The organism is Helicobacter rodentium ATCC 700285, assembly GCF_000687535.1.
GTDB classification, from domain to species: Bacteria; Campylobacterota; Campylobacteria; order Campylobacterales; family Helicobacteraceae; genus Helicobacter_D; species Helicobacter_D rodentium.
In genome coordinates this window covers 1-57,671 of the sequence record NZ_JHWC01000009.1, presented here as the reverse complement: position 1 = coordinate 57,671, position 57,671 = coordinate 1, and the positions used below count along the sequence as shown (strand labels likewise).

Below are 57,671 nucleotides of genomic sequence, written 5' to 3'. Positions count from 1 at the left end.
ATTTTATCGTTGTCCAAGCCCCGATACTCCAGCGTATGTAAATGTCGGTGATAAGGTAAAAAAAGGACAAACATTAGGAATCATTGAGGCAATGAAAATTATGAATGAAATTGAAGCAGAGTTTGATTGCAAGATTTTGGAGATTATCCCTAATGATGCACAACCTGTGGAATACAATTCTCCCTTGTTTGTGGTGGAGAAAATCTAATGCAAGAGAAAAAAGAGATTCAAACCATTTTGATTGCTAATCGTGGTGAGATTGCGCTAAGAGCAATTCGCACGATTAAAGAAATGGGAAAAAAGGCGATTGCGGTTTATTCTACTGCAGATAAAGACGCGCATTATTTGGATTTAGCAGATGCAAAGGTGTGCATTGGTGGGGATAAATCCAGCGAGAGCTATTTGAATATCCCTGCGATTATTTCTGCTGCGGAGTTGTTTAAAGCCGATGCGATTTTTCCGGGATATGGGTTTTTGAGTGAGAATCAAAATTTTGTGGAGATTTGTAAGCACCATAAAATAGAATTTATAGGACCAAACCCCGATGTAATGGCTTTGATGAGCGATAAAAGCAAGGCAAAAGAAGTGATGAAAAATGCAGGTGTGCCTGTGATTCCGGGAAGCGATGGCGCAGTGGAATCCAAAGAGGAGGCACTCAAACTTGCAAAAGAAATCGGTTATCCTGTTATCTTAAAAGCCGCAGCAGGTGGGGGCGGACGCGGTATGCGTATCGTGGAAAAAGAAGAAAATATGTTTAACGCTTATCTTGCGGCGGAATCCGAGGCGATTAGCGCATTTGGTGATGGCACGATTTATATGGAAAAGTTTATTGATAAGCCAAAGCATATAGAAGTGCAGATTTTAGCCGATAAGCACGGCAATGTTTTGCATATAGGAGAGAGGGATTGCTCCTTGCAAAGACGACATCAAAAACTTATTGAGGAATCCCCAGCACCCACATTAGAGCCAAAAACGCGTGAGAAATTGTTGCAAACCGCAATCACCGCGACAAAGGCGATTCAATATGTGGGCGCGGGGACTTATGAGTTTTTGCTAGATTCCAATCAAAACTTCTATTTTATGGAAATGAATACGCGTTTGCAAGTGGAACACCCTGTGAGTGAGCTTGTGAGTGGATTGGATATTATTGAGCTGATGATTAAAATTGCGGAGGGAGAGGAGTTGCCTAAGCAGGATTCCGTGCAGTTTAAGGGCTGTGCAATGGAATGCAGAATCACAGCAGAAGATCCAGTGAAATTTTATCCATCAGCAGGTAAAATTACAAAGTGGATTGCACCGGGTGGGAACAATGTGCGCTTGGATAGCCACGCGTATGCGGGGTATGTCGTGCCAATGTTTTATGATTCTATGATTGGCAAACTCATTGTGTGGGGTAGGAATCGCAAAGAAGCGATTGCGAGAATGTCGCGCGCTTTAGATGAGTTTTGTGTGGAGGGAATTAAAACCACGATTGCATTTCATCAAGAAATGATGAAAAATGACGATTTTAAGAGAGGAGTGATTCATACGAAATATTTAGAGCAAAAAATGGCAAGTGATTCGGCTAAGAAATAAAAGGTGGAACAGAAAATGCTTGTAGTTTTGAAAAATTGCAAGGAAGCAAATAACATTTAAGGAGATTAAGATGAAAATCGGTAATACACAAAGTGCGAATGAAAGCTTGATTAGTTTAAATAAGGCAAAAGAGGACGAAAAGAGTACGTTAAAAAAGATTTCCTCCCAGCGTCCATTGGAGGCAACAGATGGTGCGAGTTTGGCTCTAGCAAATGCGCTTTTAGCACAGGCAAACTCAATGTCTCAAGGAATCCGCAATGCAAATGACGCGTTAGGCGTTATGCAAATTGCAGACGCGACACTTTCTAATATTACAGATTCCGCAATTCGTATGAATGAACTTTCTGTAGCTTTGGGGAATCCTGCGTTAAACAATGAGCAAAGAGCAATGATTGAAAGTGAGGCGAATGCGCTAACACAAGCGATGAGCGATGCGACAAATCAAGCGGTTTTCAATGGCAAAAATGTCTTTAGTGGGCAAATGAGCTTTGTTACAGGCAATGGAACAGAGAGTATCAATATGCAAGCTCCTAATGTTTCAGGCTTAAGCGTGAATAATCAGCAAAGTATTTTGAATTTCATCAATAATGTAAATATGAGCCGCGCGGATATTGGTGCTGCGATGAATGGAATCCAATCGGGCGTGAATGCAAGTATGAACACAGTCGTAAATCTTAAAGCCGCAGAGGGTGGGCTAATGAAAGATGATTTGGCTGAAAATTATAACCAATTAAATAATGCAAAAATTAGAGAAAACGCTTCTCTTTATGCTGCAACCTTCAACACACAATATCTACAAAGCCGCTTAGACGCATTGCTTGGCTAAGCAAATCAAACCACCTTTCTAGGGTAGCAAATGCTACTCTAGTTTAAAATCTCAAGAGTAAAAACTTGCAAATTTTTGCGATGACAAGAAGCTAACCACTCCGTTATTGCGAACGCAGTGAAGCAATCCATAATGTAAATTTGTCTTTAAAGCATATTTTTTCGTCATTGCGGGGCAACGCTGAAGCGCACAATCCGCAAGGATTTTGCCCACACTTGCAAATCCATAATCTTATATCTAGCTTTTAAGATTCCATTGCAAAAGTTTGCTTTAAATATTTCTCTAAATTTTCACGCAATTTATCTTGCAAACTTTGTGGGCTTAGGATTGTGATATAAGGAATCCATTGTTGCACGAGGCGTAAAATCTCGTCATCGTAGGCAAATTTTGTAGAAAGCGTCAGGCTTGTGTCGGAGTTTTCTAGGATTGTGTAATTGCTCAAGATTGGTTTTCGGAAAAAATACGCAAAAGCTTCGGAGCTGATTTGCAAAATTGCTTCCGATTCCTTTTTGGCAAACCAAAGATTCCTATTTTGCTTGATTTGCTCTAGCAACTTTTGGCTGGGTTGGAATCCCTCATCACTTGTCGCAAGATTAGAAATTTTGCTTAATGTGAAGTTTTTTAACTGATGATTTTCCTCTGCTAAAAGATACCAAACCCCATAATTATTGACAAGCTTATAAGGCTTTGCATTGCGGGGTTTTTGCGCATAATTAAAGGTTAGAATCTTATGATTTTTAACCGCTAGAGAGAGGGTGTTAAAGAGTTGTGTGTTTGTCCAATGCTCATACCCTTGATTTTTTACCAAATAAATGGGGTCTTTTAAAGCGGTTTTCAAAAAGTTGCAATCTATGCTTGGAAAAAGATTTTCAATGCCACTTAAAGCTACAAAATCTTGCAGGTTTTTAAGGTTTAGTTTGCCTAGAGAGTTTGGCTCTAGGCGATAGAGGTTGCCCTCTTTAAGTAACAGGGATTCAAAATGTTTCAAATCCCTTTGAATCGTGCGCACACTGACATTAAATTCCTCCGCTAACTCTCTAGCGCAGAGTGCTTCTCCATTGTTTAGCTTTAGCAAAATCTGCACAAGGCGCGTAGCGAGTGTATCGCTTTTGGTCGGATTCATTGCTTAAGACTTTGGTTTGTTTTTTAGCGCGTCTTTTACCATTTTATCCAAATCGGGAAAGTCGCGCAATGTGCGAGTATCTAGCATATTTTCTAATGCCTCCCAATTTTTTGAGCGGGTGAAGTTTTCTATATTTGTTTTGGTTCTATTGTATCGCATTTGGTCGTCTTTGCTTAATCCCGTATTTGATGAATTTTTTATCAGATATGCGACTGTTCCTCCGACTGTAATAATGGCTAAGACTCCGATGACTGCTAATGTATCCATTTGTTCTCCTTTCTTTAGAATTTGGGTTAAATGATTTAAAATCCCATTTTTTCTTGTGTGTTTGTTAGCACCTTTTGTTGTCTTTGGGATTTCTTAAGATTGCTCTGCGCGTTTTGGATTTCCTCCTCTAGCTTGTTTATTTCTTGGGTTTTGCTCTCTACAATCTCCCTTATCGCCTTTTGCAGTGTCTTGCTCCCAAAGGCGGAAATGGCGTCTTGGTGTCGCTTGATTTCCATAGCCTTAAATTCTGTTGTCATGTTTGTGAATGTGCTTGCGATTGCTTGTTGCAGTTCTTTTGGATTGATTGTAAGTGTGTGCTCTTCGGCTTTAGTTTGCACCCTTTTGGTATCCCACCAACTAAAGGGATTCCACCAACTTGAATCGCTCACTTCTTTGTATTGCGCCTCTTTAAAGGTATAGCTTAAAACACTTTTAGGAATGCTTGTAGAGAGGTTTAAGGCTTCCGAATAGTCTATGGCAATGGGTTGCATTTGCTCTTTTAGATCTACTTGCAATGTTTGGTTCAAGCGTTTTTCTATTGCGCTTTTGAAGTCTTGTAGGCTTGTGTTGCATTGGGCATTTAGGCTTACATAGTGGCATTTGATTTCGGATTGAATGTCTAGGAAGTTGTTCTTGCAATTTTCAATCAGAGAACTAATGTATTTGTTTGTTTCGGAATGGATAGAATCTGCCTGATTCTTACTTTTGAGACTAAGAGTGCTTGGTTCTAAGTATTCCTTCTTAGTTTTTTGCGTTTCTACTGCATGGAAACTAGAAAGGAAGTTAGTAGATGAATTTTTATTTTCTGAATTCCCTAGTTCTTTAAAAATGCTTTCAAAATGGGAAAGGAAGTTAGTAGATGAATTTTTATTTTTGGCAGATGAATTTTTATTTTCTGAATTCCCTAGTTCTTTAAAAATGCTTTCTACTTGTTTTGCTGGATTTTTGTTTCCTTCCACAAACTCGTGCATAAAGATTACCGCTTTTAGCACGATTTCCTCTACCTTGTTTGTAAATTCCTGCTCTATCCATTTTTCTATCGTGGATTCTACCTGCTCCTTTGCTTTCTCCTTGCTTTTGGTGACGTTTTCTTGCGTCTTCTCTTGGAGTGGGGGTAGCTCCTTTTGTAGAAACTCTTTTGCATTTTTTATATTTTCCTCTGCTTCTGGATTTTGGAGATTTTGAATGCTTGTTTCTATTGCGTTGCTTTCCTCTCTTAGAATGTCTTTTATTTCATCGGATTTTTTTTCTAAAATCTTGCCCACGACTTGTTTGTTAATGTGGTCATTTATCGCTTTTTCTAGCTTTTCAAAGCTTGTGTAGTCTATGCACTCTTGTTCCCATTTTTCATCAAATATTCTTTGAAATTTCTTTTGAAAAATATCTAGGGCGTCTTCTTCATCGCCTGTGAGCGGTTGTCCGCCATTCTCCATTCTACTCTCCATTCTACGTAAGAGTTCATAATAAGAGGAGAGTGCAAAGATTTGTGGATTTTGGATTCTGTGATTCTCTGCTGCTTTTTGTAATTTCTCAAAAGCTTCTGCTTCGTGTCTGCCCCAATATTTCTTTGTTAGCTCCTTTTCTCTCTCGCGGGAATAATCTTTGTCATTTTTCATTAATTTGTTATTATCCTCAAACGCCATATCTATTTTATTGAGCAAGAAAAAAACTTCAAAGTCTTCATCCTTTTCTTTGCGTTTTTCTATCGTACGCCATAGTCCTTGTTCATCGTTTTGTTCATCGTTTTGTTCATCGTTTTGTTTACCTATTCCAAGATTCGCGTCTAATTGCCCATAGTCAAAGACAAAGAGTGCCATATCTACATCGTTTAATGTGTCTTTTGTCTGTTCTTTGTGTTTGTCTGCAGATTCACCTTGGTTGTTTGGTCCGGGCGTGTCAATGAAAAGAATCTCTATATTTTCTTGCTCGTTTTGGATATGCAAAAAGGGATAGGAGAGCGTGATTTTCTTTACTCCTTTGTATTTGTCCTCGCATTTGGAATCTTTTTGTGCGTATTGCTTGAGTTCTATAAAGTCCTTTTCCTCTAGTGTAATGGGGGATTTATTCCCAAAAAATACCTCCGCCTTTTTTGGAATGTCTGGCATAGAAGTGATTTCTACAATGCAATCGGAAGTGGCTTCAGTAAAGCTTGGGAGAATCTCTCTCCCAAAGAGCGCGTTAATAAGCGTGGATTTCCCTGCGCTCATATTGGCAACGACTGCGATTTTGTAGATTTGTTTGCCTTTAAGCTTTTCTTTGAGCTCTTGTAGGGTATTTTCCCTCAAGGCGTTTGGATATTCTTTAAAATATTCCTCTAATGCCTCAATCTTGTTAAACAAATCTTTTATTGTGCGTAACTCTATCATTCTGTCTCCTTTTGATTAAAGTGCTTGAATTTCTTTTGCTAAAAATTCGCCTAAGGTTTGGTTTAATCTTTTTGCCTCGTCATATTGGCAATAATACACATTGTCCTTGCAATCTATGCAATAAAAATTACCATCTCCTACATCTCCAATCACAATTAAATCTTTAGCAAAGTTTGGTATTTTTTCTCGCATAGATAAAGTGGCAAAAATAGCACTTGGAATCGCATTATTTTCTCCACAGATTCCATAAAACTCTAAATATTCCGCGTTTAAAAACCCAAAATTTTTGAGAAACTGCTTGTATTCCTCTCCCAAAGTAAGCCCTAGCTGTTTTTGCATTGCGCTAATTTGCTCATCACTAGCGGGTGTGCCTTTGTAAAGTGTTATTTTTCGCTCTTTTGCTAGATTTTCTAATTCTGAAATTTTAGTCATTTTTTACTCCTTGTTGTGCTTTGATTTCTGCTGCTCTTGCTTTCCAATGTTCTGCTCTTTCTTTGGCAAAGCTACCCCTATCAATTTCACTTGGTCTGTTTTTGTCGTGCAAAATTTTATCATTTTCTTTGTGTGTCTTGTCTGGTAGCTCCGCAAGTGGAGAATCCTTGCCTTGTCCTATATGGTGCAGATTGTAAGGATCACCATTTTTATCTATTGGTGGAAGTCCTCTTTCCATTCTCTCCAAATTTGTGCGTCCTTCAGAATCCTTTAGATTTGGGTCTATGCTGTTGTCCTTTAAAACAGGTTTATCATTGATAACCCCTTCTTCCAAACCAAGTTCTTTATAAATCTCTAATTCCTCTTTGCTGCGAATGTAATCGTTAATGGCATCGGAATAAGGAGAATTTTCCTTGATTTTTTTGTTTTCCTCAATTTTCATTCGCGTTTCGTCTGCAATGATTGGTTGCTTTAATTCCTCATTTTTAGGAATTTCTTGAGGTTTAAAAAACATTTTTACTCCTTTGGTTATTATATATAATTTTTAAAGAATCTCTAAGGGATTGATTTGTTTGAATCTTTTCAAAGATAATTCTTAACGCCTCATCTAATCCACTGCCTAAGTTTGGGCTTTGTTGAATGGTTTGATTGACTTTCTCCCATAAGCCCTTTGCCTCAATATTTTCTAGTATGAAAAGCGTGTAGTTTATCGCCTCGTCCTCTTGCTTGGAATCTGTGGAATTGGGTTTTAGATTTTCATTATAGAAGCATTCTTGCAATTCTTGCTTTGCTTTTGTTATGCCCTCTTTGTTTTCTAATGCCTTTATCAAATCCAAACTTGCCTTATAGGCGTTTTTGTAATCCTCAATTAAGCGATAATTGCTTGTTTTGGAGAGGTGTTTAAACTGCTTCCAACCCCTTAGGAAAAGATGAAAAATCACTGGGTTGCTATGTTCTGCTTTATAGGTTCTAAGCAGCTTGATGAAATTTTCCCATTTTTCTTGTATCGTCTGTTCCTCTTGGTTTAGAATCGCGGCGTTAAGAACCTCAAGTAGGGCTAATTTCGCTTGTAGCTTTGGAATATTGTTGATTTGATTTAGGTAGTCTTTGGATTGCCTGCCGCTTTCTTGGGATTCTGTATTTTCTGTGTTGCAAAACTCCCACTCACCGATAAATTCGTGTTTGTATTTTGGGTGGTTTGCATAGAATCTTGCTCTAAAATCTGCAAACTCCTCTTCCTCTGCTTTTTGCGATTCTATTGCGTCAATTTGCACCATAAAGGCTTGGTGAATGTCTTTGTTATGCACAATGGCTTCGCCCGTTTTGAGTTCGGCAATGTCTAGGATTTGGTTTTGGGTAAGATTGATTGCGTTGCCGACAATTTCTCTATCCTCTTTATCCATTGTGCGCTGCAAGATTTTAATATTGGTGTTTTTCACCACATCGGGGTGAAGCTTGGAGGCGATTTGGTCTGCGATGATAAGCCCTTGTCCATAGGAGCGAATCTCTGCTAAGAGGTTGGTAAAGGTTTCAACCGCCTTGCCTTTTGCGTTTGCTTCCTCGCCTTTTTGGCTAGAGATATTTGGCAAAAGTCTGTGGGCTTCCTCTATGACACAGATGTGTTTTAGCTCTCCTTGTGCGTCCCCTTGCTCCTCTTTGTATTGATAAAGCCGATTGAGCAACAATCCCATTAAAAACGCCTTTTCCTCATCGTCTGCGATACTAGATAGTTCAATGATTGTAGGCTTTTCAAACAAAATGTTAGAATCCAAACAATGCCTTGAGTTGAAAATCCTGCCTTTTGCGCCTAATGTAAGGTTTTCTATGCGCGTTTTAAGTGCGGCTTTGATGTTTTGGTCAAACTCTTGTGCATAACCGGAGCTTTCTACGACTGCATCAATCTTGTCTCTTAAATCCTCCATTGTAGGAAAAAGAAGAGTTTTGTTGTCGTAATTTGCACTTTTGGATTCTACATAGGCGGGGTTATCCTCTGTTTCAAAGCTCCAACCCTTATCCTCATACACGGTGTGGATTGCCTTTTCTAAGATGATTGGCATAATCCCATACATAGGAAACGCGGAAGTAAAGGCGACTTTTAGCATATCGGTGTGCTTGGTTAGTGTTGTAATGGGATTCTCTCTCGTGAAGTGAAAGACAAAGGGATTAAACCTGAAGCAATCCCCCAAACTTCCGGGCTTGAAGACTTGCAAGTCTGGAATCTCTTTGATGAGGTGCTTGTATTCGCTTTTTGCGGGTTCAATGACTAAAAAGGGTAGCTTTAGCTCGTTGTGAAGTTTTGTTAAAAGCAGCTTGATTGTGTTAGATTTGCCGCTGCCTGTGATTCCGCTTACAAACAAATGTGAGTTTAGCGCACGCGTAGAGAGCCTGAAACGTTGGGAAGTTGGTAGTCTTTTGTTTAGCACCTCGCCAATTTCTATGTAGGATTCGTTTTCTTTCGTGAGGGCTTGTGTCAAGCCGAAGTTTGCAGTGCGACTGACACTGATTCCTTGTATATCGTTGTGTGGCAATGCAGCAAGGATAGAAAGCTCCTCTGTGCTAATCGCGGTAGAGAGCCCATAAAAAGAGGGGTGGATTGGGTGGAGATTGTCCTTGAGGTAAAACATTGGAACTTTGCTAATGGGTATTTGGGTTGTAGGGGTGAATCGCAAGGGTTCAAAAAAGCTCTCGTCCCCGCCATAGACGCTTTTAAGCGTGTGTTGGAGCTGGGATAAGGTTGGTTCATCGTCTGCTTGGATATAAAGCGCAGTATTCCACATACCATAGCTTAAGCCCTTTTGGAATCGTTCAATGTATTTGTCTATCATTTTTTCGCTTCCTTCCGCACCTTTGTTGATTTGCTCGTAGTTTATGCCTTTGGAATCGCCTTGTGTGTCTGTCGTTCCTCTGCTTGTAGAAGTGCTTTTGCTCGTGTTGGTTGTGGTGCTTGTAGAAGTGCTTTGGCTTTCTTGCTTATTGAATGCCATTGACGCTATATTTGCACTTGCACCGATTGCTCCTCTTAATAAAGGTGCAGCTGCACCTCCTGTTACTGCTGTGACAAAAACCGAAGCTCCTATGGTTGCTGCCGTTGCGATTCCACTTGCGATTTTACTTTTTGTGGATTGCTCGGAAGTTCCTTTACTCTCCGAATAAGAAGTGCTCTCCCCTTGCGTGTAGCTTTCACTCGTCGTTTCACTAAGAGCAAGGGAGCGATTCTGACTATAATTCAAACTCACCTTAGCGATTTTATGCACCTCATTGCCTAGTTCTTGGAGATTTGCAATGATTTCTTGAAGGATTGGCAAGGGGTAGGATTCTGCTACGATTAAAATGCGGAATCGTTTGCCCTGCATTGGAAAGAGGATTTTTTCTAAAGATTGTTTATAGGATTTATCCGAATCGCGTTTAAGCGCGGGAAGTCCTAGCATTGCTTTGGAGTATTTTAGCTCCTTTGTGAGTGGGCTTTCTTTGCAGGGGTTGCATTCAGAACCACCATAGATTCCACAAAATGTTTGCCTTAAAAACTCCGCATTGGTGTTTTCTGTATCGTTTGGATTCTTTGAAGTTCCAAAATAGAGGCTTATACCGCTTGTGTCGCTCTCTAACATATAGACAAATTTACCGGATTTTGACGCCATTGCGCTAAGGAGTTGTTGGAAATCTAGCAAGTTTATGTTGCTTGCGTCCTTTTCTCTATCATAAGCAATGTGTGAAATGCGGACAAACTCTATTGTTTCATCATTTTCTTGCTGCAACCTATTCTCTAGCGCAAAATATTCATAATTTCTGCGCTCTAAAAAGGAGGAAATGGAAGTGTCAAAGCTTTTGAAAAAACTAGGGAATTGTTGGTTAAGATTTTCTAGCTGAGCTATTTCTGCGGGGGGGGGGGGATTTTTGTAGCTTTATTGCGCAATTCTCTATCAGACATTATTGCACTCCTTATTGGAAATTTTGAGTTGATATTATAATATATTTTCTGTCATATTGTGTCGCTTTAAAAAAATGCAGTATTTTTTATTCTAAATTATAGATTTGCGCCAAAGCGGGTGTAAATGCTCACGTAAATGCACACCAAGAAAAGCTAACTACTTCATCATTACAAGGCAAAGCCGAAGCGCACAATCCGCAAGGATTTTGCCCACACTTGCAAATCCATAATCCTACATGCATTAAACTTCACAATCTCTTTTAAAGACTTTAAGATTCCATTGTTGTATTTACTTTAATCCCACATTATAGATTGCCACGAGGCTACGCCTCTCGCAATGACAGAAAAGTAAGGCGTCATTGCGAACGCAGTGAAGCAATCTATAATCTAACAAACATAGGATTATACAGATGTAATCTTTTGTTTTGTGTTAGATTGTGGTAAGATTTTCTAAAAATTTCCTCAAAGGCTTTTTATGTTTTTTAGTAAATATTCTGCAAGTGGTAATGATTTTATTCTCACGCATACCTTTGGATTCCAAAAACGCGTATGGGATAAACTTGCGCAAAAGATTTGCAATCGCCATCTTGGTGTTGGTGCAGATGGTCTGATTATCCTAAAGCCACATTTGGAATGCGATTTTGAATGGGAGTTTTATAATTGCGATGGCAGTGTGGCGGAAATGTGTGGCAATGGGAGTCGTGCAGCGGCAATGTATGCTTATCATCAAGGAATCGCGGGATTAAAGCAGAGATTCTTAACGCTAGCGGGTGTGATTGAAGCCACGATAGAGGGGGAGCAAGTGGAGAGTGTCCTAGGGGTGGCAAAAGTGTTGCAAGAGGGGATTTGCGAGTATGGCAGGACTTGGAATCTCCTTGATACAGGTGTGCCCCATCTTGTTTGCGAGGGTGGCGAGGGGCTAAGCAAGGAGGATTTACGTGCTTTGCGCCATAAATACAATGCCAATGTGAATGTTGCAGAGATTCTGCAAGATAGGGTGATTGCACGCACTTTTGAACGCGGTGTGGAAGATGAGACTTTGGCATGTGGCACAGGAATGGCGGCAATGTTTCATTCTCTTTTTTCTTTGGGCAAGATTCCAAACCCTTGCCTTTTTAATCCTGCAAGTGGCGAGGAAGTGTTTTTGAGGGAGAGTGGCGGAAAGCTATTTTTAAAAGGCAAGGTTAGCAAAATTTGTGATTTTGTAATGTAGAATCCAAACTGCTACGGAATTCTCTTTGTATTGAAATTATAGATTGCCACGAATCGCGTTGCGATTCTCGCAATGACGAAAGGGGCGGAGCGTCCGACTTTTTACGGAATCCTGTATGGCGAGTAGCAGACGCTTTGGTTTCTCGTCCTTGCGGTGCAGTGCAAAGCGCAACAAAGCGTCTGTTGTGAAATCAACCGATCCACACTTGCAAATCCATAATCAAGCAATCAAATATTTTGCAATGGAATCCTTAAAGAAGTGCAAAATTATGGATTGCCACGAAATCAGAGATTTTCTCGCAATGGCACAAAGGTTAGTTTTATGTCATTGCGAGGTAGTGCGAAGCACAAGGAAGTCTTTGCGATGGAATTTTTCAAATATGCTAGATTATGGATTACCGCAAGATTCTAACGAATCTCGCGCAAGGACGGAGTGGTAATTTATTTAAACTTTTGGTATGATTTTGAAAAAATTATTGTAAGGAAATGTTGTGAGTTTTTGTATTTTATTTGGCGGGAAATCCTACGAACACGAAATTAGCATTGTGAGTGCTATTGCTTTGAAAAAACTGCTACCGCAAGTTAAGCATTTTATCTTTTTGGACGCTTCACATAATTTTTATTTGATTCCAATACAAAATATGCAGTCTAAATTTTTTAGTTCTAAAGATTATACAAAGGCACAAAAAATTTATCCCAAAAAAGATGGATTTTATTTGCGCACTCTTTTTGGGGAAAAGCCTCTTAATCTACCAATTTTGATTAATCTTATTCACGGGGGAGATGGAGAAGATGGAAGTGTGGCAAGTTTATTAGACTTTTATGGGATTCCTTATATTGGTCCGCGCAATCCCGCTTGTGTGCTAAGCTTTGATAAAGAGCTAACGAAGTTATTTGCCCAAAGTCGCGGGGTTTTGAGTCTTGAATATCGTGTGCTTTATCGTGAGAAGTCTATACCAGATGATTGGAATTTTCCACTAATTGTTAAACCTGCTAGGCTTGGAAGTTCTATCGGAATTAGCGTTGTGGAATCCCAAGAAAAATTGCAGTATGCGTTAGAATCCGCTTTTGAATTTGATGAAAAGGTTATTGTTGAGCCTTTTGTGGAAGGAATCAAAGAATATAATTTAGCAGGTTTTAAATCCAAAGAGGGAATGCAGTTTTCTTTTATTGAAGAACCAGAGAAAAAGAAGTTTTTGGATTTTGAGAAAAAGTATTTGGATTTTTCACGCACAAGCAATGCAAAAGAAGCAGAAATTAGCGAAGATTTAAAACAAATATTGCAAAAGAATTTTAGCAAACTTTATGAAAATTTGTTTGAGGGTGCTTTGATTCGTTGCGATTTTTTTGTCAAAGAGAATCAGTGTTACCTAAATGAAATTAATCCGATTCCCGGAAGTCTTGCAAATTATCTTTTTCACGATTTTCAAGGGGCTTTAAGTCAGCTTTCTAAAGCTCTTCCAAAACCTAGTGAAATCAAAGTCTCCTATGAATTTTTACATCAAATTCAATTTGCAAAAGGTAAATAGTGGCGCAAAAAAGATTAGACTATAAGGGGCAAAGTTTTTTGCTCTCTTATGAGATTTTAGAATCTGAAAATCCTTCTGCACAAATGCTCGTGATTCTGCATGGCTGGGGGGCTAGTAAGAGTTTAATGAAACAGGCTTTTGGGACGCTTTTTAGAGATTTTAGGCATTGTTATGTGGATATGCCCGGATTTGGAAATTCTCCTACTCCTCCTTTTGCGCTTCATACTTATGACTATGCCGAGATTTTAAGGATTTTTTTAAAACAACTTGCAGTAAAGCCTTGTATTATTTTGGGGCATAGTTTTGGAGGTAAAGTTGCGGTTTTGTTGGAACCTAAAGAATTGATTTTGCTAAGTAGTGCGGGAATTAAAGTTCCAAAAAGCTTTAAAGTGCGATTTAAAATTGCATTTGCTAAATTCTTGAATCAATTTATGCCAATATTAAGCGGAATCTTTAAATCATTTTTGCGCTCCAAAGATGTAGAAAATATGGACGAAGTGATGTATCAAACTTTTAAAAATGTTGTAGATGAGGATTTTTCAAGTGTTTTTGCAGAATTTAAAAACCCTTGTTATATTTTTTGGGGAGAAAAAGATATTGCTACGCCCTTAAAATCAGGAGAACAAATACACGCATTGATAGCAAATTCTAAATTTTTTGTTTTAGAAGGTGATCATTTTTTCTTTTTAAAAGGCGCAAAAGAGATTGAAAGAATCTACTTAAATGACAAAAACAAATAAAATTTATCTAAAATTTGCTAAAATTGCATAATTTTTCTTTAAGGATTCCATTTGCAAAGTATTGATATTTTTATTATGGCGACCCGCTGGATTTTTCTTGTTGCCCTAAGTTATTATGTGATGATAAATCTTCAGTGGTATCACTATAAAGTTACACGCGTATTGTTTAGGCATCATAAGCAGAAATGGCATTTATTTTATTTTGTGTTGCCTGTTCTTTATTTTATTTTTATTCCCAATAATCTTTATTTTTATATCGGTTTATATCTTTATCTTATCTTGTTGGGTATATGGATTTTTCATCTTAGTAAGCGATTGGTCTTGACAAGCCGAGTTTTAAGGTTCTTTGGTTTATATATCGCCTTTATTTTGTTTAATGAATTATTGTTATTAAGAATCACTGAATACTCTTTCTTGATTCAAATTGTCCATTTATTCCCGCTTGTTATTTCCATCGCTCTTTCTTCTTTGTTGGAGAAAATTTTATTAAATCGCTATAAAAAACTTGCTTTGGATAAGTTAAGCAGTATGCCAAACCTTACAATTATTGCGATTACTGGAAGTTATGGTAAGACAAGCCTTAAAAACTTTTTATTCCAAATACTGCAAGAAAGTTTTAAAGTGTATGCTACACCAAGAAGTGTAAATACGCTCACAGGAATCATTGCCGATATTAATCAAAATCTTTCCCCTTTAACAGATATTTATATTGTAGAGGCTGGCGCAAGAGGGTCTGGTGATATTAAAGAGATTGTGGATTTGATTTCTCCTCAAGTTGCAATTGTTGGTAAAATTGGTGAAGCACACATAGAATATTTTAAGAGTTTGGAAAATATTTATAGTGCAAAATATGAAATATTAGAAAGTGCGGCACTAAATCAAGCTTATATTTACAAGGATAATATTCAACCAACCCATTGTTCTGCTAGAATTATCAATTTTCCTCAAGATGTAAGCGGGATTGTTGCGACTCTTGAGGGGACGAGTTTCACCCTTAAGGTTGGTGGGAAAAAACTAGACTTCCAAACTCGCATTTTGGGTTCATTTAATGTGATAAATATTAGTGCTGCTATTGCAGTGGCGAAGGATTTGGGTGTAAGTGATGAGCAATTAGTAAAAAAAGTCAAGAAATTAGAGCCTATCAATCATCGTTTAAGCAAGATTGTTGTCAATGAAAAAATTATTTTAGATGATAGTTATAATGGGAATCTTGATGGAATGCTTGAAGCAGTTCGTTTGTCCTCATTGCATAAGGGCAAAAAGATTATTGTAACGCCGGGTCTTGTAGAAAGCTCTAAAGAAGCCAATATTGCACTAGCTGAAGCAATAGATAAAGTTTTTGATTTAGCCATTATTACGGGTGAATTAAACTCTAGGTTGTTGCGCAAACATATTCACAATCCGCAAAAAATAATTCTTAAAGACAAAACGCATATTGAGCATATTTTAAAAACTGCTACGGATAGCGGAAATCTGATTCTTTTTGCTAACGATGCGCCGAGTTATATTTAAGAGGTTAATGCAATCAATGGAATATTTGTATGCGCCTTGGAGGAGTGGGTATTTTAAAGACAAAAACACGGAATGCGTATTTTGCGCAATTTCGCAAGGATTGGATTTGTCTAAAAATATTAAATTGCAGAGTCAAGAAAAGGATTCCACACTAGAATCCTCAAAAGATAAGCTTATTGAGGCAGATAAGAGGAATCGCGTATTTTACCGAGACGATAAAGTATTTTGTGTGATGAATAAGTTTCCCTACACGCCCGGACATTTTTTGGTTATTCCGCATACGCATATCCATTCGCCCGAGCTTTTAGATACGGAAGTTTGGTTGCAAATGCAAAGGATAGCACAAAAAGGGGTGGCACTCTTGAAAGAGTTTGGTGCGCAAGGGGTAAATTTGGGAATGAATATTGAGCGCGCAGGAGGGGCGGGGATTCCTGAACATTTGCATTTGCATTTGATTCCGCGTTTTGTTGGGGATACAAATTTCTTTACGACCATTGGCGATTCTCGCGCCTATGGAGTAGATTTTGATGAAATCTTTAGGCGCATTTGTGAATTATCACACAAAGTTTTCACAAAATGTTAGAATAGGGAGAATTTATTTGAAATTTAGATAAAATATCTTCTTTAAATAAAATCCAATTTCATTTTTAAAGGTGTGCAATGGATAGAATCGCAGCAATTACTTTTGGCTTATGTTTGGTATTATGCAGTGTTATCTTTGGTGTAAGTGCTAAATTAGCAGTTCAAGAATTTCGTGCAGGGGAACGTAGTGTGGTAGTTAAGGGTTTGAGCGAGAAAGAGGTGTTAGCAGATGTGATGATATTGCCTCTTAAATTTCGCCTTGCAAATAATGACTTACACACACTTTATGCCGATATGGAACGCAATTCAAAAAAGATTGTAGAATTTTTAGAGAAAATGGGTTTTGACAAAGGCGAGATTACAATTGGTTCACCCAATATTACTGATAAACTTAGCAATGATTATGCGGACGATAGGAGGGTAACTTATCGTTATTCTGGTAGTGGAGAGGTGATTTTATACACTAAACAAGTGGCACTTGGGAGAGAAGTGTTTGGGCGCATTACGGAGCTTGGGCAAGAGGGAATCGCAATTAATATCAACACTTATGATGTAGAGTATAGCTATTCAGGCTTAAACTCTATTAAGCCACAAATGATTGAGGAATCCACTTTTAATGCTAGAGAAGCAGCGCAGAAATTCGCAAAAGACTCCAATAGCAAACTTGGTAGCATCAAACGCGCCACACAAGGACAATTTAGCATTAGCAATCGCGACCGAAATACTCCACATATCAAAAATGTGCGTGTTGTCTCTACCATAGAATATTATTTAGAATATTGATTCTAGGGTAGAATAAAGCTCCTACTATGGATCGCCACAACTTCTTCGCATTCTCCTAATAACAAAAGCAAATCGCCTATTTATTGCAAGAAAGGATTGAAAACAAAGCAATCTGTAATCTTGCAACCCCAACGCGCTTACTGCCACGTCCTTGCGAGAATCGCGACGCAATTCGTGGCAATCTATAATATAGAATAAAGCAAATAGCAATGGAATCTTTACAGGCAAGGTTTCAACATTGTAGATTGCTTCGTTTCTCGCTGTGTTCGCTCCTCGCAATGATGGAGTGGTTATATTCCAAGTAAGATTCTAAATTCACAAATTTACGCTAGAGCGGGTGATTACTAGCACAACACATGCTATGTATTCTTGCAATGACAAGGTGGTGGATACGAAATAAAAATTAATGGCATAAAAATATAATAAGTTTGCAATCAACGAGGGGCAAAAATTGGCAGAAAAATAAATGGTCGGAGTAGCGGGATTTGAACCCACGACCTCACCCACCCCAAGGGTGTGCGCTAGCCAGGCTGCGCTATACTCCGAATAGTTAAAAAATAAAGTAAGGTTGTGATAATAACAAAAAAATATTAAATTAAAATGAAAAATCTTAAAATAGGGCGAAAATACGCCCTAAAATGAATATTATTCTATGTGTGTTTGCATTGTGTCCCCCTCCGCATAGAATCTCACTTTGCTCCCCTCCTTGATTTTGCCCTCTAAGATTAAATCCGCCAAGCGGTCTTCAATCTCCTCATACAAGGCGCGTTTAAGCGGACGCGCACCAAAGGTTGGGTCAAAACCAACTTTAGCAATAAATTCTTTTGCGCTTGGTTCTAGGGCAATGTGAATGTCGCGCTCTATTAATTTCTTTTGGATTCCTTTAAATAAAATATCCACAATGTGCGTGATTTGCTCTAATCCAAGCGGATTGAAAATCACAATATCATCTAGGCGATTCAAAAATTCTGGTTTGAAGTAATTTTTTAACGCATCTTTTACTGCATTTTCACGCTCTTGCTCGTCTTTTAGCTCCATAATCGCGCTACTTGCGATATTGCTTGTTAAGATGATAATCGTGTTTCTAAAGTCAATCGTAACGCCCTTATTGTCTGTCAAACGCCCATCATCAAGGACTTGCAAGAGCATATTAAACACATCCGGGTGCGCTTTTTCAATCTCATCAAAAAGCACGACACTATAAGGTTTGCGGCGCACGGCTTCGGTGAGTTGCCCACCCTCCTCATAGCCAACATATCCCGGAGGTGCGCCTACAAGGCGACTTGCGGCATGTTTTTCCATATATTCGCTCATATCAATGCGAATCAAATTCTTTTCGCTATCAAAGAGGAATCGTGCCAAAGTTTTAGCAGATTCTGTCTTACCTACGCCGGTAGGTCCTAGGAACAAGAAGCTACCAATGGGACGATTAAGCTCACTTAATCCTGCTTTATTGCGCTTAATGGCTCTAGCAATGGCGTGCAGTGCCTTATCTTGCCCGACAACATCTTTTTTTAATTCACTCTCAATGCCTAGAATCTTGTCCTTTTCGTCTTGTAACATTTTCTTAATCGGAATCTGTGTCCATCGGCTAATCACAGCGGCTATGGATTCCGGTAATACAGCATTTTTAAGCAATGTCCCCGCCTCTTGCATTTTTGCCCATTTTGCATTTTGGGATTCTAGCTCCTTTTCTAGCTCGGGAATCTTTCCATAATCAATCTCTGCTGCTTTGTTAAAATCACTATTGCGCTTTGCTAATTCGCTTTCTGTCCTTAGAGAATCAATCTTGATTTTAATGTTTGCAATGTCGTTAAAAACCTGCTTTTCGCTCTCAAACTGCACTTCTAGGCTTTTCTTTTTCTCGTTTTTATCCTCAATTTCTTTTTTGATTTCCTCTAAGCGCACATTGTTTTTATCATTTTTTTCCATCAAAAGTGCTTCTTTTTCCACTTGCAAGGATTCTATCTCGCGCTTCACTTTGGATAATTCGCTAGGTTCGGATTCTATTTGCATTTTAAGCTCTGCCGCCGCTTCGTCAATCAAATCAATGGCTTTATCGGGCAAGAATCTATCCGTAATGTAACGATTGGAGAGTTTAGCAGCCGCGACTAATGCGCTATCGGTAATGGTTACATTGTGGTGTGCCTCTAGTCTCTCCTTGATTCCGCGCAAGATTTGCAAGGCTTCATTCACATTGGGTTCATTGAGGGTTACAGGCTGGAATCTCCTTTGCAATGCCGCGTCTTTTTCAAAATATTTGCGGTATTCCTTAAGGGTGGTTGCGCCAATGGTGTGCAATTCTCCTCTTGCAAGGGCAGGTTTAAGGATATTTGCTGCGTCCATACTGCCCTCGCTTGCACCCGCGCCCACAATGGTGTGGATTTCATCAATGAATAAAATAATGTTTCCGCTTTTTTTGACTTCATCAATGACTTTTTTAAGCCTATCCTCAAACTCTCCGCGATACTTTGCGCCCGCAATGAGCGCACTCATATCAAGGGCAATCACGCGTTTGTTTTGCAAAGAGAGTGGAACTTCTTTTTTTACGATTCTTTGTGCAAGCCCTTCTACAACCGCAGTTTTTCCAACGCCCGGTTCGCCAAGCAGGATTGGATTGTTTTTTGTCTTGCGGATAAGGATTTGCATCATATGGGTGATTTCCTCATCTCTGCCGATGACAGGGTCTAGTTTGCCCTCAATGGCTTTTTTGGTTAAGTCAATGCCAAATTTTTCTAGCGATTCTAAATTCTCATCGCCACTTTGGGAGTCAATTTTCGCCCCTGCACGCATTGCTTCAAAAGTCTTTTTTAACTCATTTATATCCAAATATTTGCTAAAAAGCTGCTTAATGGAATCGTTTTGCAACGCGCTTAGAATAAAAGTATCTAGCGCAATATAGGAATCTCCATTGCTTACAGCCAAGCCATCGGCGGTATTGAATAACTCTTGCAAATTTTTTGAGATTCTTAAATTTTCCTTGCTGACTTGACTGCTTTTGGGTAGATTCCCTGCAAGGCTTTTAGCCTCTAATTCTAGGGTATTTTTATCGCTATTTAAGCGGTTAAGGGCTTGGTTTAAGAGAGAATTGGTGTTTGTTAGCATTGCCCAAAAAAGGTGAATTGGCTCAATTTCTTGGTTTTTGTTATGGAGTGCGAGGGAAGCACCTTGTTCTAATGTTTCTTGTAAAGTATTGGTTAATCTTTCTAAAATATTCATTGTGGATTCCTCCTTAAAATTTAATGGCAAAATTATATAACTTTAGTCTTATATTGTCAAGTTTCATAATAATAAATTACTAAGATTTTCTAAATAATTTTTATAATAGATTGAATACAAGGGTTTAATATCTTGCTTGAATTTCGTATGGTGGCGGGTTGAGAGAATGTGAAAGTTTTTTGTGTTGTTACAAACCATAAAGGGTTTGTAACGATAAGAAAGAATTGCTATTTTGCTACAATGCTGAATATCCTTCCATTGCGGTTAATCAACATACGTTTAGTTTGTCCTTTGTAACGTTCCATTGCATTGCTGAAGCTTTTAATATCGCTAATACTGAAGCTTTCAATTTGAATGATGATGTCTCCACTATTAAAGCCTAACTCTTCTGCTTTGCTGTTTGCCTTAACATTTGTAACCAATACGCCTTGAACATTATTGGGGATTCCAAATTTTGATTTTGTCTCTGCATTTAAAGCTCCAATTTCTAATCCGGCTATTCCACTATTTTCTTTTATGCTTCCTTGCATTTCATTGGGTGCTTTAGAGAGTGCCAAGCTAAGAGTTTGTTCTTTTTTATCTCTTAGTATTGTTAAGGTTACTTTATCTTTTGGATTAAAAGTGCCAATCATATTTTTTAAATCCGCTGCACCTTTAATCTCTTTATTATTAACTTTGACAATTAAATCCCAAACTTTTAAACCACTTTTGTCTGCGGGAGAATCTTTTTCAATCGCAATGACAACTGCACCTTTTTGGTTCTTATATACTTCTTGTAAATCTCCGCTAATATCTTGAATGCTTACTCCTAAATAGCCACGTTCAATTACGCCATCTTCAATCAGGGCTTTGGAGATTTTTTTTACCATTTCGCTAGGAATCGCAAATCCGATTCCGTGATTCCCGCCTGTGCGAGAAAGGATTGCAGTGTTGATTCCGATTAATCCACCCCGACTATCTACGAGTGCTCCACCGCTATTTCCCGGGTTAATAGAGGCGTCTGTCTGAATAAAGTTTTCATAGTCGTTAATTCCGATTCCGCTTTTATTGAGTGCAGAAATAATACCTTGCGTAATGCTTTCACCCACGCCAAAAGGATTTCCGATTGCAAAGACGACATCGCCCACTTGCAAGTCATTGCTGGAGGAAAATTTCAGGAATGGTAAATTGTTTGCATTGATTTTAATAATGGCTAAATCGCTTTTAGCGTCTTTGCCAATTACTTTAGCTTCATATTCTTTGTTGCTTTCTGGCATAGCCACTAGGATTTTATCTGCTCCGTCAATTACATGATTGTTTGTTACAATGTATCCATCTTTAGAGATAATCACTCCGCTTCCAAGACTTCTTTCTACGCGGTCTTTAGGAATCATCGCGCCAAAGGCGTCACCAAAAAATTGTTTGAAAAAAGGGTCATTAAGCAAAGGGTGTCCTTGAAGATTGGGTGCTTTGACTTTTTTTTGTGTAGAAATATTAACTACTGCATTTTTTGCTTCTTTAATAGAATCATAATAAGAGTAAATTTTGGTTTGTGATGTATTTGGAGTTTCTCTTTCTGTGATATTTGGTAATTCAGCGACTTCAAACGCAAAAACATTGCCTGCTAGTAGTGCGCTTAGTAGTAAAGTTTTAGCTTTCATTGTTGCTCCTTAAAATTTTATTGATATTATTTCAAAAAAATGTAAATCAATAAATAATGAGCAAAAAACTTTTAAACGGATTGGAGTTTGCGGAGGGTGTAATCTCTTATTTCTTTGTCTAGTGCAAAGATTTCTTCTTTATTTTTGAAAGTGCTTTGTTTAAAAGTCTGCATAGAATCTTGCACGATTGGAGCAATAGCACCAAAAGGAATGGAATCTTGTAAAAATGCTTCTACTGCTATTTCATTTGCTGCATTTAATGCCAAGCCTAGTTTTGGATTGTCTAATAATGCTGTTTTAAGATTCCACAAAGGATAACGAGAGATTTCAATGGGTTGGAGATGATAAACCTTGTCTTGAAAGTTTAGTTGCGCAACGATAGGTTTTGGCATAGATTGGTTGGAATCCGTAAATTGATATAAAAACGATTCGGGCAATCCAAGCCCAAGGCATATTGCATAAGCAATGGGTAGTTGCATATTTGCACTAGCAAAATGCGCCACAACGCTTCCGTCCCAAAATTCTACAAGGGCGTGAATATGAGAATTGCGCTCAAGGATTGCATCAATGTTTTTGCTACCAAAAAGCCAATAAGCTTCCAAGATTTCAAAAAGTTTATTTACCATTGTCGCAGAATCAATCGTAATTTTTTTACCCATTTGCCAATTAGGGTGTTTAAGCGCACTAGCAGCATTTTGAGATGGAATCGCATTTAAATCCATATCCCGAAATGCACCTCCACTTGCTGTAATGTAGAGATTTCTAAAAGGACGCGGTAAGGAATGGAATCCTAACAAATAGTTGAGGCTAAAATGCTCACTATCAATGGGAATGATTTTGGAAATATCAATAAATTCTCCTCCCGTAACCAAGCTTTCTTTATTGGCTAGAGCCACGAATTTATCGCATTCAATAGCGTAGAGTGTGGGTTCTAAGCCTAAAAATCCACTCAAAGCGTTAATGACTAATTTAGATTTAGCATTCTTGATTGCTTGTAGGATTCCTTTTTTGCCGATATAGATTTCTCCCTGAAATTTTGGAGTAATTTTGGAAATATCTTGCTCTTGGGCAATGATAACGGCTTTTGGGAAATGTTCTAAGATTTGTTGATTTAAAAGAGAAATATTATTGCCTACACCTAATATTTCAACTTCCAATTTAAAACGTTTGGCTATTTCTAGCGCATTGACACCAATAGAACCACTAGAACCAAGTATAATCATAATTGAAGAACTCTCAAGAGGGCATAAAGAACGATTGCGGCAAAGAAATAGCCATCTAAGCGGTCAAGGATTCCGCCATGTCCGGGCAGAATAGAGCCACTATCTTTAACTCCTGCTTGACGCTTGAGATAACTTTCATATAAATCTCCAAATACACTCACAAGACTTGTAATGAGTGTAAGGACAAGCGAAGCAAAAAAACCACATACGCCAAGCCCAACCAAAGAACCAATAAGTGTTGCGATTCCAACTCCTACCAAGACTCCTTCTTTGGTTTTGTTGGGAGAAGTTGGGCAAAAAGTGCTATTAGCAAAAAGTTTGCTGCCTAGGAATTTACCTCCAAAATATGCGAAACTATCCGTAAGTCCAACGATGACAATGAGCCAAATGATTGCATTAATGGAATCGTCCAAATAAAGCAAATATAGAAAAATAAATGGAATTGTAGGATAAATAAAGGGTAGCATTTGCTCTATTTCCCCCTTTTTTGTATAGCTTTGGTATGCGCCAAGAAACACCAAAACAACAAATACACCAATGGGGGATTCTAAAAAATAGAGGCTTAACCATATTAGAATCGCAAAAAATAGAAATAGGGTGCTTGGAGTTGTTTTGTTGTAAAGTTTATAGGCTTCATAAAAACCAATGACAAATGCTACTCCAAGCACTATCCATAAAAGCAAAGGGTGGTGAAAGAGAATAATTAAAACAATGGCAATGAGCATAATAAGTGCTGTATATAGACGCGCAGGTTCAATAAACTTTAGATTTTTAGACATAAAATTCCCTTAAATTCTTAATATTTAATTAATTTAAGTTTGGATTATAACTCAAAAAACTTTAAAGCACATAAACTAAAAAGGCAAGTATCCCTTAAGATTTGTGCTAAAGCCTAATAATTCTAAATTTAAATAACCAAATATTCCTAAACTCAATGCAGTAATGAGTTTATCGGGTATTCCTCCTGTTTTGAATCGCATAAAACTTGGGGTAATATGGTAATTGCAACTTTTAAAGGGTAGCAACAAAGGCACACCGCTTAGTGTCATCATATCGCCTATGAGATGAAAAATGCAACCGAGCAACAAACCAATGCTAAAAATTTCAATATTTTTTGATTCTATAATGCCACCAAATTGTTTGACAAAATCATTAATAAGTGGAATCTTTTTCCAAAAACTTTCATCTAAAGTTCCTAAAAAGAGCAGGGCGATTCCAAGTAAAAGAATGAAGCATAGACTATGTGTAAAGCCACGATGTCCAAAAACTGCTTTAATAAGGTTAGAAACACCCAATGTCTTTTTGCCTAGTAGAGAGTTTGGTTCGTCAATATCTGGCAGAAGCGAACCAAGCGCAACTGCTCCATAAAATATTCCTAAATCTATCCCATTAAGCGGAGCTTGTGAGAATGTATTAAAGCTAACGATTCCACAAGCACTAAGCCCAAGCCCAAAACTAATATGCGTTTTACCTAGCATAAGAAATCTTTTTAAGTCTGTGATTGGGTGCGGACAATGAGGCTTTGCGGTAAGTGAAAATTCTCTACAATCTTTGCTTCTTTTGCCCTCTGTTCGCCGTTGTCTGTTTCGTGGTCAAAACCTGCTAAATGTAAGATTCCGTGAATGAAAAGTAAGGCAATTTCATCTTTCAAACAATGTCCTAGCTTCTGTGCGACATTTTGTGCGTATTCTGTGGAAATAACCACGCTTCCTAGTAGAGAGGAAAACTCGGATTCTAGCGGAAAGGATAGCACATCAGTGGCTTGATTAATACCCCTAAATTCTAAGTTTATAGCTTGGATTTTTGCATTATCTACAAGCAAAAGCTCACATTCTTTTTCTCCCAAGCCCAAGTCCTCTAAAATATTAAAAAAAATGGATTCTAAAAACTCTAAAAATGTGGAATCCAAAACGATTCCGCTTTGATTATCAATATCAATGCGCATTAATTTCTAACCCCACAGGACAATGGTCGCTTCCTAAGATTTCAGGATAAATTGTTGCATCAAGAAGTTTGGAGTCTAAAGCCTTAGAACACAAAAAATAATCAATCCGCCACCCCGTGTTATTGGCTCTAGCTTTTCCCATATAACTCCACCAAGTATAAGCTCCCTCTTTGTTAGGGTAAAAATACCGAAAGGTATCCGTAAATCCAGAATCTAGCAAAATACTCATTTTTGCGCGTTCCTCATCGGTAAAACCGGCGTTTCTACGATTGCTTTTAGGGTTTTTTAAATCTATTTCTTTGTGTGCAACATTTAAGTCTCCACATACAATGACAGGCTTTTTACTTTCTAAATTTTTTAAAAACCCTCTAAAATCGTCCTCCCACTCCATTCTGTATTCTAATCGCTCCAACTCCCGCTTGGAGTTTGGCGTATAGACATTCACAAGATAAAAATCTTGAAATTCAGCTGTAATAATGCGTCCCTCTTTGTCGTGGTGGGTAATCCCCATATCATATTCTACGCCCAAGGGTTTTTGTTTGCTAAAGATTGCTACACCAGAGTAGCCCTTTTTCTCTGCGCTGTTCCAATATTCCTCATAATTTAGAAAATCAAAGGTTGCTTGGTCTTTTTGCATTTTGGATTCTTGAATACAAAAAATATCCGCATGGATTGTTTTGAAAAAATCCATAAATCCTTTGTTCATACACGCACGCAATCCATTCACATTCCAAGAAATTAACCGCATTTTATTCCTTTTTCTTTAAATTTTTAAACTTCATTAATAGAGTTCCCAATATAGCAATGCTTATAAAGATTCCAAGCAATACCCACATTGTATTTTGTCCGAAGTGTTTGAGCTTGGAATCCAAATGTTCAAGTAGGTATGCCCAGCAAAGAATTGCGATATTTGTCCCGCTTAAGACTACTGCAAGATTCAAAAAGAGATTCAAGCGCATAAAATACCCGATAGCCGCACCTACAATAGGTCCTGTCATCCAAAAAGGCAACCACACAAACATAAATAAGCCCACGATTCCATATTTTTGAATGGGCTTTTCATATTTTTGTGCAACTTCATAAATGGAGTTAAAGAATTTTTCTGTTTTTTTAAAAGTGCTAATCCCCTCAATGCTCCATACAAAAAGTGGGTAGAGAATAATCACCATTGTGTTTTCTATATAGATGTTTAAGATTGTAGCCCAAAAAGTATTGAATCCTAATGCCAATGCTAAGGAGATTCCAGCGGCTCGTCCAAAAATTAACGAACTTAATCCTATGCTTAGAAGTTTATCGCCTATACCATTTTGGAGTAATAGACAGACAAAGACAACAATGCCATAAATTGCTAATAACACAATCCCGCATATTAGGAGCTTTGTCTCTATTTTGTGCGGTTGTGTTAAGATGAGGCGATAAAGTGCGGAATTTTTCATCATTATTTTGGATGTCGGACGCTTCCTCTGTAAAATGGCTCACATTTATCTGTGTCTCCTATTACGGGTTTCGCGACATTTTGCGCACCTTTTTTCAGCTGTCCAAAGAGTGAGGTAGCGAGATTAACTGCGGTAGAGATTGTTGTTTGTGTTACTTCAATTTTAGGACTATCTAATGTGCCTTTAATTTTTTGAGAATATTTTGCGCAATCTTTATCGTCCAATAAACCAATGGTAAAATTTTGAAAAGCATTGTTGTTTAAATTGATTGCGCCAATGGCTGCTAATCTAGTTTTTCCTGTGGCAAAGGCTACATCTTCTGCAGTTGCGATTCCATTTTTTATATTAAATTTTGCTTCTAGCTCTTTAATAATGCTTTTAGATTCTACAACTGCATTAAGTCCTAACATACCGACATTTGTGCCTTTTGTTGCGGCTACTCCCAAAGGACCGGCAAGCACAAATGCTCCCACATCTAATAGGCTAATGTTGTTAGTTTTTTCAAAATTACTTGCAAGCGCGTCAATATCTAAACTATAAATTTCTAAATTTTTGCTATTTAACTCCGCAATTCCATTAAGATTCTTTAAGATAGTCTTGGAATCATTGCCTTGAATTGTTAAATTTGCATTGGCATTGATTATACCACCTTTAACCATTTTTTCATTGCCCGTGAAAAGAGCGATTTTTTTCACATCTAAGTTTGAACCTTCCAGAATAAATTTTCCTTCCCCAAGTTTAACATTGAAATGACCGAAATCCTTGTTTTCTAAATTAAAGCTAGGGATTCCATTGGCAAATCCCGCATTTCCTCTAAGGGAAAGCGCACCTTTTAAGGTTGTATCCAACGGGTTAATCTTCGCAATATCTGGAGTGTTAAAAGTAAAATCTGCACTATAAGCATTTTTGGGCAAATTGATTTTAGCATTGTGGATTTCAAGATTTAAATTTTCACCATTGGCTTTGATTTGGGCTTCTCCATTGCCATTTTTCAAACTACCATTGCCATTAAGTGCTAAAGAAATATCGTGTTTAAACTTCATTCCGCTTAAAGCATTGAGTGTGGCTTTAGAAAGTGTGATTTGTTTAGAATCTATACTGAAATTGCCATCAAAGCTAGAATCTTTGAAATTTTTAAGATTCGCTTTTGCGTCTAATTGTCCCTGTATATCGTAATTTAGTAGTTTGGCGAGTTTTTGTAAATTCAAATGATTCGCATTGATTTCTATATTTGCAGGGGCGTAGTTATTTAAAACTGCATTTGCTAAAAGTTTGGAATCAAACAAATCACTTTGCACTTGTGCTTTAAGGTTTTTGGAATCCCCATTGATTTGAGCATTTAAAGTATTGTTTTGCGCAATTTGCATACCCTCTAAACTTAAACTTGCAATTTGGCTGTTAAGGTTAGCGTCTAGTTGGTAGTTAAGAGTGTTGAGGTTGATTTTATCTACTTTGGCGTTTAAGCTAACTACACCGCTTGCATTGTAAGGTGCGGTGTTGGTATAACTTGCAACAAAATCTAAAATCTCTTTTAAGCTTAAGTCTTGTGCGCTAAGGGTTAGATTTTGTGGCGTGTAGTTTGGTAGATTGATATGTGCTAAAATAGGATTTTTGAAAAGATTTAAAGCAAGAGTTGCCTCTTGGTTGGTAATTTTGCTAGACTTTAGATTGATATTTGCTGTTATAGGAGATTTCAGCGCAATTCCATTGAAGCTAATTTTTGAGAGATTCATTAAAATATCCCCATTGGTTGCATAGTCTTTAAGATTTAATTGCAAATTATCCGAGTTTAATTGCAAGTAACTAGAAGAAGTAAGCAGAGTTGTGATGATATGTTCTTTCTGTGCTTTGCCGTTGATAGCAAGTTTAATAGCATCATTGGGCAAAAGAATGCCATAAGACTTGTTTAAGAGTGCGGTATTTGGAGAAAGAGCATTGGAGGCAATCTGGAATCCACCGCTTGGCGCACTTAAATTAGAAATATCCATATCTGCATTTAAGAGAACTTTTCCACTTACATATTTTGGTTGATTTAAAAATGCAAGTAAAGACTCTACTTTAATACCTTCTTTGCTTGTGATAAATAAACGTTTTGGGCGATAGTTGTCTAATGTTACATCAGTATGGATTGTGCTATTAAAGGCGTTAATATCCGCTTTTATTTCTAAATTATTGGATTTTTTTGCAATATCACCTTCTAAATTGATTCCTCCGTTTAATTTCATTCCAATAAGCTGTTCATAAGGGCTTAAATCTTTGATAACTGCATAAATTTTCGCATTGGTATTGAGTGTAAAAAGCGAATAATCTCCATTGAGTGCAATTTGAGATTTGTTTGCATCTGTGATACTAAAAGCATACGCATTGAATCCTAGTTTGAAATGTGTAAATTCTAATCCGATAGGAGCTTGTTCGTTGGCTATCTGTGTAATTTTGTTCTTTAAAAATTCATTTCCACTACTTGAAAACAACCAAGCCAAAATACCGCCAACGATAAGGAGTAATACAACGATAAAAATCCCTAAATATTTCAAAATTTTTTGCATACATTCGCCTTTTTGTAAAAATTGAAGTTATAATTTTAGCAGAATTAAATTAATAAAAACGAAAAATAAAGTTTTTATACTTCATAAAATCATAAATATTGCCGATATATAATTTGCAGTCTTTTTAATAGAAGAGATTGCAAAATAAACAGAAAGGAGTCTGTAAATGTTATCAGGAATTGATAGTGGCGCAGTCGTTGCAAGCGGAAATTTGAATGTCTTAAAAAAGGCAATGGAAAGTGAAGAGGCACTAATGGGTTCTCTTATTAATGGAATGCAAAATACGCAAGCAAATTTGCAAACTCAAGCTCCAGTAGAATCTACACAAGCTCCACAGCCAAGTGTGAATAAACTAGACATTATGGCATAAGTTTAAAGCACTTTTGTGCTTTAGGCAAAACTTTTCTTTAAATCAAATTTTATTCTTTGAATTTATTTTTTATTTACAAATTATTTTTTATAATCACCACTTTTGTTTTTGAATTTTAAATAAAAGAGCGCAAATTAATAATGATACAGCAAAATCTTTCTACGAAGCTAGTAAATCACATTATGCGTTATGCAACGCAACATTATCTACATTTAAAAAAAAGCGAGCGGATTAAACTTCCTTTGCCCAACCCCCAAAAAGTTAAAAATAAAAATTATTTGCTTTATATCCATATACCATTTTGTGCAACACTCTGCACTTATTGTTCCTTTAATCGTTTTTTGTTTCAAGAAGAAAAAGCACGCACTTATTTTCTGAATTTGCGTAGAGAAATGCAAATGGTAAAAGACCTAGGATATGATTTTAGTGCGGTTTATGTGGGAGGTGGGACAACTTCTATTTTGCCCGATGAATTATGCAAAACGCTTGATTTAGCTAAAGCACTTTTTGATATTCAAGAAGTCTCTTGCGAGTCTGATCCTAATCATCTGCAAAGGGAGACTTTAGAGCAATTTAAAGAGAGGATTGATAGGCTTTCCGTGGGTGTGCAAACTTTTAATGATGGAATCTTGCGTAAAATAGGGCGATATGAGAAATTTGGTAGCGGAGAGGAGATTTATAAGAAACTAGAATCTGCGATTGGAATCTTGCCAATTTTAAATGTGGATTTAATATTTAATTTTCCTAATCAAACACAAGAAATGTTAGCAAGAGACTTGGAGTTGATTAAAACATTACAACCAAACCAACTCACAACTTATCCGCTAATGTCTTCTCCCTCTGTAAAAAGTATTTTAAAACGTTCTATTGGAGAGGTGGATTTGCAAAATGAAGCACGACTTTATGCGCAGATTTTGGACACTCTTTCTTCGGATTTTATTCCTTTATCTAGCTGGGCATTTTCGCACAAGGGAAGCGAAATTTTTGATGAATATGTAGTTAATAATGACGAATATGTCGGGATTGGTTCTGGTTCGTTCAGTTTTTTAGATGGTACATTGTATGTTAATACCTTTTCCCTAAAAACCTATGCACAAAAAATCCAAAATGGGCAAATGGGAGTAGAAAGAGAGCGTAAATATTCTAAAAAATCGCAGTTGCAATATCGTTTAATGGTAGAACTTTTTGGCGGGGAGGCGAGTAAGGAGAGATTTAAAGCATTGTATGGTGCAGATTTGGAGAAAGATTTGCTAAAAGAAATTGCTTTTTTGCGTTTGAGCGGCAATATTGTTAAAAAGGGCGCATCGTATTATCCAACACAACAAGGGAAATACCTTTTTCTTTCTATGATGAAAGAATTTTATATTGGTATGGATTGTGTGCGTGAAGAGTCTCGTAAAATGCTTAACGAAGAGGATATGTAAGAAGAATGGATAAATTTTTAAACTTTATCACAACTTTAACAAAAAAATATTACAATTTCAGAATTTTTTAAAATGAGGTAGATAAATGCTGAATTACCAAGCTATACGCCCTTTTGTGTTTAAAATGAATCCGGAAACTGCACATAGTATTGTAGAATTTATGGCTAAAGTCGCTCCTAAGATTCCTATGCTTTTACCTTTTTTGTCCTGCAAAAATTGCATTAAAGATTCCATTTTAAGTCAAGAAATTGATGGTATGCAATTTTATAATCCCGTAGGATTGGCAGCGGGTTTTGATAAAAATGCGACAATGGTAGAATCTCTTTGTGCGCTAGGATTCTCGCATTTAGAGCTTGGAGCGGTTACGCCTTTAGCCCAAAGCGGTAACGATAAACCACGTCTTTGGCGACACATACAAGAGGAATCTATCCAGAATGCTATGGGATTCAATAATGAAGGAGTTAGTGCGGTCAATGCACGATTAAAGAAACTTTTTCCTTTTGCGATTCCGCTAGGTGTTAATATTGGTAAAAACAAAATAACACCACAAGAAGAGGCGATAAAAGATTATTTGAGTTTAGCGCGTAATTTTACACAAACAAGCGATTATTTAAGCATTAATATCTCCTCGCCCAATACGCCAAATTTGCGGGATTTACAAAATTCTATTTTTGTGCAAGAGCTTTTGGGGGAGCTTTGTAAAGTTTATGAGAAGCCCATTTACTTAAAGATTTCACCAGATTTAGAAATAGATTCCGCATTGAGTTTGGTGGAAGCAGCACTTGATAATGGGGCAAAAGGAATCATAGCAACCAACACAACATTGGATTATAGTCTTGTGATGCAACCGCAAGAAAAAGGTGGAATCAGTGGTAAAGTTTTAGCCCCAAAAAGTCGCGAAATGCTCAAACAAATTGCACTGATGCTTAAAAACAAGAGTCAAAAAGCCACATTGATAAGTGTAGGTGGAATCGCAGACGCACAAGAAGCTTATGCAAGGATTCGTTTGGGTGCAAATCTTGTGCAAGTCTTTAGCGGAATGATTTTTGAGGGACCAAGCATTGTGCGCTCAATCAATAGGGAACTAAAGCAAATCTTGGAGCGCGATGGATTCAATCATATCAGCGAAGCAGTGGGTGTAGATTTATGAAATTTACAGCAATGATTTGTAAGATTTTTTGTATCAATTTATTTTTATTAGGAGTTTTAATGGCAGGGAATAGTCCTGTAAAATCAGTGCTTCCAAAGCATTATCAAACAACACTTAAAAATGGCTTAGAAGTGGTTGTCATTCCAATGAAAAATCAAAGCAATGTCATCACAACCGATATTTTTTACAAGGTAGGTAGTCGCAACGAGGTAATGGGAAAAAGCGGAATCGCACATATGCTAGAGCATTTAAATTTCAAATCCACAAAAAACCTAAAAGCAGGTGAGTTTGATAAAATTGTCAAGGGTTTTGGTGGGGCGACAAATGCTGCTACTAGCTTTGATTACACGCATTATTATATTAAATCTAGCACACAAAATCTCAATAAATCCCTAGAATTATTCGCAGAATTAATGCAAAATTTAAGCCTAAAAGACGAGGAGTTTCAACCCGAACGCAATGTGGTTGCAGAGGAGAGATTATGGCGCACCGATAACAACCCTATGGGTTATTTGTATTTTAGGCTTTTTAATACGGCTTTTATTTACCACCCTTACCATTGGACACCCATTGGCTTTATGGACGATATTAAAAATTGGAGTATAGAGGATATTCGTGCTTTCCATAGCCTTTATTATCAGCCACAAAATGCTGTCATTGTGATTGCGGGGGATATAGATGAAAAAACCGCACTAAAGGAAGTAAAAAAACATTTTGACAAGATTCAAAATGCCCGTGAGATTCCCGCTAAATTGCACACCAAAGAGCCAAAACAAGAGGGTGAGCGCAGGACAAAAGTGCATAAGCAAAGTGAAGTGGAGATTCTAACTCTTGCCTTTAGAATCCCACCCTTTAACCATAAAGACCAAATTGCGCTTAGCGCATTAAGTGAGATTCTAAGCGGTGGCAAAAGCAGTCCGCTTGTGAGTGAGATTGTAGATAAAAAACGACTTGCAACCGAAGTCTATGCCTACAATATGGACTTAATGGACGATGGATTGTTTATTTTAATGGGATTAGCAAACACCGGTGTGAGTTTGGAAAAGCTAGAAAAAGCGATTTTAGCAGAGATTGAAAAAATCAAACAAGGTAAGCTCAAAGTGGCAGAATTAGAAAAAGCAAAAACGAATCTACGCGCTAATTTCTTGTATGAGTTGGAATCTAGTAGCGGTGTGGCGAATCTGTTTGGAAGCTACCTTGTGCGTAACGATTTAAAATCATTATTAAATTTTGAGCAAGATTTTGAGAATCTAAGTTTAGAGGATATTGTTGCAGTAGCGCAAAAATACTTTGTCTCCCAAAATGCAACGATTCTAACTCTAACAAAGTAAGGACAAAAATGCAAGTAGAAAATCAAGTGCAAGGGGCGATGACTGCGTTAATCACGCCTTTTAAAAATGGCGCATTGGATTTAGAGAGTTATGAATCTCTCATTCAAAGGCAAATCCGCTATGGTATAGATACCATTGTGCCGGTAGGGACGACAGGTGAGAGCGCGACACTTAGTCATCAAGAACATAAGGAATGTATTGAAGTTGCGGTGAGTATATGCAAAGCAAGTCAAAAAGAGGGAAATAATGTCAAGGTTTTAGCGGGGGCGGGGAGCAATTCCACGCAAGAAGCGATTGAGCTTGCTAAATTTGCCCAAAGTTGCGGTGCGGACGCGATTTTGTGCGTTACGCCTTATTATAACAAACCAACCCAAGAGGGATTATTTCAACATTACAAAGCCGTAGCAGGTGCGGTTGAGATTCCATTAATGCTCTATAATGTGCCCGGACGCACAGGGGTGAATCTTGAAACCAAAACGATTCTAAGGCTTTTTAACGAGATTCCAAATATTTATGGCGTGAAAGAAGCAAGTGGAAGCATTGAAAAAGTCATTGATTTAAATATGAATGCCAAAACTTTAAGCATTGTAAGCGGAGAAGATGCAATCAATTATCCTATCTTAAGCTGCGGTGGCGTGGGCGTGATTTCTGTTACCTCCAATCTTTTGCCAGATAAAATTTCAGAATTGACACATTCTCTTTTGGAATCGCATAATTATGAACGCGCAAGGGAGCTAAACAATGAGCTTTATGCCATTAACAAGGCGTTATTTATAGAAAGCAATCCGATTCCTATTAAAGCAGCAATGTATTTAAGTGGGCTTTTAAAAACATTAGAATATCGTTTGCCATTAGTGGCACCAAGCACACAAAATATGGAATATCTTGAAAAAATTTTAAGTCAATATGAGGTAGTAAAATGAGCGAAAATTTTAAGGGAAAGACTTTGGTTATCAGTGGCGCAACGCGTGGAATCGGCAAAGCGATTCTTTATCGTTTCGCGCAAAATGGCGTCAATATTGCTTTTACTTACAATAAAAATGCAGAAGAGGCAAACAAAATTATTGCCGATGTGGAATCGCAATATGGAATCAAAGCAAAGGCTTATCCGCTAGATGTCTTGCAACCAGAAACCTATAAGGATTTGTTTGTGGAGATTGATAAGGATTTTGAACGCGTGGATTTTTTCATTAGCAATGCAATCATTTATGGCAAAAGCGTTGTAGGTGGGTTTGCGCCCTTTATGCGCCTCAAGCCTAAGGGGTTAAATAATATTTACACCGCTACCGTGCTTGCCTTTGTTGTGGGTGCGCAAGAAGCGGCAAAGAGAATGCAAAAAGTTGGTGGTGGAAGCATTATTTCTTTAAGCTCCACAGGGAATCTTGTCTATATGCCAAATTATGCAGGACACGGAAACTCTAAAAACGCGGTAGAAACAATGGTAAAATATGCTGCAATGGAGCTTGGAGAGCTTAATATCCGCGTCAATGCTGTGAGTGGCGGACCGATTGAAACCGATGCGCTCAAGGCGTTTCCAGATTTTGCTGAAATAAAAGAAAAAGTCGTAGAGCAAAGCCCTTTGAATCGTATGGGACAACCTAGCGATATTGCAGGGGCTTGTTTATTTCTATGCGATAGTAATTCTAGTGCGTGGCTTACAGGACAGACCATCGTGATTGACGGGGGAACTAGCTTTAAGTAAGTGGGTAAAAATGCTAAAATTGGAATCTCTACCGAATATCTTAACAACACTGCGTATTGTGCTGTCATTTTTGCTTTTAGCGTTAATTTTGTATGGTGCGTGGATTCTACCACCGCCCATTCACCCAACTTGGATTAACTATTTTGCTTGTTTGGTATTTTGTGTTGCAAGTATTACCGATTTTTTTGATGGCTTTATTGCAAGAACTTTTAATGTCTCTAGTGTGTTTGGGGAGATTTTTGACCCCTTAGCCGATAAGCTGTTGATGTTAGCGGCATTAATTGGGCTTTTGGTTTGGAATCGGGCAGATGTTTGGGCGGTATTTTTGATTCTAAGCCGAGAATTTTTCATTACCGGATTGCGTGTGGTTGCCGCAAGTAAAGGCATTAAAGTTGCCGCCTCCAATCTTGGAAAATACAAAACAGGCTTACAAATCACTGCCATTGCATTTTTGTTTATGGATTATTCTTTTGCGAATGCGACTTTGTGGCTTGCGGTGGCTTTAACGCTTTATTCCGGATTTGATTATGTTAGAATGTATGCAAAGGCGCGTTAAATGGGAATTATTGGTTCTATTTTAGTTTTATCTTTTTTGGTTTTTTTTCACGAGTTAGGGCATTTTCTAGCTGCAAAGCTTTTTGGTGTGCGCGTGGAGGCTTTTAGCGTTGGTTTTGGTAAAACACGCATTTTAAAAAAACAAATCGGAGAGACAGAATATTCCTTGCGCCCCATTCCTTTGGGAGGATTTGTGCAGCTCAAAGGACAAAGCGACTTTGACCCTAAACTGCGCGATACAACAAGTGATAGCCTCTATGGAATCGCGCATTGGAAAAGGCTCGTGATTCTAGCTGCGGGTTCGTTGTTTAATTTGCTTTTAGCCTTTTTGCTTTTTATTGCCATTGGTTTAATGGGCAAAAACGAATTAGCACCTGTGGTGGGTAAAGTAGAAGCAAATATGCCAGCAAGTCTTGCAGGATTAAAAAGTGGCGATGAGATTCTTAGTGTCAATGGGATAAAAACGCGCACTTGGGAGGATTTAAGCGGGGCAATCGCAAAATCTAGTGGCGCAATAGAGATAGTGTTTTTGCGCAACTCTCAAGAATATGAGACGACTTTAACGCCTAAATATGGAGAATCTAAAAATATTTTCGGTGAGAATATTTCGCGTCCTTTGATTGGGATTGTTTCTAGCGGAGAAGTGAGGCTCGTTTCTTACTCCCTTGTGGATTCTATTCCCTACGCGATGCGTCAAACTTTAGAATCTAGTAAGCTCATCTTGCAGAGTATTGAAAAAATGTTCTCCGGTGTTGTGCCTCTTAGTGAAGTGGGGGGCGTGGTTTCTATTGTGAGTATCACAAAAAAGGCGACAGAGCTTGGAATCGTTACGCTTTTTGCTTTCACTGCTTTGATTTCTGTGAATCTTGGAATCTTGAATTTGCTTCCAATCCCTGCGCTAGATGGTGGGCATATTCTTTTTACACTTTATGAAATGCTAACAAAAAGAATTCCAACAGAAAATACTTTTTATCGTTTAAGTATGGCGGGTTGGATTGTATTATTGGGACTTATGGGGCTTGGATTGTATAATGATATTTTGCGACTCATCAATGGGACAATGCCATTTTAAGGAAAAGAAATGCAAGCAAGATTGAATCAAAACTTAATGGAGGCGATTGAGAGGATTGAAAAAGCAAGAATCGCAGTAGATAGACATAGAATCGTGCGTATAATAGCGGTTAGCAAATATTCTACCAAAGAGGAAATTGCTGCACTTTATGCGTGTGGGCAAAGGGCTTTTGGAGAGAATAAGGTGCAGGATTTGAAAGAAAAATCACAACTTTTAGAATCCCTCCCGCTAGAATGGCATTTTATCGGTTCTTTGCAAAACAATAAAATCAATGCGCTTTTGAGTTTAAATCCCTTTATGCTCCAAAGTCTGCATTCCTTAGAACTTGCAGAGCAGTTACAAAAGCGTTTGCAAAAAGAAAATAAAACTCTCCAAACTTTGTTGCAAATTAATAGCGCAAAAGAGGAGAGTAAAAGCGGATTTATGCCAGAAATTGCGTTTGATATGTATCTTAGGATTCAAGAATCTTGCCCGAATCTCAAACTCTGTGGCTTAATGAGTATCGGCGCACATACAGACAATCAAATAGAGATTCAAAAAAGCTTTGAAACCACACAGAAAATCTTTGAATCCTTACAAAATAAAGGCGCAGAAGTGCTTAGTATGGGAATGAGCGGGGATTTTGAGTTAGCCATTGCTTGTGGCAGTAATTGTGTGCGATTAGGAAGCACTTTATTTAAGTAGTGTATCCATTGCAAAGAAATGAGATTACACAAACTCCATAACTTCACACGCAAAGACTGCAGAGTTTTGCGGGAGATAGTGCAAAAATTGATTCAAAAATTGCTTGTTTAAAAATATTTCTCCACAGATTACAATCCCTTGTGTTTGGTAGTTTTCCTCCATATCGCGGCTTAAATTCGCGAAAAATTCCGCTAGAGAATCTAGGATTCCAAAGCAAAGCAAAGCGGTTTCAACTCCTGCAAGTTTGAAGCTCATCACGGAACGCAAGGTTTGCAAAGTGTCAAGATAAATTTTCCCCTCTTTGTCGCGCTCTAGCCTAAAGTCAATACGCGGTCCTTTTTGCCCTATAAAGATTGCGGCATTTTGCAATAGGGTGTAAGCAGAATCCCTTAAACAATCCGCACTACCAAGATTGAGTAAAACCCCCGCCATACCGATTAAATCCAATAAATTATCGGATATTTTAGAATCTTTGGGTAGTGATTTTAAGGTTTGGATTAACTCCGCATTGTGTTCTGTGAAGTTTTTAAGCAAACTTTGCGTGGTTTGATTTTGTGATTCCAAAGCGGTAATGAAGTGATAAAGATTGGATTCAAAGCGAAAATCTAAGGCTTCTTTGAAATGCGTGTTAAAATAGAGTAAAAATCGCGTGGCATTTCTTCCTAGATAAAGCGCATTGACGCGCTCTAGCGCATTGGTTTGAATGCTTGTTTGCACACTTTTTAGATTCGCGTTGGTTGTATTTGGCGCGAAAGTATGGGGCAAAACCAAGCCATTTTTTGCCACACTAATGGTGAGTTTTGGCATTTGCGATTCCACAAATACACAGATTCCATTGTTGCGTTTTTCTGTCAAAGGTAGCAAATACAAGCCGCTAAAGGAATCCAAAAACTTACTAAGCAGCAACAAATAAGGGTCATAAGGCAAGATAACTTTCACAAAATTGCCTGTAAAAAACTCCGCAAACACGCTTTTAGGGCTAAGGGTGAGGAAAGGTTTTTCCAAAGTTGCTAAGGCTTGTAAATCCTCATTTTCCGCCCTAAAAAGCATTTTTGCATTATCCAAGCAAAAGGGCATAAAGCACAGCTCCTCGCAAGCGGGTAGTGTGGTTTTTGCCTTTTCATCTAAAAGGGCTAACTCCCATTTACCCAAAAAGCTTTTGATAAAAATCCTCTCGCCGCTTTTGAGCCATTGCGCACATTTTTGGAGGGATTCTCTAAGCTCGGAAGCATTGGAAATCGTGATTTTCTCATTGTTGTCAAGCAAAGTAATTTTAGTAGGCGCAAAATCTACAAACTTTCCCCATAAATCACAAAAGCTTTGCGTATCGTTTTGACTAATCTTTTGTGTCTCTAAAGGTGTGAGGAATCCACTATTTGGCAAATCCTCCCCGCGCAATAAACGCTCTGTGCTAAAGGAATCTAGCAACACCATTTCCTTAAACGCCCATTGCAAAGAGAGGGGAATATACTGCGCTAGACTTTCGCTAAAGGTTAAAATACTTTGCTTATCGCCTGCAACTTCTAAGCAAATGGAATCGCAATCGCAAGTCTGCTCCACACATTGCCCTTGCAATTTGGAATCCTGTAGTGCCTGATAAAGAGACTTGACAAGGAAGTTTTTAACACTCTTATCGTGATAAAAGTCCGCAATTTGCGTAAAAATAAATCCCGCAATGAGAGATTCCATTAATATCCTTTATAAGAAAGTCGCGCAATGTCTTGCAAGTCTTGGTGGGCTTTTTTGGAGACTACAATGCCTAGCGATTCTAAGTAGGCAATGGCTTGGGATTCCATTAATTTCGCGCCCTTTTGCACTTCTGCGGTTAATTCAAAGGTTGGATTCTCACCGATGATAAAGGGTTTAATGCCTAAAATCTTAGTCGGAGGCAAATCGCCTAACATTTCAATCATTCGTAAGGTTTGCAGCATTTCTACTTCGTGTGCGCTCCCCGCCCAAGTAATCACATTTGGGATCGCATTGAAATCAAAAAAATAGACATCGCCAACTTTTGCTTCTTTTGCGTCAATAGAATCTATAATCAACACGAAATCGTATTGCGTGATAAGAGGGATTAGATGCTGTGCCATTGTCCCGCCATCTACAATATCTACGCAATGTTCCCCGCTAAAAGTGTAATTGACTTTCAACAAATTGGACAAATGCACCCCAATGCCCTCATCACCAAAAAGAATATTTCCAATGCCTAAAATGAGAATTTTCATATTTGCCTTGAATGCAGAAAGTGCGATTCACAAGGAATCGCTAGAGAGGTTATTGTTCTTTTTCAAACTTCACACCGCTAAAGATTGTATCTACGCCACTACCCGGGAATTTCACACTATTCCAACTTGCCATATAGATATGAATCGGGATAAAAATAATAAACGCCCAAGTTAAAATATGATGCAATAAGCGCACATTAGCGATTCCGCCACAAAGCACCTCTAGGGGTTTCATTAAAGGTGCAATCATTCCGCCTAAGCCCTCGTGATAAACGTGTGCGTATAACACAAGCCCACTTAAAGAAATCGCCACAATTAAGAAAAAAACACCCAAATAAGTGATGAATTGCAAAGGGTTGTAAGTGCCTTTTAAATGTGGGTGTCCTCCAAAGAGCAAATAAGTTTTTAGGATTCCAAACCACACAAAAGGATTGAAAAAGTCCAAAATAGAGCGTCTCTCCATCGCGCATTCGCGTGTGAAAAAAAGCAGATAAAAACGAAAAAGCGTGATTGCAATTAGCACAAATCCGATGATTAAATGCCAACTCCGCATAGACGCATAGAGGAATCCCGTAGGCTCACCCGTAAAGTTATTGGGTGCTAAAAAAGGATAAGCAAGGTAGAATCCTGTTGCAATTAAAACAAAAATTGCTAACGCCCTAATCCAGTGGAAAATGCGTGTGAGTTTGGAAAACTCATACACGGCTTTGTATTTTGTCTCCATAGTCTCTCCTTAAATGTTGCATTGCATCGCAATCGGATTGAGCTTGTATTGACTAATTTCATTGCCTTTTGTATCCATTAAATGCACTGCACAAGCGATACAAGGGTCAAAAGAATGAATCGTGCGGATAATTTCTAAAGGTTGAGTGATGTCTTGCACTTTGATTCCAACAAGTGAGGCTTCATAAGGTCCCATTTGGTTTTTGGAATCTTTGGGTCCCGCATTCCAAGTGCTTGGCACAACCGCTTGATAATTAGAAACCACGCCGTCCTTGATTCTTACCCAATGGCTTAACATTCCGCGTGGCACATTACCGATATAACGCCCTTTGTATTCTTTCTTTTTGTCAATCTTATAAGGAGCGCAAGTGCTTTGGTCGCCTGTTTTTAGGTTCTCTACTAAAGAATTAAAGGCTTCGATTCCATAATCAGTAGAGAGTTTGCACTCTAAAAGTCTTGCAGCGGTTCTACCCAATGTGCTAAAGAGTGCTTCAAGTGGCAATCCGGTATCCTCTAAGAATTGCGTTGCGATTTTTGTAATGCGCGGATTCTTTGCGGCTAATCCTACAACCACTGTTGCAAGAGGTCCTACTTCCATTGGTTCGCCATTGTAGCGCGGGGATTTAATCCAGCTATATTTGCCCTCTAAATTCAATGCTTTTGTGGGGATTTCTTTTCCGTCTGCCCCGATAGTATTCGCATCTACAAAGCCTGTGTAATTTGGATTTGTTTGCCCATCATAAGGGTGCAAGGCTTTATCGTTTTGATACCAAGAGTGTGTGGCTTCCTCTGTGATGAGGTTTTCATCAATTTCTAAGAGTTTAGAAATATCTCCACCTCTTACAACACCGCTACTATAAAGCGTTTCATTGTGATTAACCGGAATCTCTGCATAAGAGATGAAATTGCGCACACCACAACCTTTTAACACGCTTGGTTCGTTTTTAAACACTTCAGCAGCCATTACAACATCGGCATAATAGGCGCGGTTGATGAAATCGCCAACTTCTTTATATTTGGTTAGCCAATCGCCTAATCTGCTTGGATCTAAAATATCTGCAACACAAGTTACACCCCCAACGGTTAAGCTTTGTGGGTGGGGTTGTTTTGCACCAAAGATTGCCATCATTTGCGCCGCAACTCTTTGCACTTCTAGGGCTTTTAAGTAGTGAGAAAGCACGATGAGATTCTGCTCGGGGGAGAATTTATAAGTTTTGTGTCCCCAATACGCATTTGCAAAAGGTCCTAAGCCCTGCTTTGCACTTGCAAAAGCCTTGACTTTTTCTTGCACAGCACTCAATTCGTCCGCACCCGTTGCAATCGGATTCTTGGAATATTTAAAGGCAAGTTCAGACGCTTTTTTGGGGTCTGCTTTAAGAGCTTCTGTAATATCGCACCAATCTAGCCCGTGCAAGTGATAAAAATGCACCAAATGGTCGTGCATTACAAGCGAAACATTCATCAAGCTTCGCACCATTTGCGCATTAAAGGGAATCTTAATGCCTAGCGCATTTTCTACTGCAGTGATTCCCGCTTTGTAGTGGGAATAGGTGCAAACGCCACAGATTCTTTGCACCATAAACCCTACATCTCTAGGGTCACGATTCTTTACAATCACCTCTATTCCACGCCATAAAGTAGAGCTAGAATAAGCATCTGTAATGACATTGTTCTCATCAACAATCACTTCAATTCTTAAATGTCCCTCAATCCTTGTGATAGGATCTACAATGATTCGTTTTGTCATAAATTCTCCTTATTCTTTGTCTTTTCTCACCGCACTTAGCACTGCGTGTGCCGCCATACCGATTGCCGCTGCACCAAGCAGTGTGATTCCAATATTATCTGCGGTGCGGTCTGCCCCGCCAAAGAAAGGCGTATCATAAAGCTTGTTTGCAAGGGGTTCTTCAAAAGGTCCCATTGTATCCCAGAAATTTGGCTCACTACAACCAATACAGCCGTGTCCTGCTTGGATAGGCCAACTCGTATGGGAATTAAAGCGGAGTTTGGAGCAGTTGTTGAAAGTGTAGGGGCCTTTGCAACCAACTTTATAGAGGCAGTAGCCATTTTTTGCCCCCTCATCGCCAAAGGTTTGCACAAATTCACCCGCATCAAAATGTCCGCGTCTCTCGCACAAATCGTGGATTCTTAAACCATAAGCCCATTTTGGGCGATTGAAAGCGTCAAGTTGCGGTAGAGTTCCAAAAAGCAAGAAATGAATCACATTGCCTACGATATTTTTCTCGCTTGGAGGACAGCCCGGAACATTAATCACCGGCTTATTTGTAACCGCACTTAGTGGCTTTGCTGCAGTTGGATTTGGGTTTGCAGCTTGGATTCCACCAAAGCTTGAGCAAGTCCCAATCGCAAAAATTGCCGCTGCATTTTCGCTTGCTGTTTTTGCATTTTGCAACCCTGTATGCCCAAACGCGCCAATCGTCAAATACTGCCCATCTAGTCCTGTTGGCACACCACCTTCTACCATTAAGACATATCGCCCTTTATATCTTTCTATTGCGGATTCCAAATTTTCCTCTGCTTGGTAACCAGAAGCCGCCATAATGGTTTCGTGGTATTCTAAGGAAATATAGTCAAAAATCAAACTCGCAATACCCGGTCCATCGCTTCTTAATAGGCTTTCGCTACAACCTGTGCATTCTGCTAAATGTAGCCAAATCACAGGTAGGCGGTCTGCGACTTCTGCCGCCTTTGCAGTAAGTGGCGTGAAACTCGCCGGTAGTGATAACATCGCTGTCATCGCCCCCGCCCATTTCATAAAATCTCGTCTTGAGATTCCTTTTTCTTTTAGCATTTTTTTAATGCTATCACCTTTTTTGAGTGCTGGAAACTTAGCGAGTTTTGCTAGTCTCTCTTCTGCTTGTCGGAGTAGTGTTTGTTCTTTTTCCATTCTCTTCCTTTTTAAGAATTTAGATTAAAGTAAATTTATCCTTTTTTGGCTTAAAAAGCACTACAAAATAAATTTTATTTGAAAAATATTAATATGAGTGTGGTGATTTTACTATTTATGATTTTATATACGAGGAATACTTACCGCCTCGTCATCGCAAGATTACTCTGCTGTCATTATGAACCTTCCCACTTTGTCATTGCGAGACTTCGTAGGAAGTCGTGGTATGCAAATGTGTAGTATTTGCACTCACTTCAGCGCAAATCTATAATCCTGCATACTCTGCATACTTGAAAGTCTCCACTTTGTCATTGCGAGATTCTGCGTTAGTAGAATCGTGGCAATCTATAATAATGCAACTTCTTTAAGGATTCCATTGCAAAAATTAATGTATGCTAGATTATGGATTGCTTCGGCTTTATCCCAATGACACAGTGGTTTCCACTTTGTCATTGCGAGATTCTGCGTTAGTAGAATCGTGGCAATCTATAATAATGCAACTTCTTTAAGGATTCCATTGCAAAAATTAATTTATGCTAGATTATGGATTGCTTCGGCTTTGTCTCGCAAAGGCAGAAAATTAGAGCTGTAAGGACAAAAAGTATTAAAATATTGTCAAATTCTCTAGCCAATGTACCTGAAAAATATCATTTGCGCTTTGCTTGGATAAAATCAATGCACTAAGACAATAGGAATCCTGAATGTGGTGTTTTTCTAAATAAATATTTAAAGTTTTGGTAAGCTTTTTGAGTTTGGCTGGACTTAAATTATACACCGGCTCAAAACCGATACCGCTTTTTACCTCAACAAAATGCAAGATTCCATCTTTTTTAGCAATAATATCTAATTCACCAAAACGCGTATGAAAATTCCTCTCTAACACCACAAATCCTTGCTCTATCAAAAATTCACACGCACAATCCTCCGCTTCCCTGCCCTTTTGCGTTGTATTATACAATTTTTGCATTGGAGATTCTTTAGAATCTTTGGGCGATTTTATTTTTTTACCCCAAAAGGAATCCAAAAAGTTATTTTTCAATGCGAATCATCACGGGAGCGGCACAAACAATCTCTAAATCACTAATGCGCTTTAAGGCAATTTTGATCTCCGCCTCCGTGCAAGTATGTGTAGAAAGCAACAAAGTGGAATGTGCCTTATCTTTTGCTTTGCGTTGCAAAAAAGTATCAATAGAGATTCCAACTTCTCCAAAAATTGTGGCAATTTTTGCCAACACACCCGGTTTATCAAGCACTAAAATACGCAAATAATACGCACTAACAATTTTATCTAGCGGTTTTAAACGCAATGTATTACTGATGTTTTTAAACCCAAGCATAGGAGAGCTTTTCGTGCGGGCAATTTCAATAATATCCGAAATTACAGCACTTGCAGTTGCATTTCCGCCCGCACCTGCACCATAATAAAGCGTCTCTCCCACACAATCTCCCACGACACTAATGGCATTCATTACACCATCCACTTTTCCAATCATCGCATCTTTAGGTAATAGCGTTGGATGCACACGTAATTCTATCTCTTCCCCATCTTTTCTTGCGATTCCAAGCAACTTTAAGTGATAACCAAACTCTTTTGCAAAAGCAATATCCTCTTGCGTGATTTGCGTAATCCCCTCAATTAAAACATCTTCTGGTTTTGCATCAATTCCATACGCAATACTAGCTAAAATCAATAATTTATGCGCCGCATCAAAGCCACCCACATCAAAGGTTGGGTCAGCTTCAGCATAACCCAAATCCTGCGCTTCTTGCAAAACTTCTTCATATTCTACACCTTGTTCTTTCATTTTAGTCAAAATAAAATTACAAGTGCCATTGATAATTCCACGAATGCTTAAAATATGATTTGCCCCCAATCCATCACGCAACGCTTTGATGATTGGGATTCCACCTGCAACACTCGCTTCAAAACCAATCGGCAAATCTCCTGCAATTTTTTGCAATTCATAGCGGTGATAAGCAAGCATAGCTTTATTGGCGGTTACAAATGCCTTAGAATTGCGTAAAGCCTTTTTGGCAATCTCAAAAGGCTCATCTACACCACCCGTTAATTCCACAATAATATCAATTTCTGAATCGTTTAAAACAGAATCTATCTCATTAGTAATAGGAAAATCAAATACTTGGCGACTTTTGGATAAATCTTTGACAACTCCCTGCTTAATATGAATTGTATAACCTGCACGTGCAGCAATTAAAGCTTGATTGTCTTTGAGAATTTTTGCGACACTACTACCCACCGTGCCTAATCCTATAATTCCTATTGTAAGCTGTTTCATACCCACCTTTCATTTAATTAAATGAGAAATTATAGCATTTTAAGGTAAAAAGGAATTTATGTTTATTTACAATAAATAAAGTGTGTTTATAAAGGCAAATTCTTTTTAAGATTCCACAAAAGCTCATTGAGAAAATCACTTTGGGCTTGTTCGTTTTGCTCATCTTGTAACTTTTTGTGCAAAACGCTATCCTCTAATTCCAAATACTGCCCTAGCGCATCACTCCAATTAAGCTTAGAATCTCCACTACCAGAGATTCCGTGATTAAAGGCGTTGCTTTGCTGTTGCAAATTCTCCAATAAGGCTTTTTTACCTTCATCATCGCTATTGCTTTGATTGTTATTCTTTATGCCTAGCTGATTATTTAATATGTTTTGAAAATTATAATAAGACCCTGCGGAGTTATATTTATCCAACAAATTATGAGAAGGAAATTTTATTTGTGGCTTAGTTGTTGGGTTGCCTGTTTGGATTGTATTTTTTATCGGAGATTCTTCCTTGGGATCATTGATTGGTGCGCTTGGAGAAGGTTTAGGATAGCGGATTTGATAAGCTTGCGTGTTAATCTTAAATGCCATAGAATCTCCTTTGATTTATATTCTATAAATTATAGCAAAATGCACATAAAAATGACTATTTAATTTTATGATCCTTATGTTTGTTTTGTAAATTGCACTATTTAATTTCATTTTTGCAAAATTATAGAATAAGATAAAACCAAACAACGCAATCCACAATCTCACTCACACAAATTAAACCCAAGTAACTTCTTTAAATAAAAACTCACAAAAAGATTACAATCTAAAATAAAAAATAAAGTTTCATACATTTTATGTTACAATGCGGAATTTAGAGATTTTTATCAAGGATTATAAGGATATTTTGTGATTTTAAGCCATGAAATACCGCAGGGTTGCAAACTATATTTTGGCAAAAATGCTAAATTTAAAAGAGAATTAGAAAGTCTTGCAAGTGAAATCTTATATCAAAATGGTTATGAGGAAATTGTAACACCAACTTTTGCCTATTTAAAACACCAAAGGGATACACATAGTCGTGAAGTTGTGCGCACCAATAACCAATACAATCATCAGATTGCACTGCGCAATGATTCAACCATTGACACGATTCGCCTTCTTGCGCCACATTTGCGAGAAGCCACTATTAGTAAGCGTTGGTTTTACATTCAGCCAATTTTTATTTATCCCACAACCGAAGTGCATCAAATCGGTGTAGAAAACTTGGAAAATTGTGATATTTTGCCTTTTATTCAAATTTCTTTACAGCTCTTAAATGGAATCACAAACTTTACAGAATCATCAAATATCCAAAATATAAAGGCTTTTTTGCAATTAGCAAATGTTAAGATTCCGCAAATTTGTGCAGAAATTTTTAGGATTCCATTAACAGCTTTTGAAAAAATTGATATTGGAGCAATAGAAAATACAAATCCTTTAATGGCAAAACTTTTAAGAGTTTATAATCAAGAAACCTTAAAGGAATTTTTACAAGACTCCACATATAATTTACCAAGTGAATTAAAGTTAGAGTTAGAAAAGCTTTACAATTTGGCATCAGAGATTCATTATGCGCATTGTATTGTCTCGCCATTATATTATGCGCCAATGAGTTATTACAAGGGTTTATTTTTTAGATTCTTTGCCAATAATACAACATTAATTTTAGGTGGAGAATATAAGATTTTGGAACAAAACGCTTGTGGATTTGGAGTTTATACAGATAATTTAATACAATTTATTTAAGGAGTGATTGTGAGTAAAGCAGATTTGATTGTTGGAATACAATGGGGTGATGAGGGAAAAGGCAAAATGGTAGATTTACTTGCACAACATTACGATTATGTTGTGCGTTATCAAGGCGGACATAATGCGGGACACACTATTGTAGTGGGAGGTAAAAAATACGCTTTGCATTTAATTCCATCTGGAATTTTATATCCTCAATGCAAAAATATCATCGGTAATGGTGTGGTCATTAGCCCAAATGCACTCATAGAAGAAATGCAACAATTTGAAGAAATGTATGGTAATTTACAAGGACGACTCTTTATTAGTACGAAAGCACATCTTATTTTGCCTTATCACGAAACGCTAGATAGATTGAGCGAAGAACAAGCCAAACAAGCGATTGGAACAACCTGCAAAGGAATCGGACCAACTTATACTGACAAGGTCTCGCGCAGAGGCATTCGCGCAGAAGAATTGAGGGACACAGAGACACTAGCTAAAAAAATATTAGAAAAGCTAGAGGATATCGCAAAAAAAGGGATTCCAATAGAAATTCCAACATTAGAAAGTCTAAAACAAGAATTAGACCATTATGCAAAAGTGCTTTTACCGCTTCTGACCAATACCACAAATATGCTTTGGCGAGCAATGGACGAGGGCAAAAAGATTCTATGTGAAGGTGCGCAAGGAAGTATGCTAGATATTGACTTTGGAACTTATCCTTTTGTAACAAGCTCCACTACAATATCTGCTGGAGCTTGTAATGGGACAGGGATTGCTCCTCGTGAGCTAGGAGAAGTTATCGGCATTATCAAAGCTTACTGCACACGCGTTGGCAATGGTCCTTTCCCAACAGAGGAAATAGGCTCTATTGGTGAGAGTCTGCGCAATAAAGGAAGGGAGTTTGGCGTAACAACAGGACGCGCTAGACGTTGCGGTTGGCTAGATGCTATGGCAGTAAAATATGCTTGTCGCCTAAATGGCGCAAATGCCTTAGCTATGATGAAGTTAGATGTGCTAGACGGATTTGAACAAATCAAAGTTTGTATTGCTTATGAAAATGAAAATGGAACGCGTTTAGAGGAATTTCCTAGCAACTTAACAAATGTTAAGCCTATTTATAAAACTTTTCAAGGTTGGGATAAAACAGAAAAAATAAGGGAATTTGATAAACTGCCACAGAATGCCCAAAAATATATTTTAGAACTAGAAAAGTTTATTGGCGTGAAAATTAAAATGATCTCTACAAGCCCAGATAGAAATGATACAATCTTTAGATAAGGGCGATAGAATCGGAATCACCAATGAAAACAAAATTCACTCAACTTGTCCTCTTACACAAAAAGAAAGTAGATGAAATTGAGATGATGTTACAAAAAAACGCACAAGTTATTCTCATAAAACAAAATGAAATTGATACGCTTGTGCAAGAATTTGCAACTCTTCAAAGCCCAACAAATGGGATTTACCAAAACTTCTTAACTTTCGTGCATCACAAAGAAGAATTTCGTCAAATGATTGACTTCAAAATTCAAGAATTGGCTTTGCTAAAGCACGAAAGGCAAAAATTACAAGAAGACTTCAAAAGGCAAAATATTGAGTTTGAAAAAGCAAAATATTTAGATGGCTTGGAAGTCAAAAAAAGGCTTGAACAAATAAAGAAACAAGAAATGAGAGATTTAGACGAAATCTCTGTAATGCTATATGCAAACCACAAGGAAAAACAATGAAACAATGGATTTTATCTACACTAGCTCTTATAATTCTACCAATATGGGCAGCTGAAAACCAACGCGAAGTCATTGATTGCAATATTATCTTTGAGCAACGCAAAGCAGAAATCATCAAAGAAATTGAAAGAATTGATGAGCAACAACAAGCCTTACAAGCCTTACAAAGTGCAACCCAAAATGTCTTAGACCAAAAGGAAGCAGATTTAAAAAAACGAGAAATTGCGTTAAATAATGCACAGAAAGAAATGGAGGAAAGGGAAGCAAAAATTGCGCGTTTAGTAAAGCGTAATGAAGAAATCTTAAAACAAATCAGAGGGGCAACACAAAGCAAGGTAGGCGAAACTTATGCAGGTATGAAAGATTCCAAATCTGCCGCAATCCTAGAATCTTTGCCTGATGCAGAAGCGGCAGGGATTCTCTATGCGCTTGATACAAAAGTAATGAGCAAAATTTTATCCAAAATGACGCCACAAAAAGCCGCTACACTTACGCAATTATTGCAAAAAGGACCTCCTTTTGAAGAGGAGAAAGAATCGCCACAACCCAATAATGCAATACAAAACAAAGAAAACAATGAAGGAAGTGCAATTTAATAAAACTAAACCTTAGTGAATATGTTATAATTAAAACCTAAATTAACATATAAGGAAAAACAATGAAAAAACTTCTTACAACAACATTGACAACTGCACTTGGAATCGGGTTAGCCTCTAGTATGGCTTTTGCTGCTGACCTTTATAACCCAAAAGATGAAAAAAATCATTTGGTGATTCCAATGGAGGCTTTAAGCCAAGAGGGCAACAAAAATGTAGGCGAAGTTATCGCCGTAGAAACAAAATATGGTGTCGCATTCTATCCAAACCTACAAGGCATTGCAAGTGGTTTGCACGGATTCCATATCCACGAAAATCCTGATTGTGGTGCAACAGAAAAAGGCTTAGGAATGAAAGCTGGAGGGCATTGGGATAAATATAAGACAAATGCACACTCTTATCCTTGGAGCGATAAAGGACACATTGGGGATTTACCTGCACTTTATGTAGATGAAAAAGGTGTAGCAAACAATCCCGTTCTATCCCCCAAAATCAAAACTTTAGCAGAATTAAAAAACCATTCTTTAATGATTCACGTAGGAGGAGACAATCACCACGATACTCCTGCAGCACTTGGTGGAGGTGGTGCTAGAATGGTTTGCGGAGTGATTAAATAGTCTAACTTGCTAGAATCTTAGGATTCTAGCAAACTTAAATAAATTTAAACTTTGAGATTTAAAGCTAAACTCTCATTGGAATAAATTTTTTCTGCAAAACAAACGATGGCTTGATGGAAAGATTGTCTCTCTGTTTTGGATTCCTCATTTTTGATTCTCTCCACCTCACTTGCAAAATACTTTTTTAACAATTCTTGCTCTTTGATATTTAGCGATTCTACATTGCCACTTTGCCTAAGCCTAGAAAGCAATCGCATTGCCTCATCTTTAGAATCCCTGTTGCTTTTGATTCCTAATTTTTCTAAATCCTTAAGTTTTTCAAGTAGGGTTTTTTCGCAATTCTTGCATTTTCCACTTTCTATGGTATCAGAAATCGCCCTTTGCAATTCGCCCGGCTTAGAGAAATGCTCGCTCACGCTTACCACACCATTAAAATCCCTATCCTCTGTGATGAGTTGATTTATCATTGCATCAATACTCTCATATTTTCCTGCTTTGTATGCAATATGCTGTGTAACTTCAAAATTACCCGCGATATAACCCGCTCCCGTCTCCTCTGCTTCAAGCGAAAAATAAAAATCATCTTTGATGGATTCTTTCCCTTTTGCTGTGAATTTACCCTCACTATTCGTTTCTGCTTTCAACGCCTCCATATTATAAGCCACTTCACCAAACCAACCACTGACATAGGATTCCGCTTTGCCATTGAGGCGAATCGTGCTATCTTTGCGTTGATAGAAGTTGTTTGTCTCAAACTTCTCTTGTAGCCTTTGCAAATTCTCTCTAGTAATTTCAATGCCATAGCGATTGCCACTGACTGCGTCATCAAACACTACAACCACCTTATCTTTTGAGAGATTTTTTAAATCAAGAGGAGAATCTGTTTTTTCCTCCTCTTGTAATTTGGAGAGGCTTTTAAGATTTGTGGGTGCAAGAATAGAACTATTTACCGCTACACTAGAAGCGTTATTGACAATCATTGTATTCCTTTAAAATTTACACATAGGCTGTCCCCACCGATTTATAGGGCATCTATTGGGGTTATTTTGATATTTTTTCCAAGCATTTGCGTAGATTTTGCTATTGTTTGTCTCAAAGCTAATTCTCCTATCCTCTTGTCGTATTTCCTCTGCATTGAAATTTTCCTGCACATTATTACCAAATAGACTACCAAAAAATAATGACAACCAATCCTCTGCATACGAGATACTTACCAAAGATGAAACAACCAATAAACTAAAAATAACTTTTTTATAATTTTTCTTTATTAAAAAAAATACTAATGCTCCAATTTAATTTATAAATTAAAGCATCTTTATTATCAAATCAAAATTAAAACCAACTAAAAAGGTAAAAATTTTTAAACTTTCTCTTATATTTGTTACAAAATGAAATCTTGCAATGACAAACACATTAGTTATGGAGAGGATTTAAGATTATGGACTTGTAAAAGCAAATTGCTAAAGCTAGAATTGAGGATTCTAAGGAAATTTGTAAAATACTAATGGCAGAGAGGAAGGGATTCGAACCCTCGAAGGCTTGCACCTTACACGCGTTCCAGGCGTGCTCCTTCAACCACTCGGACACCTCTCTAAAAAAGGATAGAATTATACAATAAAAAAATAAATGTAATCTTGGAATCCAAAAAAGATTCCAAGATTTATAGAAATTTTACTTTGCAGTCGCCATTTTGCGTCTTAGGTAAGCAATTTTGCTTTGCAATGGTAAGTTTTTAGGGCAAACATCGTGGCAAGCAAGTAAGCTCATACAACCAAACACACCATTATCATCACCAACCAACTCATAAAAATCTGAATCTGTGCGCTCATCGTGTGGGTCTAGCATAAATCTTACAACACGATTGAATCCCGCAGCACCTACGAAATCTTCACGCATAAGTTTTGTTCCACAAGAAGCAATACAACAACCACACTCAATACAACGATCAAGCTCAAAAACTTCTGCAGCAACTTCAGGCTCTACGCGCTCTTCAATCTGACACATATGCTCTTCGCTTTTTTCTTGTGCGTGAATCCAGCTTTCTACGCGTTTGCTCATTCCATTCATCCAATTTCCTGTATCCACAGATAAGTCTTTGAGAAGCTTAAATGCAGGCAATGGCATTAAAGTAATTACACCATCAGGAAAATCTTTTGTCAATGTTCTACACGCAAGTCTTGGACGCCCATTAATCATCATTCCACAGCTTCCACAAATCCCCGCACGACACACAAAGTCAAAGCTTAAATCAGGATCATACTGCTCACGAATCATATTCAATACGATAAAAACCGTCATAGAATGCGCTTCTTTGAGTTTATATTCTGCGAAGTGCGGCTTAGATACTGCACTATTGGGATTAAACTTCAACACTCTAATTGTTAATTCTCTATTGCTACTCTCAACAGCTCCACTCATTGTTTATCTCCTATTCTTTCATTGCGCGCTTTATAATATGGTTGCAATTCAAATGGCATTAAGGCTTCTTGGATTTCATAGCGATCTTTACCTTGTGCTTCCATATCCGAGCGAATTTTATCAATTTGTTCTTGACGCTTTAAGCTTTCTGGATTCTCAATAATCATACCCTTTGCACCATATCCGCGGAATCCGGGAGCCATTTCCATTGTCGCAATATCTAGTGCTTCATAAGTTAATGTAGGTAATGTTTGGTTTGGATCTTCCCAACTCGCCAATGTGCGCTTCAACCAATTTTGATCATCTCTCTTTGGATAATCCTCACGACTATGCGCTCCGCGGGATTCTGTTCTATCCAATGCACCTTTAGCAACACAAAGAGCAATTTTCAACATTTTTGGCACACGATAAGCTTCCTCTAGTTCAGGATTTGCTGAAAGGCGTTTAGTTTTGATTCCGATATTTTTGCTACGAATATAAAGTTGTTCCAACTCACTCACAGCAGAAGCCAAATGTTCCCCATCTCTAAAGATTCCAACTTTATCACCCATAATCTGTTTCATTCTGTCTTTGATTTCAAAAACATTTTCTGTTCCGGTATTGTCCAAGATACTTTGAAGATATTTTTGTTGCTTCTCAATACATTCTTCTACAAGTTTTGTTTCAATGTCTGCGTGAGAACCTAAGCAGTTTTCTGCAAAATAATCTCCAATAATCATACCGCTAACCACCGCTTCACTCACAGAGTTTCCACCTAAGCGGTTAAATCCGTGTAAATCCCAACACGCAGCTTCACCAGCTGAAAATAACCCTTTTAATGCAGTTTCTCCCTTAGCATTTGTGCGGATTCCACCCATACAATAGTGTTGCATTGGCTTCACTGGAGCCCATTTTTCCGCAGGATCAATTCCGGCAAAACATTCACAAATTTCTTGCACATCACGCAAGTTTGTTTCAATATGTTTGCGTCCCAAGATTGAAATATCAAGCCATAAATGCTCACCATAAGGAGAGCTTACACCTTTACCTTCGCGGATTCTTTGAATCATTCTTCTTGAAACAACATCACGGCTTGCAAGCTCTTTTTTCTCTGGCTCATAATCTGGCATAAAGCGGTATCCATCTACATCACGCAAAACCCCGCCGTCTCCACGACAACCTTCTGTTAGCAAGATTCCACTTGGAAACAATCCGGTTGGGTGAAATTGCACCGCTTCCATATTTCCTAATTTTGCAATTCCAGTTTCTAATGCGATTGCAGTTCCGATTCCCTCACAAATTACGGCATTGGTTGTATCTTTGTAGATTCTACCATATCCACCTGTTGCAATCAATGTTCCTCTTGCAACATACCCAATCAACTCTCCACTAACCAAATCACGCACAATCGCACCATAGCAGCGATTATTATGGTGGATTAGAGCAATCGCTTCTTTTCTATCGTGAATATCCACACCATTTTTTAAAGCTTCATTTGCTACTGCAAACAACATAGAATGTCCTGTCGCGTCTGCTGTATAACAAGTTCTCCATTTTTTGGTTCCACCAAAGTCACGGGAATGAATTAATCCGTGTCTAAAATCCTCTTCAGTAATGGTTGTCTTTTGAGCATTAATAACTGCTGTTCTATCGCCCTTTTTGATTCTAGTCCAAGGCACTCCCCACGCTGCTAATTGACGAATCGCTTTAGGAGCTGTAGTAACAAACATTCTTGCAACTTTTTGGTCGCAACCCCAATCACTTCCTTTTACGGTATCTGCAAAGTGTAAATCCTCGTTGTCTCCATCACTCATTTTGGAGTTCCCAAGACTTGCTTGCATACCGCCTTGCGCCGCTGCAGAGTGGCTTCTTTTAACCGGAATTAAACTTAAAACAATCGTGCTTAATCCCTTTTGCTTACAGGCTACTGCTGCACGCAATCCTGCCAAACCTCCACCAATGACTAATGCATCACTATATACTATTTTCATTTATCTCTCCTTTATAGACTTTTGCCTAAGGCAATCCAAGTGAAGTCCGCGATAAATGCAATCACCCCTAAAACGATAAATACTGCAAATACAGCAATCTTAACATTTTTGCGCTTGACATTGCTTTGCGCTGTTGTTGGTGCTTCAAGTGGAACCCATTTGATAATCAAGCGATACATTCCAATGCTTGCGTGCAACACCATAACCACCAATAAAACAAGATAAAATTCCGCTAAATTACCATTGACAAATCTTGACGCAGAAGTAATCGCATTAATATCTGTGGAATTAAAAAGAATCGTAACCAAATGCGCACCACCCAAGAAAAACAATGCAAATCCTGTTAAAAACTGAATCCACCAAAGCGTTGTATCACAATGCTTCATCAAAGATTTATGTGTTTTAAAAATCATAAACTGCTGGAAGTTTGCAGGGAATTTTCTCATCGCCAAAAATGCGTGGGCTACAAATACAACGCTAATGATAACAACCACTAAAGTTGTTAAAAGCGGAATCCCATTTCCACCAAAAATAAATGATCCTTCACTAAAATGCACAACCGCATTAAATGCGTCTTGCCCCAACATAATAGAAGATGTAAAACACATATGAAACAAAATAAAAATCGCTAAAATAGCTCCTGTAATACTTTGTAACATATCCCAACGCGCAGGATTTCGTCTTTTTTTGCGCTCTGAAGTTACCTTTAAATAACTCTCAATCACTACTTCATCATTTTGCATAAATCCTCCTAAAAAGTAGAAATATATCACAATGCTTTCGCACACCGCATAAAACCTAAGAAATCTCAACATTATAAAACATTTTAGATAAAATTATATTAAATATTAAAGAAGTTTTTTATTACAACTTTAAGAAAACTTAAGTATTATCGCATCTTTGATAAAATTTTAAATTTTAAAATTAAGGAAAAATTATGCTTCCCTTTAGTGATGAAGAATTGTTAAAACCCGTAGAAAAGAGTATTGACAAAGTCCGCCCAATGCTTATAAAAGATGGCGGAAATGTTACACTCATTAAAATTGAGAATGGCAAAGTTTTTGTGCGTCTTATCGGTGCATGTAAGGGTTGTCCAAGTAGCGCACAAACCTTAAAATTTGGCATTGAACGCACATTGAAAAATGATATTCACCCTGACATTGAAATTATTAATGTCCCATAAACTAAATTCTTTAAGGCTGACAATGGCAAAAGACTTTGCATATTTCAAGAGAAAAGCTAAACTCGCTTTCAACAAACGACAATATTTATATGTTTTGGAGATTCTATCTTATGCGCAGATTTTACTAGATTGTTTAAACGAGAAAGAATCGCTACATTTAAATATGCTCGGCACACTTGCAGATATGGCATTAGAATACGAAGATGAAGCGCGCGCTTTGTTTGAGTATTATCAAGTAATCTGCAACAAAAGCAACCAAGAAGCAGAAAAAGTCATTTTAGAAATGATTGAAAATTTTGATAAAAATCTTTATGCTCTCAATCTTGCAATTTGGAGTTTGCAAGAAGCAGAAGTGGATAAAAATGATGGAATCTTGTATGAGGATTTTGAAATTCATTCCGCAAAAGTTGGCTTCAAAGAAGCTTTTGAGGATTTAATGTTTAGCTCCAAGATTATTTTTACTAGCAAAAGTGAATTTTTGATTTTTGTGCGTAATTTAGTAAAGTTTGGATTTGAAGAGATTGCAATCAATTATTTTGAAAACGCGGGAAATTTATTGTTTTATGATAAAGATTTTATGCGTCTTTATCAGCAAATCCTGCAAAACAAAAAAATAAATTAATAAGGAAATCTATGCGAGTAGCTACCCATTTGGATTATAATCCCACTCTTCACTTCATCAGTGACGATTCGCGCGAAGTCTTTAACGCAGACATCACGCCTAGCAACTGCGCCTTTTTAATCACGCAAAGCAACAAAAATTATGTGGAATCCGCAAAGAAAAATGGATTTGAAATTTTTATCACTCCAAAAGATTTAATCAACTATTTTGATTTAAACTTAAAACTTGTTGGCATTACAGGCACAAATGGCAAAACCACCACCGCGGCGATGATTTATTCCATATTGCTTGATTTTGGATTCTCTGTTGCACTGCTTGGAACACGTGGATTCTTTATCAATGGACAAGAAAAGCGTCCCAAAGGACTTACAACCCCAAGTTTGCTAGAAATTTATAGCGCAATCCACGAGGCAAGGCAAGAAAATTGCACACACTTTATAATGGAGGTTAGCTCCCACGCAATCGTGCAAAACCGCATTGAGGGGCTAGAGTTTGATTTGCGGATTCTAACCAATATCACAAGCGACCATTTGGATTACCACAAGACTTTAGAAAATTACATTGCGGTGAAAAATTCCTTTTTTTCTAATCCACTCCATTTGAAACTCCTAAACAAAGACGAACCAAATGCGCATTATGCGCCACAAAAGGCAATCACTTATGGCATAGAATCCCCCGCAACCCTTAATGTTAAAGCTTACAGCCTAAACAATGGAATCACCGCACAAATTGCCTATGGCAAAGAGGAAGCGAACATTGAATGCACACTTTTTGGCAAACACAATCTCTACAACGCCCTTGCAGCAATCGGTGCAGTCAAACTACTAGAGGATTTTCCTTTGCGAGAAATTTGTGAAAAATTAGAAAATTTTGGCGGTGTGTTAGGCAGAATGCAAGTTGTGCATCAAAACCCCCTCATCATTGTAGATTTTGCACACACAGAGGACGGAATGGAAAAAATCTTTCAATCCTTTTTGCACAAAAAAATCGTTGTTGTCTTTGGCGCAGGAGGCGATAGAGACAGGAGTAAACGCCCTAAAATGGGGCTATGTGCCGCTAAATATGCACAAAAACTCTATATCACAAGCGATAATCCACGCAGTGAGATTCCAAGTGCCATTATGCAAGAGATTCTAGGTGGAATCCCGCAAGAATTAAGAAATCATCGTGAAATCCACTTAGAAGAAAGTCGCGCTAAGGCGATTGCAATGGCGGTTAAGAATCTCAAAAGCGATGAAATATTATTGATTCTAGGCAAAGGCGATGAAACTTACCAAATCATCGGCAAAGAAACCCTGCATTTTGACGACTGCGAAGAGGTGCAAAAGGCTCTTAAATCTCTTGCTTCGTAATATGAAAATTGTATAGAGGAATACTTACCGCCTCGTCATCGCAAGATTACTCTGCTGTCATTATGAACCTTCCCACTTTGTCATTGCGAGACTTCGTAGGAAGTCGTGGT

General features: G+C 37.9%; 56 protein-coding genes and 2 tRNA genes (1 of these 58 running past the window's edge). 28 read left to right on the top strand and 30 right to left on the bottom strand.

The window, feature by feature from the left end:
• From accB to BS85_RS0107790, 3 genes are all read left to right on the top strand, one after another.
• On the top strand, window positions 1–208 hold the 3' portion of the coding sequence (accB, locus tag BS85_RS0107800; RefSeq protein WP_026944298.1) for an acetyl-CoA carboxylase biotin carboxyl carrier protein. The gene continues 257 nt to the left of window position 1, outside the view; 208 of the gene's 465 nt are visible here — the last part of the coding sequence; the start codon falls outside the window, past its left edge; the stop codon is at window positions 206–208.
• The gene (locus tag BS85_RS0107795; RefSeq protein WP_026944297.1) at window positions 208–1,575 is read left to right on the top strand and encodes an acetyl-CoA carboxylase biotin carboxylase subunit; all 1,368 of its coding nucleotides are present in this window, start codon (window positions 208–210) and stop codon (window positions 1,573–1,575) included. The genes accB and BS85_RS0107795 overlap by 1 nt, the downstream gene beginning before the upstream one ends.
• A gap of 70 nt (window positions 1,576–1,645) precedes the next feature.
• Window positions 1,646–2,401: a flagellin gene (locus BS85_RS0107790; protein WP_026944296.1), complete on the top strand. Its 756-nt coding sequence runs from the start codon at window positions 1,646–1,648 to the stop codon at window positions 2,399–2,401.
• Window positions 2,402–2,645: 244 nt separating this feature from the next.
• On the opposite strand, the gene BS85_RS0107780 is transcribed toward BS85_RS0107790, so the two are convergent.
• From BS85_RS0107780 to BS85_RS0107755, 6 genes are read right to left on the bottom strand one after another with little or no spacing between them, the layout of a single operon-like run.
• Entirely contained in the window at window positions 2,646–3,524 is an 879-nt protein-coding gene (locus BS85_RS0107780) for a helix-turn-helix transcriptional regulator (RefSeq protein ID WP_026944295.1), read from the bottom strand.
• 3 nt (window positions 3,525–3,527) lie between these two features.
• Window positions 3,528–3,791: a hypothetical protein gene (locus tag BS85_RS0107775; RefSeq protein WP_026944294.1), complete on the bottom strand. Its 264-nt coding sequence runs from the start codon at window positions 3,789–3,791 to the stop codon at window positions 3,528–3,530.
• Window positions 3,792–3,826: 35 nt separating this feature from the next.
• A complete protein-coding gene (locus tag BS85_RS0107770) occupies window positions 3,827–6,157 on the bottom strand; it encodes a dynamin family protein (protein ID WP_026944293.1) in 2,331 nt (776 codons plus the stop codon).
• Window positions 6,158–6,172: 15 nt separating this feature from the next.
• Window positions 6,173–6,589, bottom strand: a complete 417-nt coding sequence (locus BS85_RS0107765; RefSeq protein WP_026944292.1) for an SMI1/KNR4 family protein — start codon at window positions 6,587–6,589, stop codon at window positions 6,173–6,175.
• Window positions 6,582–7,103, bottom strand: coding sequence for an HNH/ENDO VII family nuclease (locus BS85_RS10535; RefSeq protein WP_051604743.1), 522 nt, complete (start codon window positions 7,101–7,103; stop codon window positions 6,582–6,584). Before BS85_RS10535 ends, BS85_RS0107765 begins: the two co-directional genes overlap by 8 nt.
• Entirely contained in the window at window positions 7,093–10,344 is a 3,252-nt protein-coding gene (locus tag BS85_RS0107755; protein WP_026944291.1) for an ATP-binding protein, read from the bottom strand. Before BS85_RS0107755 ends, BS85_RS10535 begins: the two co-directional genes overlap by 11 nt.
• Window positions 10,345–10,992: 648 nt before the next feature.
• Between BS85_RS0107755 and dapF the strand changes: the two genes are divergently transcribed.
• A complete protein-coding gene (gene dapF / locus BS85_RS0107750; RefSeq protein ID WP_026944290.1) occupies window positions 10,993–11,730 on the top strand; it encodes a diaminopimelate epimerase in 738 nt (245 codons plus the stop codon).
• Window positions 11,731–11,766: 36 nt separating this feature from the next.
• On the opposite strand, the gene BS85_RS12095 is transcribed toward dapF, so the two are convergent.
• Window positions 11,767–11,901 (bottom strand): hypothetical protein, encoded by a 135-nt coding sequence (locus BS85_RS12095; protein ID WP_281173578.1) that lies wholly within the window; start codon window positions 11,899–11,901, stop codon window positions 11,767–11,769.
• Window positions 11,902–11,914: 13 nt separating this feature from the next.
• On the opposite strand from BS85_RS12095, the gene BS85_RS0107745 reads away from it, so the two are divergent.
• From BS85_RS0107745 to BS85_RS0107720, 6 genes are all read left to right on the top strand, one after another.
• On the top strand, window positions 11,915–12,169 hold the full coding sequence (locus tag BS85_RS0107745; RefSeq protein ID WP_156938089.1) for a hypothetical protein: 255 nt from the start codon (window positions 11,915–11,917) through the stop codon (window positions 12,167–12,169).
• Window positions 12,170–12,220: 51 nt separating this feature from the next.
• Entirely contained in the window at window positions 12,221–13,258 is a 1,038-nt protein-coding gene (locus tag BS85_RS0107740) for a D-alanine--D-alanine ligase (RefSeq protein ID WP_026944288.1), read from the top strand.
• The gene (locus BS85_RS0107735; RefSeq protein WP_026944287.1) at window positions 13,258–13,998 is read left to right on the top strand and encodes an alpha/beta fold hydrolase; all 741 of its coding nucleotides are present in this window, start codon (window positions 13,258–13,260) and stop codon (window positions 13,996–13,998) included. The genes BS85_RS0107740 and BS85_RS0107735 overlap by 1 nt, the downstream gene beginning before the upstream one ends.
• A 51-nt stretch (window positions 13,999–14,049) precedes the next feature.
• Window positions 14,050–15,510, top strand: coding sequence for a Mur ligase family protein (locus BS85_RS0107730; RefSeq protein ID WP_026944286.1), 1,461 nt, complete (start codon window positions 14,050–14,052; stop codon window positions 15,508–15,510).
• Window positions 15,511–15,526: 16 nt separating this feature from the next.
• Entirely contained in the window at window positions 15,527–16,093 is a 567-nt protein-coding gene (locus BS85_RS0107725) for an HIT family protein (RefSeq protein WP_026944285.1), read from the top strand.
• Between the two features lie 77 nt (window positions 16,094–16,170).
• Entirely contained in the window at window positions 16,171–16,875 is a 705-nt protein-coding gene (locus tag BS85_RS0107720; RefSeq protein WP_026944284.1) for an SIMPL domain-containing protein, read from the top strand.
• Between the two features lie 467 nt (window positions 16,876–17,342).
• Here BS85_RS0107720 and BS85_RS0107710 read toward each other — a convergent pair.
• From BS85_RS0107710 to BS85_RS0107665, 10 genes are all read right to left on the bottom strand, one after another.
• A tRNA-Pro gene (locus BS85_RS0107710) sits at window positions 17,343–17,420 on the bottom strand.
• A gap of 100 nt (window positions 17,421–17,520) precedes the next feature.
• Window positions 17,521–20,094: an ATP-dependent Clp protease ATP-binding subunit gene (locus BS85_RS0107705; protein WP_026944282.1), complete on the bottom strand. Its 2,574-nt coding sequence runs from the start codon at window positions 20,092–20,094 to the stop codon at window positions 17,521–17,523.
• A 227-nt stretch (window positions 20,095–20,321) separates the two neighbouring features.
• Window positions 20,322–21,734, bottom strand: coding sequence for a DegQ family serine endoprotease (locus tag BS85_RS0107700; protein ID WP_026944281.1), 1,413 nt, complete (start codon window positions 21,732–21,734; stop codon window positions 20,322–20,324).
• 71 nt (window positions 21,735–21,805) lie between these two features.
• Window positions 21,806–22,957, bottom strand: a complete 1,152-nt coding sequence (gene dxr, locus BS85_RS0107695) for a 1-deoxy-D-xylulose-5-phosphate reductoisomerase (RefSeq protein ID WP_026944280.1) — start codon at window positions 22,955–22,957, stop codon at window positions 21,806–21,808.
• On the bottom strand, window positions 22,954–23,736 hold the full coding sequence (locus tag BS85_RS0107690) for a phosphatidate cytidylyltransferase (RefSeq protein WP_026944279.1): 783 nt from the start codon (window positions 23,734–23,736) through the stop codon (window positions 22,954–22,956). The genes dxr and BS85_RS0107690 overlap by 4 nt, the downstream gene beginning before the upstream one ends.
• 75 nt (window positions 23,737–23,811) lie before the next feature.
• Window positions 23,812–24,435: a metal-dependent hydrolase gene (locus BS85_RS10530; protein ID WP_051604742.1), complete on the bottom strand. Its 624-nt coding sequence runs from the start codon at window positions 24,433–24,435 to the stop codon at window positions 23,812–23,814.
• 11 nt (window positions 24,436–24,446) lie between these two features.
• Window positions 24,447–24,902, bottom strand: coding sequence for an rRNA maturation RNase YbeY (gene ybeY / locus BS85_RS0107680; protein WP_026944278.1), 456 nt, complete (start codon window positions 24,900–24,902; stop codon window positions 24,447–24,449).
• Window positions 24,892–25,650 (bottom strand): exodeoxyribonuclease III, encoded by a 759-nt coding sequence (locus tag BS85_RS0107675; protein ID WP_026944277.1) that lies wholly within the window; start codon window positions 25,648–25,650, stop codon window positions 24,892–24,894. The genes ybeY and BS85_RS0107675 overlap by 11 nt, the downstream gene beginning before the upstream one ends.
• A gap of 1 nt (window position 25,651) precedes the next feature.
• A complete protein-coding gene (locus BS85_RS0107670) occupies window positions 25,652–26,341 on the bottom strand; it encodes a small multi-drug export protein (RefSeq protein WP_026944276.1) in 690 nt (229 codons plus the stop codon).
• Window positions 26,341–28,884: an AsmA family protein gene (locus BS85_RS0107665; protein WP_026944275.1), complete on the bottom strand. Its 2,544-nt coding sequence runs from the start codon at window positions 28,882–28,884 to the stop codon at window positions 26,341–26,343. Before BS85_RS0107665 ends, BS85_RS0107670 begins: the two co-directional genes overlap by 1 nt.
• 166 nt (window positions 28,885–29,050) lie before the next feature.
• Between BS85_RS0107665 and BS85_RS0107660 the strand changes: the two genes are divergently transcribed.
• The 9 genes from BS85_RS0107660 to BS85_RS0107620 all read left to right on the top strand — a co-directional run bounded on the left by BS85_RS0107660 (window position 29,051) and on the right by BS85_RS0107620 (window position 37,172).
• The gene (locus tag BS85_RS0107660; RefSeq protein ID WP_026944274.1) at window positions 29,051–29,254 is read left to right on the top strand and encodes a hypothetical protein; all 204 of its coding nucleotides are present in this window, start codon (window positions 29,051–29,053) and stop codon (window positions 29,252–29,254) included.
• 140 nt (window positions 29,255–29,394) lie between these two features.
• Entirely contained in the window at window positions 29,395–30,678 is a 1,284-nt protein-coding gene (locus tag BS85_RS0107655) for a coproporphyrinogen III oxidase family protein (protein ID WP_026944273.1), read from the top strand.
• A gap of 85 nt (window positions 30,679–30,763) precedes the next feature.
• Window positions 30,764–31,828 (top strand): dihydroorotate dehydrogenase (quinone), encoded by a 1,065-nt coding sequence (gene pyrD, locus BS85_RS0107650; protein ID WP_026944272.1) that lies wholly within the window; start codon window positions 30,764–30,766, stop codon window positions 31,826–31,828.
• A gap of 59 nt (window positions 31,829–31,887) precedes the next feature.
• Complete coding sequence (locus BS85_RS0107645) at window positions 31,888–33,159, top strand: M16 family metallopeptidase (protein ID WP_026944271.1); 1,272 nt, start codon at window positions 31,888–31,890, stop codon at window positions 33,157–33,159.
• 8 nt (window positions 33,160–33,167) lie between these two features.
• Window positions 33,168–34,082 (top strand): 4-hydroxy-tetrahydrodipicolinate synthase, encoded by a 915-nt coding sequence (dapA, locus tag BS85_RS0107640; RefSeq protein WP_026944270.1) that lies wholly within the window; start codon window positions 33,168–33,170, stop codon window positions 34,080–34,082.
• Window positions 34,079–34,861, top strand: a complete 783-nt coding sequence (locus BS85_RS0107635; protein WP_026944269.1) for an enoyl-ACP reductase — start codon at window positions 34,079–34,081, stop codon at window positions 34,859–34,861. The genes dapA and BS85_RS0107635 overlap by 4 nt, the downstream gene beginning before the upstream one ends.
• 10 nt (window positions 34,862–34,871) lie before the next feature.
• On the top strand, window positions 34,872–35,417 hold the full coding sequence (gene pgsA / locus BS85_RS0107630) for a CDP-diacylglycerol--glycerol-3-phosphate 3-phosphatidyltransferase (protein ID WP_034551450.1): 546 nt from the start codon (window positions 34,872–34,874) through the stop codon (window positions 35,415–35,417).
• Window positions 35,418–36,488, top strand: a complete 1,071-nt coding sequence (gene rseP, locus BS85_RS0107625) for an RIP metalloprotease RseP (RefSeq protein ID WP_026944267.1) — start codon at window positions 35,418–35,420, stop codon at window positions 36,486–36,488. It begins immediately after the preceding gene.
• A gap of 9 nt (window positions 36,489–36,497) precedes the next feature.
• Window positions 36,498–37,172: a YggS family pyridoxal phosphate-dependent enzyme gene (locus BS85_RS0107620; RefSeq protein WP_026944266.1), complete on the top strand. Its 675-nt coding sequence runs from the start codon at window positions 36,498–36,500 to the stop codon at window positions 37,170–37,172.
• A gap of 24 nt (window positions 37,173–37,196) precedes the next feature.
• Here BS85_RS0107620 and BS85_RS0107615 read toward each other — a convergent pair whose 3' ends face one another.
• Genes BS85_RS0107615 through BS85_RS0107595 form a run of 5 tightly spaced genes read right to left on the bottom strand, consistent with a single transcriptional unit; the run spans window position 37,197 to window position 43,028 of the window.
• Window positions 37,197–38,861: a glycosyltransferase family protein gene (locus BS85_RS0107615; protein ID WP_156938088.1), complete on the bottom strand. Its 1,665-nt coding sequence runs from the start codon at window positions 38,859–38,861 to the stop codon at window positions 37,197–37,199.
• Window positions 38,861–39,397 carry a HyaD/HybD family hydrogenase maturation endopeptidase gene (locus tag BS85_RS0107610; protein ID WP_026944264.1) on the bottom strand — a complete coding sequence of 179 codons (537 nt, stop codon included), beginning with the start codon at window positions 39,395–39,397 and terminating at the stop codon, window positions 38,861–38,863. Before BS85_RS0107610 ends, BS85_RS0107615 begins: the two co-directional genes overlap by 1 nt.
• A gap of 49 nt (window positions 39,398–39,446) precedes the next feature.
• Window positions 39,447–40,121, bottom strand: a complete 675-nt coding sequence (gene cybH / locus BS85_RS0107605; RefSeq protein ID WP_026944263.1) for a Ni/Fe-hydrogenase, b-type cytochrome subunit — start codon at window positions 40,119–40,121, stop codon at window positions 39,447–39,449.
• A gap of 9 nt (window positions 40,122–40,130) precedes the next feature.
• Window positions 40,131–41,867 carry a nickel-dependent hydrogenase large subunit gene (locus tag BS85_RS0107600; RefSeq protein WP_026944262.1) on the bottom strand — a complete coding sequence of 579 codons (1,737 nt, stop codon included), beginning with the start codon at window positions 41,865–41,867 and terminating at the stop codon, window positions 40,131–40,133.
• Window positions 41,868–41,876: 9 nt separating this feature from the next.
• Window positions 41,877–43,028, bottom strand: coding sequence for a hydrogenase small subunit (locus tag BS85_RS0107595; protein ID WP_026944261.1), 1,152 nt, complete (start codon window positions 43,026–43,028; stop codon window positions 41,877–41,879).
• A gap of 221 nt (window positions 43,029–43,249) precedes the next feature.
• Here BS85_RS0107595 and BS85_RS11730 point away from each other — a divergent pair, with 221 nt between their 5' ends.
• On the top strand, window positions 43,250–43,396 hold the full coding sequence (locus tag BS85_RS11730; protein ID WP_169734699.1) for a hypothetical protein: 147 nt from the start codon (window positions 43,250–43,252) through the stop codon (window positions 43,394–43,396).
• Between the two features lie 236 nt (window positions 43,397–43,632).
• Here the strand turns inward: BS85_RS11730 and BS85_RS0107590 are convergent, their stop codons facing one another.
• The 3 genes from BS85_RS0107590 to BS85_RS0107580 all read right to left on the bottom strand — a co-directional run bounded on the left by BS85_RS0107590 (window position 43,633) and on the right by BS85_RS0107580 (window position 45,903).
• Complete coding sequence (locus BS85_RS0107590) at window positions 43,633–43,995, bottom strand: YraN family protein (RefSeq protein ID WP_026944260.1); 363 nt, start codon at window positions 43,993–43,995, stop codon at window positions 43,633–43,635.
• A gap of 61 nt (window positions 43,996–44,056) precedes the next feature.
• Window positions 44,057–45,325, bottom strand: coding sequence for a homoserine dehydrogenase (locus tag BS85_RS0107585; RefSeq protein ID WP_026944259.1), 1,269 nt, complete (start codon window positions 45,323–45,325; stop codon window positions 44,057–44,059).
• An 86-nt stretch (window positions 45,326–45,411) separates the two neighbouring features.
• A complete protein-coding gene (locus tag BS85_RS0107580; protein ID WP_026944258.1) occupies window positions 45,412–45,903 on the bottom strand; it encodes a hypothetical protein in 492 nt (163 codons plus the stop codon).
• A gap of 306 nt (window positions 45,904–46,209) precedes the next feature.
• Here BS85_RS0107580 and BS85_RS0107575 point away from each other — a divergent pair, with 306 nt between their 5' ends.
• From BS85_RS0107575 to BS85_RS0107555, 5 genes are all read left to right on the top strand, one after another.
• Entirely contained in the window at window positions 46,210–47,088 is an 879-nt protein-coding gene (locus BS85_RS0107575) for an ATP phosphoribosyltransferase regulatory subunit (RefSeq protein ID WP_026944257.1), read from the top strand.
• A gap of 9 nt (window positions 47,089–47,097) precedes the next feature.
• Window positions 47,098–48,354: an adenylosuccinate synthase gene (locus BS85_RS0107570; protein WP_026944256.1), complete on the top strand. Its 1,257-nt coding sequence runs from the start codon at window positions 47,098–47,100 to the stop codon at window positions 48,352–48,354.
• 23 nt (window positions 48,355–48,377) lie between these two features.
• Window positions 48,378–48,803, top strand: coding sequence for a flagellar export protein FliJ (locus BS85_RS0107565; protein ID WP_026944255.1), 426 nt, complete (start codon window positions 48,378–48,380; stop codon window positions 48,801–48,803).
• Window positions 48,800–49,399, top strand: coding sequence for a MotE family protein (locus BS85_RS0107560; RefSeq protein ID WP_026944254.1), 600 nt, complete (start codon window positions 48,800–48,802; stop codon window positions 49,397–49,399). The genes BS85_RS0107565 and BS85_RS0107560 overlap by 4 nt, the downstream gene beginning before the upstream one ends.
• 62 nt (window positions 49,400–49,461) lie before the next feature.
• Complete coding sequence (locus BS85_RS0107555) at window positions 49,462–50,016, top strand: superoxide dismutase family protein (RefSeq protein WP_026944253.1); 555 nt, start codon at window positions 49,462–49,464, stop codon at window positions 50,014–50,016.
• A gap of 44 nt (window positions 50,017–50,060) precedes the next feature.
• Here BS85_RS0107555 and BS85_RS0107550 read toward each other — a convergent pair whose 3' ends face one another.
• The 5 genes from BS85_RS0107550 to BS85_RS0107525 all read right to left on the bottom strand — a co-directional run bounded on the left by BS85_RS0107550 (window position 50,061) and on the right by BS85_RS0107525 (window position 55,147).
• A complete protein-coding gene (locus tag BS85_RS0107550; protein ID WP_026944252.1) occupies window positions 50,061–50,996 on the bottom strand; it encodes a hypothetical protein in 936 nt (311 codons plus the stop codon).
• A 525-nt stretch (window positions 50,997–51,521) separates the two neighbouring features.
• Window positions 51,522–51,609, bottom strand: a tRNA-Ser gene (locus BS85_RS0107540).
• Window positions 51,610–51,687: 78 nt separating this feature from the next.
• Window positions 51,688–52,434, bottom strand: a complete 747-nt coding sequence (locus tag BS85_RS0107535; protein ID WP_026944251.1) for a fumarate reductase iron-sulfur subunit — start codon at window positions 52,432–52,434, stop codon at window positions 51,688–51,690.
• Window positions 52,431–54,404: a fumarate reductase flavoprotein subunit gene (locus BS85_RS0107530; RefSeq protein WP_026944250.1), complete on the bottom strand. Its 1,974-nt coding sequence runs from the start codon at window positions 54,402–54,404 to the stop codon at window positions 52,431–52,433. The genes BS85_RS0107535 and BS85_RS0107530 overlap by 4 nt, the downstream gene beginning before the upstream one ends.
• Window positions 54,405–54,415: 11 nt before the next feature.
• Window positions 54,416–55,147: a fumarate reductase cytochrome b subunit gene (locus tag BS85_RS0107525; protein WP_026944249.1), complete on the bottom strand. Its 732-nt coding sequence runs from the start codon at window positions 55,145–55,147 to the stop codon at window positions 54,416–54,418.
• A gap of 194 nt (window positions 55,148–55,341) precedes the next feature.
• Here BS85_RS0107525 and BS85_RS0107520 point away from each other — a divergent pair, with 194 nt between their 5' ends.
• From BS85_RS0107520 to BS85_RS0107505, 3 genes are read left to right on the top strand one after another with little or no spacing between them, the layout of a single operon-like run.
• Window positions 55,342–55,587: a NifU family protein gene (locus BS85_RS0107520; RefSeq protein ID WP_026944248.1), complete on the top strand. Its 246-nt coding sequence runs from the start codon at window positions 55,342–55,344 to the stop codon at window positions 55,585–55,587.
• A 22-nt stretch (window positions 55,588–55,609) separates the two neighbouring features.
• The gene (locus tag BS85_RS10520; protein ID WP_245596317.1) at window positions 55,610–56,209 is read left to right on the top strand and encodes a hypothetical protein; all 600 of its coding nucleotides are present in this window, start codon (window positions 55,610–55,612) and stop codon (window positions 56,207–56,209) included.
• An 11-nt stretch (window positions 56,210–56,220) separates the two neighbouring features.
• A complete protein-coding gene (locus BS85_RS0107505; protein WP_026944246.1) occupies window positions 56,221–57,561 on the top strand; it encodes a UDP-N-acetylmuramoyl-L-alanyl-D-glutamate--2,6-diaminopimelate ligase in 1,341 nt (446 codons plus the stop codon).
• Window positions 57,562–57,671: the final 110 nt, after the last annotated feature.

What these genes read in the sequence shown, in the direction of transcription:
- dapF (WP_026944290.1), top strand. Translation starts at nt 10,993, where the DNA reads ATGTTTTTTAGTAAATATTCTGCAAGTGGTAATGATTTTATTCTCACG.
- BS85_RS0107705 (WP_026944282.1), bottom strand. Translation starts at nt 20,094, where the DNA reads ATGAATATTTTAGAAAGATTAACCAATACTTTACAAGAAACATTAGAA.
- ybeY (WP_026944278.1), bottom strand. Translation starts at nt 24,902, where the DNA reads ATGCGCATTGATATTGATAATCAAAGCGGAATCGTTTTGGATTCCACA.
- BS85_RS0107770 (WP_026944293.1), bottom strand. Translation starts at nt 6,157, where the DNA reads ATGATAGAGTTACGCACAATAAAAGATTTGTTTAACAAGATTGAGGCA.
- BS85_RS0107765 (WP_026944292.1), bottom strand. Translation starts at nt 6,589, where the DNA reads ATGACTAAAATTTCAGAATTAGAAAATCTAGCAAAAGAGCGAAAAATA.
- BS85_RS0107645 (WP_026944271.1), top strand. Translation starts at nt 31,888, where the DNA reads ATGGCAGGGAATAGTCCTGTAAAATCAGTGCTTCCAAAGCATTATCAA.
- BS85_RS0107725 (WP_026944285.1), top strand. Translation starts at nt 15,527, where the DNA reads ATGGAATATTTGTATGCGCCTTGGAGGAGTGGGTATTTTAAAGACAAA.
- BS85_RS10535 (WP_051604743.1), bottom strand. Translation starts at nt 7,103, where the DNA reads ATGTTTTTTAAACCTCAAGAAATTCCTAAAAATGAGGAATTAAAGCAA.
- BS85_RS0107795 (WP_026944297.1), top strand. Translation starts at nt 208, where the DNA reads ATGCAAGAGAAAAAAGAGATTCAAACCATTTTGATTGCTAATCGTGGT.
- BS85_RS0107665 (WP_026944275.1), bottom strand. Translation starts at nt 28,884, where the DNA reads ATGCAAAAAATTTTGAAATATTTAGGGATTTTTATCGTTGTATTACTC.
- BS85_RS0107720 (WP_026944284.1), top strand. Translation starts at nt 16,171, where the DNA reads ATGGATAGAATCGCAGCAATTACTTTTGGCTTATGTTTGGTATTATGC.
- BS85_RS0107690 (WP_026944279.1), bottom strand. Translation starts at nt 23,736, where the DNA reads ATGTCTAAAAATCTAAAGTTTATTGAACCTGCGCGTCTATATACAGCA.
- BS85_RS0107615 (WP_156938088.1), bottom strand. Translation starts at nt 38,861, where the DNA reads ATGGAATCTCTCATTGCGGGATTTATTTTTACGCAAATTGCGGACTTT.
- BS85_RS0107610 (WP_026944264.1), bottom strand. Translation starts at nt 39,397, where the DNA reads ATGAAAATTCTCATTTTAGGCATTGGAAATATTCTTTTTGGTGATGAG.
- BS85_RS0107775 (WP_026944294.1), bottom strand. Translation starts at nt 3,791, where the DNA reads ATGGATACATTAGCAGTCATCGGAGTCTTAGCCATTATTACAGTCGGA.
- BS85_RS0107595 (WP_026944261.1), bottom strand. Translation starts at nt 43,028, where the DNA reads ATGGAAAAAGAACAAACACTACTCCGACAAGCAGAAGAGAGACTAGCA.
- BS85_RS0107525 (WP_026944249.1), bottom strand. Translation starts at nt 55,147, where the DNA reads ATGCAAAATGATGAAGTAGTGATTGAGAGTTATTTAAAGGTAACTTCA.
- BS85_RS0107530 (WP_026944250.1), bottom strand. Translation starts at nt 54,404, where the DNA reads ATGAAAATAGTATATAGTGATGCATTAGTCATTGGTGGAGGTTTGGCA.
- BS85_RS0107660 (WP_026944274.1), top strand. Translation starts at nt 29,051, where the DNA reads ATGTTATCAGGAATTGATAGTGGCGCAGTCGTTGCAAGCGGAAATTTG.
- BS85_RS0107560 (WP_026944254.1), top strand. Translation starts at nt 48,800, where the DNA reads ATGAAACAATGGATTTTATCTACACTAGCTCTTATAATTCTACCAATA.
- dapA (WP_026944270.1), top strand. Translation starts at nt 33,168, where the DNA reads ATGCAAGTAGAAAATCAAGTGCAAGGGGCGATGACTGCGTTAATCACG.
- BS85_RS0107580 (WP_026944258.1), bottom strand. Translation starts at nt 45,903, where the DNA reads ATGGCATTTAAGATTAACACGCAAGCTTATCAAATCCGCTATCCTAAA.
- BS85_RS0107790 (WP_026944296.1), top strand. Translation starts at nt 1,646, where the DNA reads ATGAAAATCGGTAATACACAAAGTGCGAATGAAAGCTTGATTAGTTTA.
- BS85_RS0107555 (WP_026944253.1), top strand. Translation starts at nt 49,462, where the DNA reads ATGAAAAAACTTCTTACAACAACATTGACAACTGCACTTGGAATCGGG.
- BS85_RS10530 (WP_051604742.1), bottom strand. Translation starts at nt 24,435, where the DNA reads ATGCTAGGTAAAACGCATATTAGTTTTGGGCTTGGGCTTAGTGCTTGT.
- pgsA (WP_034551450.1), top strand. Translation starts at nt 34,872, where the DNA reads ATGCTAAAATTGGAATCTCTACCGAATATCTTAACAACACTGCGTATT.
- BS85_RS0107670 (WP_026944276.1), bottom strand. Translation starts at nt 26,341, where the DNA reads ATGATGAAAAATTCCGCACTTTATCGCCTCATCTTAACACAACCGCAC.
- rseP (WP_026944267.1), top strand. Translation starts at nt 35,418, where the DNA reads ATGGGAATTATTGGTTCTATTTTAGTTTTATCTTTTTTGGTTTTTTTT.
- BS85_RS0107590 (WP_026944260.1), bottom strand. Translation starts at nt 43,995, where the DNA reads ATGCAAAAATTGTATAATACAACGCAAAAGGGCAGGGAAGCGGAGGAT.
- BS85_RS0107675 (WP_026944277.1), bottom strand. Translation starts at nt 25,650, where the DNA reads ATGCGGTTAATTTCTTGGAATGTGAATGGATTGCGTGCGTGTATGAAC.
- BS85_RS10520 (WP_245596317.1), top strand. Translation starts at nt 55,610, where the DNA reads ATGGCAAAAGACTTTGCATATTTCAAGAGAAAAGCTAAACTCGCTTTC.
- cybH (WP_026944263.1), bottom strand. Translation starts at nt 40,121, where the DNA reads ATGGAGACAAAATACAAAGCCGTGTATGAGTTTTCCAAACTCACACGC.
- BS85_RS0107700 (WP_026944281.1), bottom strand. Translation starts at nt 21,734, where the DNA reads ATGAAAGCTAAAACTTTACTACTAAGCGCACTACTAGCAGGCAATGTT.
- BS85_RS0107635 (WP_026944269.1), top strand. Translation starts at nt 34,079, where the DNA reads ATGAGCGAAAATTTTAAGGGAAAGACTTTGGTTATCAGTGGCGCAACG.
- BS85_RS0107585 (WP_026944259.1), bottom strand. Translation starts at nt 45,325, where the DNA reads ATGAAACAGCTTACAATAGGAATTATAGGATTAGGCACGGTGGGTAGT.
- dxr (WP_026944280.1), bottom strand. Translation starts at nt 22,957, where the DNA reads ATGATTATACTTGGTTCTAGTGGTTCTATTGGTGTCAATGCGCTAGAA.
- BS85_RS0107565 (WP_026944255.1), top strand. Translation starts at nt 48,378, where the DNA reads ATGAAAACAAAATTCACTCAACTTGTCCTCTTACACAAAAAGAAAGTA.
- BS85_RS0107655 (WP_026944273.1), top strand. Translation starts at nt 29,395, where the DNA reads ATGATACAGCAAAATCTTTCTACGAAGCTAGTAAATCACATTATGCGT.
- BS85_RS0107620 (WP_026944266.1), top strand. Translation starts at nt 36,498, where the DNA reads ATGCAAGCAAGATTGAATCAAAACTTAATGGAGGCGATTGAGAGGATT.
- BS85_RS0107780 (WP_026944295.1), bottom strand. Translation starts at nt 3,524, where the DNA reads ATGAATCCGACCAAAAGCGATACACTCGCTACGCGCCTTGTGCAGATT.
- pyrD (WP_026944272.1), top strand. Translation starts at nt 30,764, where the DNA reads ATGCTGAATTACCAAGCTATACGCCCTTTTGTGTTTAAAATGAATCCG.
- BS85_RS0107550 (WP_026944252.1), bottom strand. Translation starts at nt 50,996, where the DNA reads ATGATTGTCAATAACGCTTCTAGTGTAGCGGTAAATAGTTCTATTCTT.
- BS85_RS0107600 (WP_026944262.1), bottom strand. Translation starts at nt 41,867, where the DNA reads ATGACAAAACGAATCATTGTAGATCCTATCACAAGGATTGAGGGACAT.
- BS85_RS0107505 (WP_026944246.1), top strand. Translation starts at nt 56,221, where the DNA reads ATGCGAGTAGCTACCCATTTGGATTATAATCCCACTCTTCACTTCATC.
- BS85_RS0107520 (WP_026944248.1), top strand. Translation starts at nt 55,342, where the DNA reads ATGCTTCCCTTTAGTGATGAAGAATTGTTAAAACCCGTAGAAAAGAGT.
- BS85_RS0107535 (WP_026944251.1), bottom strand. Translation starts at nt 52,434, where the DNA reads ATGAGTGGAGCTGTTGAGAGTAGCAATAGAGAATTAACAATTAGAGTG.